Source organism: Thalassospira sp. MCCC 1A01428, assembly GCF_002115825.1.
Classification (GTDB): Bacteria; Pseudomonadota; Alphaproteobacteria; order Rhodospirillales; family Thalassospiraceae; genus Thalassospira.
This window is the reverse complement of record NZ_JFJZ01000041.1, coordinates 1-41639: the sequence shown is the minus strand read 5'-3', so window position 1 is coordinate 41639 and position 41639 is coordinate 1. Positions and strand designations below refer to the sequence as shown.

56 protein-coding genes are annotated in these 41639 nt (G+C 53.8%); 29 read left to right on the top strand and 27 right to left on the bottom strand.

All coding sequences use genetic code 11. The annotated features are described in order from the left end of the window. The 21 genes from THS27_RS21405 to THS27_RS21305 form a co-directional block, all read right to left on the bottom strand. On the bottom strand, positions 1-670 hold a 670-nt coding region (locus THS27_RS21405; RefSeq protein ID WP_085594310.1), incomplete at its 3' end, for a DsbA family oxidoreductase. A gap of 32 nt (positions 671-702) precedes the next feature. Beyond that, the gene (locus THS27_RS21400) at positions 703-1923 is read right to left on the bottom strand and encodes a phosphopentomutase (RefSeq protein WP_085594308.1); all 1221 of its coding nucleotides are present in this window, start codon (positions 1921-1923) and stop codon (positions 703-705) included. Between the two features lie 78 nt (positions 1924-2001). After that, on the bottom strand, positions 2002-2835 hold the full coding sequence (gene deoC / locus THS27_RS21395; protein WP_085594306.1) for a deoxyribose-phosphate aldolase: 834 nt from the start codon (positions 2833-2835) through the stop codon (positions 2002-2004). Between the two features lie 98 nt (positions 2836-2933). Next, entirely contained in the window at positions 2934-4073 is a 1140-nt protein-coding gene (locus THS27_RS21390; RefSeq protein WP_085594304.1) for a succinylglutamate desuccinylase/aspartoacylase family protein, read from the bottom strand. A gap of 74 nt (positions 4074-4147) precedes the next feature. After that, positions 4148-6337 carry a methyl-accepting chemotaxis protein gene (locus THS27_RS21385; RefSeq protein WP_085594302.1) on the bottom strand — a complete coding sequence of 730 codons (2190 nt, stop codon included), beginning with the start codon at positions 6335-6337 and terminating at the stop codon, positions 4148-4150. Between the two features lie 73 nt (positions 6338-6410). Next, the gene (locus tag THS27_RS21380) at positions 6411-7157 is read right to left on the bottom strand and encodes an ABC transporter permease (RefSeq protein ID WP_085594300.1); all 747 of its coding nucleotides are present in this window, start codon (positions 7155-7157) and stop codon (positions 6411-6413) included. Between the two features lie 2 nt (positions 7158-7159). Further along, the gene (locus THS27_RS21375; protein WP_085594298.1) at positions 7160-7852 is read right to left on the bottom strand and encodes an ABC transporter permease; all 693 of its coding nucleotides are present in this window, start codon (positions 7850-7852) and stop codon (positions 7160-7162) included. A gap of 90 nt (positions 7853-7942) precedes the next feature. After that, positions 7943-8740 (bottom strand): lysine/arginine/ornithine ABC transporter substrate-binding protein, encoded by a 798-nt coding sequence (locus tag THS27_RS21370; RefSeq protein WP_085594296.1) that lies wholly within the window; start codon positions 8738-8740, stop codon positions 7943-7945. A gap of 86 nt (positions 8741-8826) precedes the next feature. Next, positions 8827-9600: an ABC transporter ATP-binding protein gene (locus THS27_RS21365; protein WP_085594294.1), complete on the bottom strand. Its 774-nt coding sequence runs from the start codon at positions 9598-9600 to the stop codon at positions 8827-8829. A gap of 540 nt (positions 9601-10140) precedes the next feature. Next, complete coding sequence (locus THS27_RS21360) at positions 10141-10371, bottom strand: hypothetical protein (RefSeq protein WP_085594292.1); 231 nt, start codon at positions 10369-10371, stop codon at positions 10141-10143. Continuing rightward, a complete protein-coding gene (locus THS27_RS21355; protein ID WP_085594291.1) occupies positions 10368-11063 on the bottom strand; it encodes a hypothetical protein in 696 nt (231 codons plus the stop codon). Before THS27_RS21355 ends, THS27_RS21360 begins: the two co-directional genes overlap by 4 nt. A gap of 106 nt (positions 11064-11169) precedes the next feature. Then, positions 11170-11361 carry a hypothetical protein gene (locus THS27_RS21350; protein WP_085594289.1) on the bottom strand — a complete coding sequence of 64 codons (192 nt, stop codon included), beginning with the start codon at positions 11359-11361 and terminating at the stop codon, positions 11170-11172. After that, on the bottom strand, positions 11358-11783 hold the full coding sequence (locus tag THS27_RS21345; RefSeq protein ID WP_139835696.1) for a hypothetical protein: 426 nt from the start codon (positions 11781-11783) through the stop codon (positions 11358-11360). The genes THS27_RS21350 and THS27_RS21345 overlap by 4 nt, the downstream gene beginning before the upstream one ends. 224 nt (positions 11784-12007) lie before the next feature. Continuing rightward, a complete protein-coding gene (locus THS27_RS21340) occupies positions 12008-12955 on the bottom strand; it encodes a DUF2303 family protein (protein WP_085594285.1) in 948 nt (315 codons plus the stop codon). 42 nt (positions 12956-12997) lie between these two features. Continuing rightward, complete coding sequence (locus tag THS27_RS21335; RefSeq protein ID WP_085594284.1) at positions 12998-13351, bottom strand: hypothetical protein; 354 nt, start codon at positions 13349-13351, stop codon at positions 12998-13000. A gap of 35 nt (positions 13352-13386) precedes the next feature. Further along, on the bottom strand, positions 13387-13668 hold the full coding sequence (locus tag THS27_RS21330; protein ID WP_085594282.1) for a hypothetical protein: 282 nt from the start codon (positions 13666-13668) through the stop codon (positions 13387-13389). Then, a complete protein-coding gene (locus THS27_RS21325; RefSeq protein WP_085594280.1) occupies positions 13665-13874 on the bottom strand; it encodes a hypothetical protein in 210 nt (69 codons plus the stop codon). Before THS27_RS21325 ends, THS27_RS21330 begins: the two co-directional genes overlap by 4 nt. Continuing rightward, positions 13874-14128, bottom strand: a complete 255-nt coding sequence (locus tag THS27_RS21320; RefSeq protein ID WP_085594278.1) for a hypothetical protein — start codon at positions 14126-14128, stop codon at positions 13874-13876. Before THS27_RS21320 ends, THS27_RS21325 begins: the two co-directional genes overlap by 1 nt. Before the next feature lie 74 nt (positions 14129-14202). Next, a complete protein-coding gene (locus tag THS27_RS21315) occupies positions 14203-14988 on the bottom strand; it encodes a phage antirepressor KilAC domain-containing protein (protein ID WP_168184964.1) in 786 nt (261 codons plus the stop codon). A gap of 16 nt (positions 14989-15004) precedes the next feature. Beyond that, the gene (locus THS27_RS21310; protein WP_085594274.1) at positions 15005-15322 is read right to left on the bottom strand and encodes a helix-turn-helix transcriptional regulator; all 318 of its coding nucleotides are present in this window, start codon (positions 15320-15322) and stop codon (positions 15005-15007) included. Positions 15323-15423: 101 nt separating this feature from the next. Further along, positions 15424-16206: an XRE family transcriptional regulator gene (locus tag THS27_RS21305; protein ID WP_085594272.1), complete on the bottom strand. Its 783-nt coding sequence runs from the start codon at positions 16204-16206 to the stop codon at positions 15424-15426. Positions 16207-16302: 96 nt separating this feature from the next. Here THS27_RS21305 and THS27_RS26730 point away from each other — a divergent pair, with 96 nt between their 5' ends. Next, the gene (locus THS27_RS26730; protein ID WP_139835695.1) at positions 16303-16518 is read left to right on the top strand and encodes a helix-turn-helix transcriptional regulator; all 216 of its coding nucleotides are present in this window, start codon (positions 16303-16305) and stop codon (positions 16516-16518) included. On the opposite strand, the gene THS27_RS21300 is transcribed toward THS27_RS26730, so the two are convergent. After that, positions 16490-16678: a hypothetical protein gene (locus tag THS27_RS21300; RefSeq protein WP_085594270.1), complete on the bottom strand. Its 189-nt coding sequence runs from the start codon at positions 16676-16678 to the stop codon at positions 16490-16492. The two genes, THS27_RS26730 and THS27_RS21300, sit on opposite strands and share 29 nt — an antisense overlap. Before the next feature lie 82 nt (positions 16679-16760). Here THS27_RS21300 and THS27_RS21295 point away from each other — a divergent pair, with 82 nt between their 5' ends. Genes THS27_RS21295 through THS27_RS21275 form a run of 5 tightly spaced genes read left to right on the top strand, consistent with a single transcriptional unit; the run spans position 16761 to position 20331 of the window. Continuing rightward, on the top strand, positions 16761-17144 hold the full coding sequence (locus tag THS27_RS21295; protein ID WP_085594268.1) for a hypothetical protein: 384 nt from the start codon (positions 16761-16763) through the stop codon (positions 17142-17144). Further along, positions 17144-17632, top strand: a complete 489-nt coding sequence (locus THS27_RS21290) for a hypothetical protein (protein ID WP_085594267.1) — start codon at positions 17144-17146, stop codon at positions 17630-17632. The genes THS27_RS21295 and THS27_RS21290 overlap by 1 nt, the downstream gene beginning before the upstream one ends. After that, entirely contained in the window at positions 17629-18789 is a 1161-nt protein-coding gene (locus THS27_RS21285; RefSeq protein ID WP_085594265.1) for a CHC2 zinc finger domain-containing protein, read from the top strand. The genes THS27_RS21290 and THS27_RS21285 overlap by 4 nt, the downstream gene beginning before the upstream one ends. Next, positions 18789-19625, top strand: a complete 837-nt coding sequence (locus THS27_RS21280) for a phosphoadenosine phosphosulfate reductase family protein (protein WP_085594263.1) — start codon at positions 18789-18791, stop codon at positions 19623-19625. The genes THS27_RS21285 and THS27_RS21280 overlap by 1 nt, the downstream gene beginning before the upstream one ends. Positions 19626-19635: 10 nt before the next feature. Then, positions 19636-20331 carry a hypothetical protein gene (locus THS27_RS21275; RefSeq protein ID WP_085594261.1) on the top strand — a complete coding sequence of 232 codons (696 nt, stop codon included), beginning with the start codon at positions 19636-19638 and terminating at the stop codon, positions 20329-20331. Positions 20332-20399: 68 nt separating this feature from the next. On the opposite strand, the gene THS27_RS21270 is transcribed toward THS27_RS21275, so the two are convergent. The 4 genes from THS27_RS21270 to THS27_RS21255 all read right to left on the bottom strand — a co-directional run bounded on the left by THS27_RS21270 (position 20400) and on the right by THS27_RS21255 (position 22190). After that, complete coding sequence (locus THS27_RS21270) at positions 20400-20786, bottom strand: type II toxin-antitoxin system HicB family antitoxin (protein WP_085594259.1); 387 nt, start codon at positions 20784-20786, stop codon at positions 20400-20402. 27 nt (positions 20787-20813) lie between these two features. Beyond that, on the bottom strand, positions 20814-21095 hold the full coding sequence (locus tag THS27_RS21265; protein WP_085594257.1) for an addiction module antidote protein: 282 nt from the start codon (positions 21093-21095) through the stop codon (positions 20814-20816). A 9-nt stretch (positions 21096-21104) separates the two neighbouring features. Then, on the bottom strand, positions 21105-21395 hold the full coding sequence (locus THS27_RS21260; protein ID WP_085594255.1) for a type II toxin-antitoxin system RelE/ParE family toxin: 291 nt from the start codon (positions 21393-21395) through the stop codon (positions 21105-21107). Between the two features lie 180 nt (positions 21396-21575). Next, complete coding sequence (locus tag THS27_RS21255) at positions 21576-22190, bottom strand: hypothetical protein (protein WP_085594253.1); 615 nt, start codon at positions 22188-22190, stop codon at positions 21576-21578. Positions 22191-22463: 273 nt separating this feature from the next. Here THS27_RS21255 and THS27_RS26725 point away from each other — a divergent pair, with 273 nt between their 5' ends. The 21 genes from THS27_RS26725 to THS27_RS21155 all read left to right on the top strand — a co-directional run bounded on the left by THS27_RS26725 (position 22464) and on the right by THS27_RS21155 (position 40541). Then, positions 22464-22697, top strand: a complete 234-nt coding sequence (locus THS27_RS26725) for a hypothetical protein (RefSeq protein ID WP_139835694.1) — start codon at positions 22464-22466, stop codon at positions 22695-22697. Further along, positions 22694-23545 (top strand): Rha family transcriptional regulator, encoded by an 852-nt coding sequence (locus THS27_RS21250; RefSeq protein ID WP_085594251.1) that lies wholly within the window; start codon positions 22694-22696, stop codon positions 23543-23545. The genes THS27_RS26725 and THS27_RS21250 overlap by 4 nt, the downstream gene beginning before the upstream one ends. Positions 23546-23835: 290 nt before the next feature. Further along, positions 23836-24285 carry a hypothetical protein gene (locus THS27_RS21245; protein WP_085594249.1) on the top strand — a complete coding sequence of 150 codons (450 nt, stop codon included), beginning with the start codon at positions 23836-23838 and terminating at the stop codon, positions 24283-24285. Next, positions 24282-24494: a hypothetical protein gene (locus THS27_RS21240; protein WP_085594247.1), complete on the top strand. Its 213-nt coding sequence runs from the start codon at positions 24282-24284 to the stop codon at positions 24492-24494. Before THS27_RS21245 ends, THS27_RS21240 begins: the two co-directional genes overlap by 4 nt. 1 nt (position 24495) lies before the next feature. Beyond that, positions 24496-25980, top strand: a complete 1485-nt coding sequence (locus THS27_RS21235; protein ID WP_085594245.1) for a primase-helicase family protein — start codon at positions 24496-24498, stop codon at positions 25978-25980. A gap of 314 nt (positions 25981-26294) precedes the next feature. Continuing rightward, the gene (locus tag THS27_RS21230; protein ID WP_085594243.1) at positions 26295-26933 is read left to right on the top strand and encodes a hypothetical protein; all 639 of its coding nucleotides are present in this window, start codon (positions 26295-26297) and stop codon (positions 26931-26933) included. A gap of 309 nt (positions 26934-27242) precedes the next feature. Beyond that, the gene (locus THS27_RS21225) at positions 27243-27476 is read left to right on the top strand and encodes a hypothetical protein (RefSeq protein ID WP_139835693.1); all 234 of its coding nucleotides are present in this window, start codon (positions 27243-27245) and stop codon (positions 27474-27476) included. 185 nt (positions 27477-27661) lie between these two features. Next, positions 27662-28255, top strand: a complete 594-nt coding sequence (locus THS27_RS21220; RefSeq protein ID WP_085594240.1) for a terminase small subunit — start codon at positions 27662-27664, stop codon at positions 28253-28255. After that, entirely contained in the window at positions 28233-30383 is a 2151-nt protein-coding gene (locus tag THS27_RS21215) for a terminase gpA endonuclease subunit (RefSeq protein ID WP_085594238.1), read from the top strand. Before THS27_RS21220 ends, THS27_RS21215 begins: the two co-directional genes overlap by 23 nt. Before the next feature lie 13 nt (positions 30384-30396). Then, complete coding sequence (gene gpW / locus THS27_RS21210; protein ID WP_085594236.1) at positions 30397-30612, top strand: gpW family head-tail joining protein; 216 nt, start codon at positions 30397-30399, stop codon at positions 30610-30612. Then, a complete protein-coding gene (locus tag THS27_RS21205; protein ID WP_085594234.1) occupies positions 30612-32288 on the top strand; it encodes a phage portal protein in 1677 nt (558 codons plus the stop codon). Before gpW ends, THS27_RS21205 begins: the two co-directional genes overlap by 1 nt. Further along, positions 32254-33636, top strand: a complete 1383-nt coding sequence (locus THS27_RS21200; RefSeq protein WP_168184963.1) for a S49 family peptidase — start codon at positions 32254-32256, stop codon at positions 33634-33636. Before THS27_RS21205 ends, THS27_RS21200 begins: the two co-directional genes overlap by 35 nt. 11 nt (positions 33637-33647) lie before the next feature. Then, on the top strand, positions 33648-34289 hold the full coding sequence (locus tag THS27_RS21195; RefSeq protein WP_085594230.1) for a head decoration protein: 642 nt from the start codon (positions 33648-33650) through the stop codon (positions 34287-34289). 11 nt (positions 34290-34300) lie between these two features. Beyond that, positions 34301-35350 carry a major capsid protein gene (locus THS27_RS21190; RefSeq protein ID WP_085594228.1) on the top strand — a complete coding sequence of 350 codons (1050 nt, stop codon included), beginning with the start codon at positions 34301-34303 and terminating at the stop codon, positions 35348-35350. Positions 35351-35421: 71 nt separating this feature from the next. Next, positions 35422-35742 (top strand): hypothetical protein, encoded by a 321-nt coding sequence (locus THS27_RS21185; protein ID WP_139835692.1) that lies wholly within the window; start codon positions 35422-35424, stop codon positions 35740-35742. After that, complete coding sequence (locus THS27_RS21180; RefSeq protein ID WP_085594224.1) at positions 35735-36226, top strand: hypothetical protein; 492 nt, start codon at positions 35735-35737, stop codon at positions 36224-36226. The genes THS27_RS21185 and THS27_RS21180 overlap by 8 nt, the downstream gene beginning before the upstream one ends. Next, the gene (locus THS27_RS21175; RefSeq protein ID WP_085594222.1) at positions 36210-36446 is read left to right on the top strand and encodes a hypothetical protein; all 237 of its coding nucleotides are present in this window, start codon (positions 36210-36212) and stop codon (positions 36444-36446) included. The genes THS27_RS21180 and THS27_RS21175 overlap by 17 nt, the downstream gene beginning before the upstream one ends. Positions 36447-36449: 3 nt before the next feature. Further along, a complete protein-coding gene (locus THS27_RS21170) occupies positions 36450-37961 on the top strand; it encodes a hypothetical protein (protein ID WP_085594220.1) in 1512 nt (503 codons plus the stop codon). A 14-nt stretch (positions 37962-37975) separates the two neighbouring features. After that, positions 37976-38332: a phage tail tube protein gene (locus tag THS27_RS21165; protein WP_085594218.1), complete on the top strand. Its 357-nt coding sequence runs from the start codon at positions 37976-37978 to the stop codon at positions 38330-38332. Between the two features lies 1 nt (position 38333). Beyond that, complete coding sequence (locus tag THS27_RS21160) at positions 38334-38708, top strand: hypothetical protein (protein ID WP_085594217.1); 375 nt, start codon at positions 38334-38336, stop codon at positions 38706-38708. 210 nt (positions 38709-38918) lie between these two features. After that, on the top strand, positions 38919-40541 hold the full coding sequence (locus THS27_RS21155; RefSeq protein WP_168184962.1) for a phage tail tape measure protein: 1623 nt from the start codon (positions 38919-38921) through the stop codon (positions 40539-40541). Positions 40542-40555: 14 nt separating this feature from the next. On the opposite strand, the gene THS27_RS21150 is transcribed toward THS27_RS21155, so the two are convergent. Continuing rightward, complete coding sequence (locus tag THS27_RS21150) at positions 40556-40795, bottom strand: transcriptional regulator (RefSeq protein ID WP_085594213.1); 240 nt, start codon at positions 40793-40795, stop codon at positions 40556-40558. 86 nt (positions 40796-40881) lie between these two features. Between THS27_RS21150 and THS27_RS21145 the strand changes: the two genes are divergently transcribed. Together THS27_RS21145 and THS27_RS21140 are read left to right on the top strand one after the other, a co-directional pair. Then, complete coding sequence (locus THS27_RS21145; RefSeq protein ID WP_085594211.1) at positions 40882-41184, top strand: hypothetical protein; 303 nt, start codon at positions 40882-40884, stop codon at positions 41182-41184. After that, positions 41181-41639: BRO family protein (locus THS27_RS21140; RefSeq protein WP_256376830.1), on the top strand; the 459-nt coding region annotated here is incomplete at its 3' end. The genes THS27_RS21145 and THS27_RS21140, both read left to right, overlap by 4 nt.

Below are 41639 nucleotides of genomic sequence, written 5' to 3'. Positions count from 1 at the left end.
ACTTGGTTCTAGAATCTAGCGTGTCTTCCTGGCGGGCAAGGCGGATCATGCGTTGTAAAATACCGGGCTCTTGTGCCCCTGACAGGGCATGACGGCCGTTAAACAGAAAACATGGTACGCCACTCACACCTAGCTGATGGGCAAGGCGGCTTTCCTGAACAACAAATTCGTAGTCCATGTCACTGTGAAGATAATCTATAATTTCGCTGCGATCAGCCCCGTGGCGAGTGGCAATATCGACCAGTACTTCGGGGTTGCCAATATCGCGACCGTGCAAAAAATAGGCGGCAAAAAGGTCTTCGACCAGTGCATTGCCAACATCCGGGCGTTCGGCGCACATTTTGTAAATCAGGCGATGCGATAATGTTGAATCCGGGGTTACTGCGATTGCATCAAAGTTAAAGTTAATGCCAACGCTGGCACCGGCCGCCGCGATTGACTTATAAACACGGTTGGCACTTTCGATGCCGCCAAATTTGGTGGAAAGATACCATTTACGGTCCACCCCGCCCTGGGGCATATCCGGGTTAAGTAAAAAGGGGCGCCATTCAATGGAAAAACCGCCTAGATCCTCGGTTTGAAGAGCTTTTTCCAAGCGTTTTTTGCCAATATAACACCACGGACAAACCGTATCGACGATGGCTTCAACGCGCAGGGCGGAAAGCTGCATGGTGTCATCTCCCTTGTCCGTGGTTATTGATCTTAACCGTGTAAAAACGACGTACCCGTCGCAATGGTGATTCCCAAATGTTCGGCAACAGTCTGGCCAATATCGGCAAAGGTGTCGCGCGCACCAATGGGCCCGGGGGCAATTGCCGGGCCAAATGCCAGTATCGGCACCACTTCGCGGGTATGGTCATTTCCCCGCCATGACGGGTCGCATCCGTGGTCGGCAGTAATAATTACCAGATCACCGGGTTTCAGGGCGGCACGCAGTTCGGGCAGGCGGGAATCAAATTCTTCTAACGCATTGGCATAGCCAGGCACATCACGCCGATGGCCAAATTCCATGTCAAAATCCACCAGGTTGGTAAAAACCAGGCTGTTATCCGGGGCCAGATCAATTTCTGTCATCATGGCATCAAATAACGCCATGTTTCCTGCGGCTTTAACTTTTTTGCTGATCCCGCGCTGGGCATAGATATCGGCAATTTTACCCACCGAAATCACTTTTCCCCCTGCGTCGCTAAAGACATCAAGCAGGGTGGGGCGGGGTGGTGGCACGGCCAGATCCCGGCGGTTTGCTGTCCGTTTGAAATCTGCCGGGCCTGTACCAACAAACGGGCGGGAAATGACCCGGCCAATGTTATAGGGTTCAACCAAAGTGAAAGCGGTTTCACAAACCTCCATCAAACGGTCCAGACCAAAATGGTCTTCGTGAGCGGCAATTTGAAAAACACTATCAGCGGATGTGTAACAAATCGGCATACCTGTGCGGATATGTTCTTCGCCCAGTTTGGCAATAATGTCGGTCCCCGAGGCATGGCAATTGCCCAAAATACCGGGAATTTTGGTCCGTTTGATCAATTCATCGGTTAGCTCAGCAGGAAAAGTTGGCACTTCGTTAGGAAAATAACCCCAGTCAAAATCCACGGGAACACCGGCTATCTCCCAATGACCACTTGGAGTATCCTTGCCGCGCGAAATTTCGCGCGCAAAACCGTAAGCTCCGATAATGGCACCGCCATGTTCCAGCCCGGGCGGGATTTGCCCGGTAACATCACGCGCCGCTTCGCCAAGGCCAAGGGCTGTCATGTTTGGCACACGCAGTTTACCTTTGCGAAACCCGGTATCGGCCATGCCTTTTGCACATAATTCGGAAATATGGCCGAGCGTATCCGAACCTACATCGCCAAATTTACTGGCATCCGGAGCCGCCCCGATACCAAAGCTGTCAGCAACAATTAAAATGGCGCGTGCCATGGAAAATCCTTTCCTGGTATTCTCATCGTCCATATATGTACAAAACACATATGGTTGCGTCACAGATAGGTATCAGGTTTAATAGTTGCCAGCATTTGCCGGTTGCCGGTCGCTATTTACACCGCAAACTGCCAAAAGATCGTTTAAAACACTGCTTGCCCCAAAACGGAACGTCGCTGGTGTTGCCCAATCCGGCCCCATAATATGGTCGGCAATGGCCAGATACAAACCTGCGTCCTTCGCTGTTCTGACACCTCCCGATGCTTTGAACCCGCATTCCAGGCCTTGCTCTGCTTTTGCATCACGAATGGCGGTGATCATGGCAACAGCGGCTTGGGGTGTCGCCCCGGTCGGAACTTTCCCGGTTGAGGTTTTAATGAAATTGGCTCCATTTGAAATTGCCAGACGGGCGGCGTCATAAATTGTTTGCGCGTCAGGGAATTCGCCGCTTTCAAGAATAACTTTTAACGTCATGAACGGCCCACAGGCCTGGCGGGTGGCGACAATTACTTCGGCGGCACTATCAATATTCCCGGCCAAAAAGGAACGATAGGGCAAAACAACATCAATTTCATCGGCACCTGCGGCAACGGCATTGGCGGTTTCGTCCGCAACACGCTGCGCATTTTGCCCGCCTTCAGGGAAATTAACCACAGTTGCGGTTTTTATCCCGCTTTGGCCCAATGCTTTCCACCAAGTTTCAACAAATGGCGCGTAAACACAGACTGCTGCCGTATTGCCTGCCGGGGTTTGCGCCTTGGCACATAGTGCTTCGATGGTTTCGTTCGTATCATCATCATTTAGGCTGGTCAGATCCAGAACCGAAATGGCGCGCTTTGCCGTTGCTTCGTTTACCAAAACTCGTTTTTGCGATTCTTCAATCGTTTCCGATATTTTTTTGATGTCGAACATTATGATTGCCCTTTGATATGCCGTAAACAGGCAGGGTCCGAACAACCGCCCGGACCCTGCAAACAGGATATTCTAGCTATCGCTTCAGCCCGCAGCCGTCAACGCGCGGTTAACAGATTGCCGGTTTTCCCGGGCAATACTTTTGGTCCTGCGACCGAGCATAACAGGCCGCCAGGCACTACCAACCGCCCGCCGACACGCGCATACATGAAACCGTCGGTGCGGCTGCTAAATGGTGTTTTGTCACCTGTTTCGGTATCCAGCACATATCCCAGTTCCTGGCCGGCCTTTACCATACCGCCCGGTTCTACTGAAAATACGATCATACCGCCATGGGTTGCCGTTACACGGTCCACACCTGCCAGGGGGGTTGCATCGCATTTGGCAACCGGCAGCGGGCCGGGATCACCGGCAATGACGCCACGGCGTTGCAGAAAGCAAAACAGGTTAGCTGCGTCTTCGGCAGCATAATGGTCATACACATCCTGTTCGCCGCGCAATTCAATGGTGGTTGCCAAAGTTGCCATGGGAATGGGGAATTGTTCGCCATATTCACGGCGCATCACGACCCATGGCAGGCTGAAAGCTTCATCAAACGGATTATCACCGGATTCTTCTGCGATCAGGCAGGCCCCGGCACCAAGCTGTGCATTCAAATCGGCAGCATCGGGCCAACTGGAATCACTGGTATAAAGATGCATGGCGGCTTCCCAGTCGCAATGCAGGTCCATGACCAGGTCCGCATCAATTGCCAGTTCGGCCAACGTAAAACGCAGATCCTGCAAATCAGTCATAGGACCAGACGACGCACGACGTTCCTTGATCAGGCGGCGCAATTCAGCACGGATAACGGCAACATTGGCACCGGGGTCTTGCCCCAGCTTACCTTTTACCGCGACAATCAGTTCGTCGCACAAATCGGGGTAATGGCGGTTAAAGTTTTGTCCGGTTCGCATGTCAAACCGGCCCAATGGCTTCATATCCACATATTGGGTAAAGCCGATGGGGTTGGCAAACGGTACAACCACTATTTCACCAGTAATCTCGCCCTTGGCTTCGGCATCGGCGAGCAATTTTTCAAGGTGATGTAGTACCAGGACACCGGGCAATTCATCGGCGTGCAGGGCCGCCTGAAAATAGGCTTTGGGGCCTTTGCCCACAGTACCATAGGTACGAACGGTCAGGGCACGGCTGGTACCCATTTGGGGACGAAGAAGTTCAATGCGCTGGTGCTGCATTTCATACCTTTTGGTTATGGGGTCGGTCGTTGGTGGCGCCGACATGTTAAAATATACAGATATCAGATATGGGATCAGTCGCGCCGGACACCGGACAAGAACCCATCAACGGCTGACTTAAGTAATATACCCTGCTGATTTAACTCGCCAGAAACACGTGTAACTTCACGTGATGCCATGTCTGATTCCTCCGATGCGCGTGCCACACCGTCTATGGATGCGATCACTGATTGCGTTCCGTGTGCCGCCGACGTCGCGCTTTGCGATATTTCGGCTGTGGCGCTGCCCTGTTGTTCGATCGATGCCGAAATACTGCCGGTCAGAATGCTTAATTCGCCAATCGTGCGGGTTATGGTTTCAATGGCCTTAACGGCTTCTGCCGTTTCAACCTGAACCTCGCCAATCTGTTTGCTGATTTCCTCGGTTGCTTTGGCAGTTTGCGATGACAGGTTTTTAACCTCACCGGCTACCACAGCAAACCCCTTGCCAGCATCCCCCGCACGGGCTGCTTCAATCGTTGCATTTAACGCCAGCAAATTTGTTTGCTCGGCTATGCCGCTAATCATGGCAACAATTTCGCCGATTTTGCTTACTGACTGATCAAGGTCAAGAATTTTGGCGTTTGCAGCTTCTGCCTCGGTTACGGCGGCCTGTGATTTACCCAGTGCGGTTGACGAGCTTCGGCCAATTTCATCAATTGATGACGAAAGTTCGGTTGTGGCTGTGGAAACAGTCGTTACATCATTGGCGGCATTTTGCGAATGACCCAGGGCATCCGTGCCGAGCGAGCGGGTTTTTTCAGCGGCAGACATCATAGACTGGCCAGCATGGTCCAGATGGCCCATTGATGCGTTTAATGTGGTCAGGATATTGGTAATTTCACTTTCGAATTTTTCGGTAAGCGATTGAAGGCGCTGGCTATGTTCAAGTTGTTCGGCCTTTTTTTCTTCTTCCTTATACCGCATGTTCCGGCGTTCCTGGATGTTGCGTTTAAACACGGCCAGGGCACGGGCAAATTCGCCAATTTCGTCGGTTCGTTCAGTCGAGGGAATTTCAGCCGAGAGGTCATCATCCGCCAACCGGACCATGGTAGCGCGGACGTCATCAAGCTGACGGATCACCCGATGGACAATAAATTGCCCGACAAGACCAATCACCACCAGAATGGCAATGGCACGCAGGATCATTGAATTACGTAAATCAGCGACAGGGGCCATGATTTCGCTTACCCGTGCTTCGGCTATCATGGCCCATGTGGACCCGCCATATTCAATGGGTTGATAGGCCGCAACTTTTTCAATGTTGTTTTCATCGCGATAGGTCATGACGCCGGTTGCGCCGCCAAGGGCCGCGCCAACGGGGGCCGTATCATGGGAAACAGTCAAGACAGCCTGGCTGGCATCACGGACGTCATCCATCTGCCGGTCAACAGTGCGAAGCAAACGGTCCGGCCCGACCAGATAAATCGATCCGGTATTGCCAAGACCGGCGGGATCGGCTGTTACATCATTAATTTCGGAAACCGGTTCCTCGACCACCAGATACCCGCGCACATCACCCTTATCGGCGATAATCGGCGATACAATGAACCGCGAAATCAAGCCCGGGACATTGCGCAGAAAATCACCATAGGTGACCGGTGTATTGGCCGGATCAGCCATGACACCTTTTAACAACCCTGACAAACCAGGATACGGAAAGTCGGTATCGTTAATATTACGGCCAAATTCATCGCGCTTATTGACGGTGTAAATAACATCGCCGGTTAACGATACCAGCATCAGGGACCGATATTGACGTTCGGTTGCTATGCCGCGCAAATCAACATGAAAACGATTATGATAGCGGGTATAGGGGGTGCGTTCTTCCGGCTTGGTCAGTTCAGCGCGTTGATCCGCTGGGTTTGGGTTTTCATCAATGAACAACCGTCGCAGGTTCGCAACCCGACTGTCACCTTCCAATGCCCATCCTGACGCAAAACTGTCGTTGGCTTCCTTGATTTGCAGGCTGTTTGCAAGCCTTTCAACTGATTGGTTTTCAACACGGAACAACCGGTTCAGGGTTGATGTGCGGGCATCGAGCAACGCGGTGAGCTTGTCGGCCGAAAGGCTGCGGATATCGTTGGATGCCAGCCAGTAGTCAGCAGCCCCAAGAACCAGAATGGATATCAGCGAACTAATCGCAACAAGCAAAGGCAGCTTAACAGCCAGTCGCATGTTTTTACGCGGGCGTGCAGACGCTCCAGCGACGGATGAACGGGTCATGATCGTCGGAAACCTTTAAAATGCGACCGGTGGGTAAGGCACCGGTCGCCGTCGATGTGGAAACAGGTTTGTGTCAGGCCTGAACGCCAGTTTCGACGTTCGGTTTTTTGTCGGCCTGGCGAAATTCATTACGGCGAAGGTATTTTTCCACGCCTTTGAAACCAAATGTCAGCACGTAAACAATGATCAGGTAAATAACGCCAGCGGAAATAAATGCCTCATAGGGCAGGGCGGTACGGGCAACAATTTTACGTGCTGCACCGGTCAGTTCCATCATCGTTACGGTTGATGCCAGCGATGTTGCCTTAAGTGTGAAAATGACATCGTTGGTGTAGGCAGGCCAAATAATTTGCCACATACGTGGAAAAATGATCCGGCGATAGGTGGTTGTCGGTGTCATACCGCAGGCACGGGCTGCTTCAACCTCGCCGCTCGGCACGTTATTGATACCGCCCCGCATGATTTCAGCAACATATGCCGCTGTATTAAGAATAAAGGTTAACAGGCAATACCAGTACGGATCACGGAGATATTCCCACGTCCAGCTATCCTGAATGCCATCAATATTGGCAATCAGCTGGCCCACGCCGTAATACATCATAAATAGCTGTGCGATAAGCGGCGTACCACGAAACAGATAAATGAAACCGAATGGGACGGCCTGCACCCACAGTTTTTTTGACGTCCGGGCGATTGCCAGGGGAACGGCAAGCAAGCTTCCAAAAATGACAGCAATGACCAGCAATTGCAGTGTCAGCAGTAACCCGTCAAATAACCAGCCGTGGTATTTGCCCAGAACATAAATCAGATCTTCAAACATGACTATGCCCTCGCAATGCCGCGGGAAGCCCGCTTTTCAAGACGGTTAAACGCGATAAGCGAGACCGTGGTGAATGCCAGAAACATTAACATGGCAACCAGATAGAAGGTAAACGGTGCCTTTTCCGTCCCGGCACCAACAGCGGCCTTGCGTAAAATTTCTTCAACACCCACGACTGAAATCAGGGCAGTATCCTTGATCAGAACCTGAAACAGATTGTTGAGGCCCGGCAAGGCAAAGCGCCAAAGCTGGGGCAATTTGATACGATGGAAAATTTGTACCGGTGTCATCCCGGTGGCAATGGCAGCCTCAATCTGGCCTTTGGGAATGGCCAGCATGGCTGCGCGAAACACTTCGGATGCAAAAGCCCCCTGAACCAGGGCAAGGGCGGCAACACCGGACCAGAGCGCCGGAATATCAACACGGGTTTCAGCTCCGCTGATCATTTCGGCAATGTTTTGAACCGCAATGGTGCCCCCAAAATAGATAAGTAAAATAACCAGAAGTTCGGGAATACCACGGATAATAACCGTATAACTTTCCCCAATGACGCGCAGGGCTTTAAAACGCGACAGTTTTGCCGATGCCCCCAGCAGGCCAATAATAATCATAAAGGGCAGCACGGTTAGGCATAGTTGAATGGTGACAAGTCCACCATCAAGCATTTGCCAGCCGCGGCCATATAAATCAAACATGATCTCTCCCGCATGCCTTGATGTCGGTTATAGCGGCCCGACAATAAGGGAAGGGCGACACCATGGTGTCGCCCTCTGTTTCCTAACCGATTACCGCGGATGCAGGTTGATGGTTTCGAAATATTTCTTGTTCAGCTTTTCATAAGAACCGTTGGCCAGCATTTCAGCCAGCGCTTTGTTAAACAGTTCCTTCAGGTCCTGGTCTTCTTTACGCAGACCAATACCTGCACCTTCGCCAAACCATTCTACCGGGGCAAAAGTATCTGAAACGAAGCTATAACCTTTGCCCGCATCGGAATCGACCCATTCAAGCAGAACACCCGAATCAGCCAGGGTCGCATCAATACGGCCTGCTGTCAGATCAAGCAATGCGTTGTCCTGGGTGTCATACATGCGGATTTCAGCATTCGGGAAGTTATCTTCAAGGAAGTTCGCATGGGTGGTCGAGCGCTGAACGCCGATGACCATGCCATCAAGCGCATCTTCGACAACCTTGCCGTCTTTGTAGGCTTCGATTTTCATGCCGTCTTTGCCAACAAAAACTGCAGGCGTGGTGCAGTAATAGTTGCTGAAATCGATCGAACGTTTACGTTCGTCCGTGATCGACATCTGAGCGATGATGGCATCATATTTTTTTGCCAGCAGGCCCGGAATGATCCCGTCCCAGTCCTGTGCAACGATTTCACATTCAACGCCGGCCGTTTTGCAAAGCTCTTTGGTGAAATCGACATCAAAACCCTGCAATTTTCCGTCTTTGTCGACAAAGTTAAACGGAGGATAGGCGCCTTCAGTTGCAACAACAACTTTTTCCCAGGCTGCACTGGCGACAGATGCGCTAAATGCAATACCGACAGCTGCAACCGCAGCAGCCTTGATCCAGTTCTTCATTCATAGTCTCCCTTGTTGTAACGGGAAGGCAGCTTGTGCTGCATCCTCCCTTTCCGGCCCGCCACCGCTAACCGGAACCTCCTTGATCAGTAATCGCGCTGAAGAAATTGTTTCATGCGTTCTGATTTTGGATTTTCGAAAACCTCTTTCGGGTTTCCGGATTCTTCGACAAGCCCCTGATGCAGGAACATCACCTTATTGGATACCCCTTTGGCAAAGCCCATTTCGTGGGTCACCACCAGCATGGTCCGGCCTTCTTCGGCCAGATCGGTCATGACCTTCAAGACTTCACCGACAAGTTCCGGGTCCAGTGCCGATGTCGGTTCGTCAAACAGCATGACTTCGGGCTCGATCGCCAGTGCACGCGCAATGGCAGCACGTTGTTGCTGGCCGCCCGATATATGACCGGGGTAATAATCCCGGCGTTCATACATGCCAACCTTGTGCAGCAGGGCGTCTGCGCGCTCGATTGCCTGTTTTTTGGGAACGCCCAGCACATGTACAGGTGCTTCGATAACGTTCTCGAGAATTGTCAAATGGCTCCATAGATTAAAGCTCTGGAACACCATCGCCAGCTTGGTACGGATACGTTGCAGCTGCTTTTTATCGCCCGGTTCCTGGCTGCCGTCGGCCAGACCACGCATTTTAATCAGTTCGCCATGTACGTAAACGTGACCGGAATTCGGCGTTTCAAGAAGGTTGATGCAACGCAGGAAGGTACTTTTACCAGACCCGGAAGAACCGATGATCGAAATCACGTCACCGGTATTGGCAGTCAGATCAATGCCTTTAAGCACCTCATGATCACCAAAGCTTTTATGCATCCCTTCGACTTTAAGGGCGGGTGTTGCTGTGCTCATAACGTAAAAAAGAGCCCCCTGTTTATATTTTCCGTCTTGTTGTGACGTTTGAAAAGGGGAGCCAGGTAGCATTGCCACCGGAAAATGATTCCCCCGAATATCATCTTGCCTGCCAATAATGGCGCGTGATGCCCCCGTATTTCTACTGATTTTTTACATATCTATGAAGAAAATGATGTAACCCGCACGATATGCCGCCTGGCTTTGCTGGTTTTGGCAAAAATTCTGCGGATATAAGGGATTTTACGCAACAAACTGTCTGGTCATATTTAATGCAAAAAGAATCGCTGATCAAAATGCGATCACTTTTACCGCCGAAAGATTCGGGAACCAAGACAGGGTTTTATATAATGATTTGGCGGGGAGTGTGGCGGAGAGACAGGGATTTGTTAAGGGCGGGCGTTGATCTGTGTTTCATTTAAAAACAAATGCTTACAAGTGGTTCATGGTTCCCTGTATTTCCGAATGTATCCCGTTTTGTATCTCGTTTTGTATCCCAAGAATCGACATTTGACGCCCTCCCAAAATAAAACAGCGGGGTCAATGCCCCGCTGCGAATTTCAAAAGCCTGTTTCGTTTGTTATTGGTGTTTTCAAGTTCGGTGATTTCACGGTCTAGGCGATCAAAAATCGGTTCGTACTGATCGCCATGTAGCAGGATGATTTGAGCGGCGATAGTTCGGGCTTTGATCAATCGTTCAAGGCTGATATTTCCATTGGCTGGTGGGGGAATCGGTCGCTGGATATGGAAATCCCAATTATCCTTGGTCATGCCGCCTTTTCCTCGCGCGCCCATACAGCACTGGTCACAATCATGCTGGCTTCGAGCGGTCGCAGGCCAAGACAGCGGTTGATCGCATTGGTCAGACGTTTTGCGTGGTGTTTGGTCAGGCGCGGGGAAATCAGGGCGCTTTGGTCGCGGATTGCTCCGGTTACATCGCAGGCGGATGCAATGTTGATCCAGCCGGTATCAGGATTGCGCTGAACGGTGAATGCCAGCCTGTGTGCATAGCAATCCTGTATCTGGTGGGCGGCCTTGAGTTCCTCGGGGAAGGCGTCGTCTGACAGTTTTTTAAGTGCGGTTTTGGCAATGTCCGCAATGCGTTTGATATGCATCGGTAAGATCGTGTCGGGGCGTGACTGGATCTGATGTAACCATTCGCGATCGATGTAGCTGATCGCGCGCGCGGCCATGCAATCCGCATGGTTCTGATTCAGGCTTGCCATCTTGTACGACGTTACAAGCCATGGCAGTGTTTTCGGTTCGTCGCCGACATATTCGCATTCAATGGCGAACGCATCCAAAAGGTCGTGCATATAGGCATTGGCATCGATGTTCATTGCCTGTTCGATGATGTTTGGATAATTGCGCATCGTGGCCTGGTCCTGAATGTCCTGATAGGCCAGTTCGGCATCGGTAAAGATGTTGGCGGTGCAAAGCCCGCATTTTGACGTGTTGGTCATGGTTTCGCCTTTTGGGTGCTGTTCACGTTGCGAAGGATGGCGGGCGGCGTGGGGGATGCACGCCAGCGGGGGAGCGGGTGCCCGCCATCCTGCGGAACGAGGCGGCCTAAGCCGCGTCATCCTGATTGGTTGCGCGCTTGCAAATCTGGCGCAAAAGCGTTTCCTGATCCGGGCTGTTAGCAAACATTTTGCTATGCGTTGCATGGTCGCGAAGGGCCTTGCGAAGGGCGACTGCACCATTGATTTCAATGGTCAACAGCATTTCATCGCCGCGCATGTTTTCGGTGTCGATGGTCATGCTACGGCTCCCCTGTCGGCAAGGCGCGGAAGATACATTTGAAAATGCTGCATGAGGGTATATCCAGCATTGGCTGGAGGGCTGTTTTTGATCTTTTTTGCTGGCACGGAAATATTCTGTGGGTTGTGCACTAGATAGGTCATTAAATCGCGGCTTTCGATCAAAAGCGCGGTGTGGTCGGCCTGCTTAACCAGTTTCGCTATCTTGTCCGGGGCCGGGTAGGTCAATCCCGCTGCAGCGTGGATTGCAATGTCAAAGCCTTCCTGAATGGCTTTGATGCTGTTCCATGCGTCGGGGTTGATTTCCCTGATCACTTGTTTGAACGGCAATGACAGATCGTTGATATATGCTTCGTGGGCGTCGTGGATCAGTGCGTAGGGCACGGCTTTAGGGGTTTCTTTAACCAGAAGCGCAACAAGCACACTGTGTTCGGCTACTGAATAGAAACGCCTTGTGTGGCCGGTAAAACGGCAAATATTTGCCAGTGCATGGCAGATATCATGCCAGCGAATGTCGCAAGCTGACGGGGCAATCAGTTCGACATGTCGCCCGGATTGGGTTTGAATGGTGGTTGCAATAGGGGGCATTGGGATAATCCTTGTTTTTGCTGGGGCGGTGCCCGGCCGTGTAGACCGGGCAGGGCTGTTTATTCGTGCCGACCGTAGAAAACAGGCAGTTCGGTTTTTTCGCGGACCTTTTCGGCGGCTTCGCGAAAGGCGTGGTCCAGTACGATTTCACTGCGATGGAGCATGAATTTCCATTTCAACATCGGCCCGGATTTTTTGAACCGCAGGCGTACCGGGATCAGATAGCTGGGGCCGCCCTTGAAAACCGGGATGTTGATCACGAACAGGTCAGGCACTTTCAACTGTCCGCCTGCGCTGTCCTTGTGTTCGGTGCTGAATGTCAGGGACATTTCACCAGTTGCCAGGCGCTGGGTGCTTTCCAGCTTTTCTTCGGTGCGGATTTCAAGGCCGCGTGACAATTCCATCAGGCTTGACGGGCCGCAAATGCGCGATTGCAGCGATGCGATCAGGTTGGCCAGGTGTTTTTCAAAGTCGGTCAATTCCGGTTTTTGGCCGATTTCCGGGGGTGCCGCGACTTCGGTAATGTGATCTTCAAGAAATTCGGCAAAATCGCTTTGGTCCAGCAAGTCGTCGTTTTTGCCGTGCCACGCCTTCCATTCATCGGAAAGCGGAAAGCGGTAATGTGCCTTGTGGCCCATAAAACGGGCGTGGCTGTCATCACCGGTTTGCGGGTCGTGATAATCAAACACCGATGTGATTTTAAGGTCGCCGGCGGTGCCGGCTTCGTTAACGGCGAATACCGCGCTGAAAGGCGATTTGAACCGGTTGGTAATGTCAATAAAGCTGTCCAGGTCCAGCATCGCGCTATCGCCGGTGCGCCGTTCAGGGTGGGGGCGGAATTCATCGATCAGTTTTTTAAGTGATTGGATGGTGCGGCCTTCCGGCATGACGATGGCAGGCGCCAGCGTTCCGTTATGCTGGATGTCGATACATGCGTGATCGCTGTATTGGCGTACCAGGTCGTGCGCGGCGTCAATTTCCGTGCGTGTTGGGGTGTCGGTATCCATTTTTACGGTCTTTCCTGTTTTGGTTGGGGGTGTTGGCCGGGGTTAAACGGCACGGGTTTCGGCGGCGTTTACGTCGCTGAACATGTCGCGCTGGCGGGGGTTTTGACGACAAAGCTGGTTTTTGCCATCGCTCCACATGATCGATTGCGATCGCGGCGATTTGGGCAGGGTGATGTCGTTACTGGCGGTGATTTGTATGACGCCGCCTTTAAGCTTGACGTCAATTTTCAGTTTCAGGCTCGCAGACGGGCTGCCGCCAAAAGACAGAACATGGTTGTTAAGGGTTTCAACAATTTCGCCGATCTGTTTGGTTAAATCGGCATTCAGACCGCCATCTTCGAGGGTCGAAACAAGCTGACTGAAATTGTTAATTTCACCGTTATTTTGCTGGGCCATTGGCTGGGTTCCGGTTGGTTTGTGTGGTGGGTGTTTCACGCCGCACCCGGTGCGGGTGGCGGTGTAAAAATCGAATGGGTGTGAAGGTCGCGCCGTGTGATCCAGCCGGCCTCCTTGCCGTTATCCGGCTTGACCAGAATTTGTCCGTTGGGCAGGGCGACAATCACCTGTCCATCGCAAAGCTTGTGGTCGCGGTAAAACATCACGCTGGACCCTGCGGCGGGCAGGCAGGCCGCCGGGATGGTTTTGCGGATCGGGATAAGCCGCGGCTGCGGGTTTGTTGCGCGCACCGGGAAGGTGAAAACATCTGCACTCATGCGGATTTCCTTTCTTCGGGCTGGGAATGTTCGGCGATATAGGCAAGGGCGCTGGCGAGGGCATCGACAAGGCTTTGCGCATCGGCACGTTCAACCGTGATGCGGGTTTCGCCGTAAAGGATGCTGATGGAATAGGTGCCGGGCATTGCGTGATTGACCCGAACCACCGGGACGCAATCGACATTGGTGGTAATGATGCCAGCCATCACGCACCTCCCTTGCCATCGCGGCCATTGGTGCGCGAACCGACGGTGCGGGAAATGCGGGTTGGGACGCGGCTTGCACGCGCCCGGATCAGACTATCGCCCGGCGACATGATGCTGTAGGCCGCCATAAGCAGCGCAAGCAGCAACATCATTGCCTGCCAGCCCGGAAAATGCGGGTGCCCGAAATCGGCAATCAGGTGGCCAGCGCCGCGATCCATCGCGATAGCAGGTGCGTTTTGGAATGAAAGAGACATTTGGCGTGTTTCCTTGAATCTGGACGCAGTTGTACCGTTGTCGCTGCGTCACTGTTCGGTCATGAGCTAAAGTGTCAGTCTGTGTGGAATGCTGGCTTTATAAGCGTTGCCAGCCGTGTAAGGCCCTTGGCCGTAATCCGAACCTGTTCGGTAATCTTTTCCGACCCGTCGGACCGCCAAACCATCGTTGTCTTGTGTTCAAGCAGGCCGGATGTGGTTTTGGACTGATAGCCCAGCCAGTGCGCCGTGCCAGGCCGTTTGTAGGTCCAGCCATTTTGCGCCAGCCAGTCAAACAAATCCTTGGGGCGCAGTTGTAATGCCTTTGCGGCGTCGGAAATGCACATCGAGCCATCGGCCTGGGCAATGCGCTCAAAGCTGTCAAGTTTTGGCTGCGCCTGTTCCAGCCTGCTTTCAAGTTCCAACACCTTTCCGGTGTAGGTTAAAAGCAGACCACGCAGCGCGTTCGGGTCATTAAGGTGATGATGGTCGTTTGCCGCCGGGGCGGGGGTGCCTTGCATCCTGTTGCGAACAACGGTGTTGCACCACATATGGAATTCCGGCGACAGGTACTTGGCATAAGCAAGACCGATCTGCCAGTGGGCGAGGGTGCTGCCGTTGCGGCCTTTGGTTGAAAATAAAAGGTCCGATATTCCGACCTTTTGAAGATCGGCAACAAATTCGATGAATTCCATCGATGACGGAAGATCCAGCCATTTGGCTGGTTTGCGGGCTTGGTCCGCACCTGCTGCCCGCCACATGTCTGTCAGGTTAAGTTTGTCGTTATCAATGCGAATTGTGTTGCCGCTGTAAAGCAGTGTTGCTTTGGTATTGTCGTTGAAGGCTTGCAGGGGCGTCGGCATTGTCATGTTCTCCTACTCAAGCCAGCACGCGCGCTAAAGCTTGCGCGAGTTCTAGAATTTCTGGGGAGGGGGAGCCTTCTGGGTGGTTCTCTATCGGCGTCGCGTGTTGGGCCTGTCGCGCCCAAACGGGTTTGTGAGCCTCCATATAGCCTGCGTGAATGTCGCAGGCCGAAACCTGACCATTCGTTGCTTTGTTAATTAGGTGAATGATCTTGGGCGAACCAACCGTTTGCCCGCAGCAAATGCGTGATATTTGTGAATCGGTTGTGCCGATCAAAACAGCAAAATCGCGCTGTTTGATATTATTTGCCTTGAGCCAGCTTTTTAACTGCATGAGTTTCTCCTTTTCGGGAATTTAACTCACACTATCTCCAAATTGGTGGATGTCAATGCAAAAAATCACCAAAACAGTTTTTTGGTGTAACTGTTTTGGTGTTAAAGCTTTCTGGCGTACCAGACAATCCGACCAATGATATTCACTTCATCGATCGTTCGTTCATACACAGAATGATGCGTATTGTCGGAAACGATGCGGACGGTTGCCGGTTCGGAATTGGGGATCATTTCGACGCGTTTTACAACAACACCAAAACCATCCCATAGGGCAAAAACGCCGGGCGGGCTTGGTTGTTTGTCTGCTGTGTTTACAATAACCCGATCGCCGCTTCGTAGGGTGGGTTCCATGCTGTCGCCCTGGACTTCAATGACTCTTGCGTCTCTTGGAACAACGCGTAGTTCCGTAATCAGGTATCTTTTGGGGATCAGCCATTCTGCCTTGATCGCATCTGTAAGGTTGTGGCCGCCGTTGCTGTTCGGTTTGAAGGCCGCCATCGGTTCAGCTCCGCCCCCCATACCAGCTCGGATATCGATCTCGGGTATAGAAGGTGAATGTTTATCGTAAGTTAGTGAGTTTTTTTCTTCTGCTTCTGCTCTTTTTTTTGCTTCGGCTTCTTCTTGTTCAAGCTCTGCAAGGGCTTCACCAAATGGGCGGATCAGCCGTTCAACCGGGATAGAACCGGGTGGCATTTCCTGGTATATCGCACTTGGTGTCGTGTTTAATGCCTCGGCTATTTTGATCAGCCAATTAACAGTCAACCTGCGTTGCCCCAGCTCCAACCGGCTGATCTGCTGGTTGGTAGTGCCAAGTTTTCGGGCGAGTTCAGATTGCGACATTCCTGCCGCTTCTCGAACTTCTTTTATGCGGTTTGCGTGTTTCATGTGCCAATTTTCTCTATATTGGTGGGGAAGTCTATCGCTAATTTGGTGATTTTTGGTGTTGACGTTCCACCAAAATGGATATAACGTTCTTGCATCATGAAGTTAGCTCACTGGATTCAGCAGAACTGCGGCGGAAGTCGGAAAGAGTTTGCAAAGATGATTGAGTCATCATCGCAAGCTATTTACCGCTATGAGGATGGCGCTCGCGTCCCGGCCCCGAAGGTGATGCATAAAATTGTTGCTGTGACCGGCGGTGAAGTAACGCCCAACGATTTTTTTGATTTTAGTCGCGAAGAGAGCGAGGCGGCTTAAGCTGCCCGTCCGCGCCTCTCGTCCAGCCAGCCCGCATCAAGGTTTTTTCACCTTCGATCCTGTCTCTTGGATCGTTGCTATTGAGAAGTGCTTCGACGGCTTCCTTAAAATCTTGGCTCTCCTCTTTGAGGGCCTCTAACCGGCGTTGTTTTTCATCCATCGTTTTTGCTCCGTTGCTGCGTAGTCAGTATGACTCTGACCTGCGAGTGCAGCAACTCCCATTGTCCGGGAGTTTGATAGCCATGCCTTATATTCGGCCTGAAAATAGCTTCGCTAGCGCCACCACATCGGCGATTAACGCCGTGGGTGGCGATGTGCTGGCATCTGTTTGCGGTGTTTTCTATTCCCGCCTGCGCCAGTGCGCCAATCCGATGCGGTCTGATGTGATCAGCCTGCAAGCCGCGCTTGATGCCGATATCGCGGCGGCGCGGGCGGGGGCAGGCTGCCCGTATTTCGAGGTTTACGCCGCCTGCCTGCATGATGCCGGGGCGATTACCGGGCTTGCCAATGAACGGGCTGGCTTGCGCGCCATGATCAAATCCATTGCCGCCCTTTTGCGTGAATGTGCAGACCGCATGACGGCGGCAATCGAGCCGAAACCACGGTTGTGCGGGGTGGCGGCGTGATGGCTTATCTGTCAGACCGTCGCCGTATTGAATTGGCCTTACCTGCTGAAATGCTTGATCCAGTGGTGCGGGTATTGTTGGCGCGCGGCAAAAATGCCGACGATGACAAGTGCCTTGACCGTGTGAAGGAAGCCATTCAGGAGCCCTTTGAAGGGGTAGAGCCTGCCAAGCGTGCCAAACTCCAAAGGCGTGTCACGGCTTTGCGTGTCGAACTTTTGGCCCCTTATGAAGGGCGTCCGGTTGTGTTGACGTTCCAAATGCTGATCATTTGGCTTCGCGACATGATCGAAGATGGCGCGCTTGATCTGGTCGAGGGCTCCGCCTTTGCCCTTGCGACCGATGATCTGATTGCCCGTGTGATTCAGCACGAAGATTTGGTTCTTAAAACCCAAAAATCCGCGATCAAGAACGCCCGCAAGCTGCGGCGCATCCTTGAAGTGCGCGGTTATTATCCGGGGCGCGGATTGCCCCAGGTTAGGGCGGCATGAAACATTGTCTGCGCATCCCGGATCATGTACTGGCCGATATCTATGCCCGCACTGATCTGGTTGACCTGGTTGAACGCTCTGGCGTCAAGCTGGTCAAATCTGGCCGAGAATATGCCGGCTTGTGTCCGTTTCATTCCGAACGCACACCATCCTTTACCGTCCGGCCCGACAAGGGTTTTACGCACTGTTTCGGTTGCGGCGCGCACAAGGATGCGATTGGCTATTACACCACCGTTTATGGTGTGTCGTTTATCGAGGGCGTGCGCGATCTGGCTTATCAGGCCGGGGTTGACATTACGGAATATGTCGGGCGCGCGGAAAAACCCGCCAGCCCGCCAAAACCCACCATTGCCAGCAAGCAGACCGAACAGGACCGTACCAGCGAAACCGATAAAAAGCGCAAGCGCGGTTATAAAATCTGGCAGGCGGGTGAGGGGCTGGCCGGGTCGGTGGGCGAACGGTATTTGGCTGAAAAGCGCGGCATTAACCCCGAATTGTTCCTCAATAATGGCGTGCATCGCCTTCACCCGGATTTGGGTTATTGGGCGGTGTTAATGGGGCAGAAAAAGCCGGAACTGATCTGGTCTGGCCCGGCGTTGCTTTCCGTCATGCGCTATATCGATGGCCGTTTTGCTGCCTGCCATGTGACCTGGATCGACCTTGATGCGCCCAAGGGCCGCAAGGTGATTGATGACCCGGATCGGGGCGATAAAAAGCTGAATACCAAGCGCGTCTATGGGGACCCGAACAAAGCCGCCATGCGCCTGTCAAAACCGGCTTTCACGATGGTCACGGGCGAGGGGCTGGAAACCACCTATTCGGCTATGCAGGCGTCCGGCCATGCCGGGTGGTGCAGCTATTCACTTGATAACCTGGTGGGTGATGCCCTGATGGATGCCAAAGGCGACCGGCACCCGCTGAATGGCCGCCTGCGCCTGCCGTGCGTGGTGCCCGACATGTCGCGCCCGGGCATGATTTTGCCCCCGGAATGCCGCGAACAAATCCTGCTGGGCGATGGTGATACCAAAGACATGCACATGCTGCGCGCCAAACTGGAACGCGGCGCGCGCCGCGCCAATCAGTCCGGCATTGTGGGGCGTGTTTCCATGTCGCCGGTTGGGACGGATTTTAATTCGTTTTTGATGGGGGTAGCGTGATGGATAACCTTTATTTCATCGAGGGCCCTGCTGTAATCAGCTTTAGCGGCGGGCGGTCATCGGCTTATATGCTGAACGAGATCATTCAGGCGCATGGCGGAGCCCTGCCGGATGAAGCGAAAGTAATTTTTTGCAATACCGGCCTTGAACATCATGAAACACTGGATTTCGTTCAGGAATGCGCCAGCCGATGGGGCGTCCACATCACCTGGTTGGAATGGCGCGACAAGGCGATATTTGGCACTGCATTCGATGTTGTTTCCCATAACAGTGCAAGTCGAAATGGTGAGCCATTTCGGGCGCTGGTTCGCAAACGACGGTATTTGCCGAACCCGGTAACGCGACTTTGCACCGCAGAATTAAAAGTAAAAACCATCGAACGTTATTGCAAGCAGGTTCTTGGGTTGAAGGAATGGAATTCGGTGGTGGGTCTTCGCGCCGATGAGCGTCATCGGGTATCGAACGCGCTCCGCCGAAACGAAACCAGCAAAGACGCATGGGAAACGGTTCTACCGATGGCAGAGGCAGGGATAACAAAACGGGATGTTTCATCTTTTTGGCAGTATCAACCGTTCGATCTTGGCTTGCCAAATATCAACGGATCAACGCCACATGGAAATTGCCGCCTTTGCTTTATGAAGGGGCAAAGAACCATCATGGCGATCATGCGACTAGACCCGAATAGCGCTGATTGGTGGATCGATACTGAAAAGGAAGCCGGAGCAACATTCCGTTCGGATCGCCTTTCCTATGCCGATATGAAACAGCTTTCACAAGATCAGGGAGACTTCGGCTTTGAAGCTGATGAAGGTCTGCCCTGCATGTGTACGGATTAAGGTGGCTGCGATGTCTGATTGCACAAAGAAAGCCAGCATCGGGGCGGCATTTGTTGGCGGGAAGTCTGCCAAGGGCGGTTCCGCCGAACGGCACAAGGATGATTTTTACCCGACGGAAATTGAAGTTTTCGAGGGGATTTTTCGCCGCTTTCCGCATTTGCACGGGCGCAAGATTTGGGACCCGTGTTGTGGTAATGGTGTTACCGATCGCGTGATGCAATCACATGGCTGTCAGGTGATTGCCACTGATCTTGTTTATCGCGGTTATGGCACCGGCGGGGTTAATTTCCTGTCGGAATACCGGCCCCGCGCCGATACCGCCATCACCAATCCGCCCTTTGCCAATAATTTCCCGGCCCTGTTTGTTGAACATGCCATGCGCCTGCATTTGGCGGAATTCTGGCTGTTGCTGAAATCCACCTGGCAGCATGCGGGCAGCCGCTTGCCCTTGCGGCGGCGTCATACCCCAAAATGGAAAATCGAACTGGCCTGGCGGCCTGATTTCAATGGCAAGAAAAACCCGGTGATGGAATGCGCGTGGTTTGGCTGGTCGCGTGACTGGACCCAGCCATACACGATGCTGGATGTGATCGAAAAACCCCGGATGGACACGGTGGATATGTTTGCACCATCGGTGGATCGCTTTGCCGGGGGGGCTGTTTCTGGCGATAAGCCAGCCCCCGTTCCGCAAGGGGTGTTGTTATGATGGCACGCAAGAAAAACCCGCAACCTTTATTGCGGGTTGCGGGCTTATGGGCCGGGCCTTGCGGTGCTTTACAGGGCGCGCCGGGCCGCGTTCTCCAAAAAGCCGGAAATGCCGCCTTTGCCGTATTTGGTCTCAATCTGATCAATCAGGTTGGCGTCAATGGTCAGGTTCATGCGGCGTTTTTTGCCTGGTACGGTCACAGTTATCGGGATGCGCGATACTTCGCTGCATTCCGGTTCCGGGTTGGCGGGCAGGTTTTCAAAGCTGGTCGGGGCAGGGATGGTTTCGCCATCCTCGTGCATGCCTTCAATGTGAAAATTAAGGGCTTCGGTGCCCATTTCGACCAGTTCAATCATGGTACTTCCTGCGCTAACGCAACCGGGAAAATCCGGAAAAGAAATTCCGAAATCGCTGTCGGTGTCTTTGTAAACCACAGCCCAATAGGTCTGTTTCATTGTTCTGTTGCTTTTATCTTGTACGGGTTACGCGCCAACGCCCAGACGTACGCCAAGCGCATTCATCACTTTCATGATGGTGGCAAGCTCCGGGTTGCCTTCGGGGCGCAGGGATTTGTAAAGGCTGGCCCGCGATACGCCCGCCGCCCGGGCAATATCGCTCATGCCGCGTGCGCGGGCGACAACGCCAAGGGCATGGGCCACAAGGGCGGGATCGCCTTCGGCAAACACGGCGTCAAGATAGGCGGCAACGTCTTCTTCGGTTTCCAGGTGCGCAGCGGAATCCCACGGCATGGTTTCGGTTTTCATCGTCTTACCTCACAGGTTTTCGGCCAACGCAATCGCGGCCGCAATATCGCGTTGCTGGCTGGATTTGTCGCCCCCGGCCAGCAACACCACCAGCGTGTCACCACGCGGGATAAAATAAATCCGATATCCCGGCCCGTAATCAATTCGTGCTTCGGAAACACCGCTGCCCACCGGCTTGCAATCGCCAAATCCGCCGATCTTCATTCGGTCGATCCGGGCAGCAATGCGCGCACGGGCGCGACGGTCTTTCAGCTTGCTGATCCATTTGTCAAAACGGGATGTCTGGCGAATTTCAATCATGACAAATATGTATCCTTTAAGAAACACGGCGTCAATATTTTTGTCGCTCACGGGATACAGGTGTCAACGCTCTGTGTGCGGCTGGTTACAAACAATGCCGGTTCTTGCACAAAAAACACGCAACCTTTGTCGCGGGTTGCGTGTTTACAGGCCGGAACGGCGTTTCCCGGATTAATGCGTTTAGAATACGATAAACAGGGGATACTGCCACCATCTCACTTTGACGGCATATTCTTCGTACTCATCGCCGGTATAGCCCATGTTTCTAAGTGCCTGATTATGCGAGGCGTTCATGACCGCTTTCAATCCGGCCTGTTCGTTCGCTTCGATATAATAATAGTCCTGGGTAAGGTTTTTTGTGTCTTCGCCAGACTTATGCCGTCGCAACAGGTCGGTATAGTCCCGCGCAAGTTTCCGGTGTTCAAACGAGGCGGCATCAAAGCCGTAAACGATATCAAGGGCTGTCGCGAAGGTCAGAACAAAAGTTCCGACAAGGCCAACCCACGGCGTGATGGCTTGCGTTTGGTTCAGCAAGCCAACAAAAGCGGCACTGCCCCCCATAATGGTGAACAATTTAGTCAATTGGCCAAGTCGGCGAAAACCCCGTGCCATGTGCAGGTTGTACCGCCGCGAAACCTCAATGCTGAAAATCAGTTTATAGCTGTCGTCGTTCTCTATCTGGATGGCGGTTTCGGCGGCCCCGATGGGGGCCGGTTCGGGTTCACTGTTGATCCCGGGTTGGTTGACGGTGGTTTCATCGGTGTTGGTGTCGGTCGGTTTGGTGGGCTGTTCCATCGAGCTATCCTCATAGAAAATTTCTCCTATCAAGCTCTGGTTGTTAGGGGGAAGGCGCAACGGGATGGCCGTCCTGTTGCGCCAACGCTTCACGCTTTCGGTTTTCCCGATTCACTGGATTTTGTTGGCGGATGGTTAGGAGCGCGGTTTTCGCTGACAACCCGGTTATTTTGGGCGGGGACTTTTTTTCTTTCGGAGCCGCCGCCTTGGTCATTTGGTGGAGCCCTGTCGATTGGCGGGCGGGGATTGTCTGGCTGTCTCGGATTACCCATCGTGCTTGATCCTCTGAAAGTCATGGTTGTGAATGCTGCGCGCTTGTCAGTTGAGACGGTGCAAAGAGTAACAACACTGCAAATCAACAATCGCCCTGGTTTCATTTTGAGCCTTTTTGATTGTAAAGGGCAATCAGAAAAACCGCTTTGCGTGTGTTTTTGCGGTTTATCGCACCGCCTGATTTTCCCGGTTTTGTTCTTTCCCTTCCATCTTTCCCCGGAGATAGAGCCATGAAACGTGCCTTAAATGTAAGCAACGATAATTCTGTTCTGCCCGTCGTATTCGAGAAGGGTGGTGCGATTAAAACCAATAGCCGTGATGTGGCGGCTTATTTTGGCAAGCTGCATAAAAACGTATTGCGTGACATTGGCGAACTGGAATGTAGCGACGATTTTCGTCGGCTCAATTTTGAGCCCACATCGCACGACGTTGAAATGCCTAATGGTGGCAGGCGTACTGAGCGATCCTTCAACATGACGAAGGATGGTTTTACGTTCCTTGCTATGGGGTTCACGGGTAAATCAGCGGCCGGGTTTAAGGAAACCTATATCGCGCAGTTCAACGCGATGGAAAACACATTGCGCGCCATCCCCGAAGAACTGGTTCGTGCGCTTGGCATCGTAAAAACGGTGGTCAAAAAGGTTACGGCCATTGAGCACCGTATGACGCAATGGGAAGCCCGATTAGAGGGCATGCGCCAGGAACAAAGTGCCGCGACGTTGGCGCTGGCTGAACAGGTTGGCAACCTGATGCTTGGCGCGTCCGCCCGCGTTGCTGCTTTGGAGTATGTGTCCGTTCGGGAATTGCTGCTTGAATACAGTGCGGTGCAAAAGGGGCGGTCGGCCTTAAATCGCAAGATTGGTTGCCGGTTGCGCGCGCGCGCCCTGCAATCGCGTCCGCCGGTTGCTGTGCGGCGCTGCCCGCATTCCGGTGTCTGGCTGTTCCCGCGCGATTTTGCCAATGACTATATGCGCCGGTCCGGGTCTTTTCTGGTGCGTGAGCATAATGACAACCAAACCGGGCAGGGGCGGTTGCACCTGATTGTTGGTGGTAAGGCCCAGGCAAAAGGGGCCGGTCGATGATTGAGGGCAATACAGGCTTGATTTTCACAAGTGTCGGGCGTAGCTTGGGCGGTAGCAGCACGAAAAAGGTGCTGTCGGGGGTCGACCAACCCTCACTGTCCGCAAGGCGCTTGACCCGCGCCGCAACGCTTTTTGCCGCGCGGTTTTCTTATGGTCGGGCGTGTGTGTTAGCCCTTTGGGCTAGCTGCTTTCCTTGTGGGGCGGTTCTTGGTCGAGCATGCACGTCCGGCCACCAGAGCCTCGACCAAGGGCCTCGGTGGTTGGTTTTACCAACACACAAGGAGGTCCCCATGCCTGATCATGGTCAAGGGCGGAATCCGTCTACACTTCCCCAAGATTTAACAGATACCCAGCCCGCACCCGGTTCGTCCGATGCGGTTGGCCATATGGTAGAACGCCGCGCGCAAGCCATTGCCGCGATGCTGGTTCCCTATATTCGCGATTACATGATGCGCGATGGTTCGCTTTCATTTCCCCCTGATATTGGCCTGATTATCGCCCGTTACCAGACATTCGGGCTGGATTGTTTCGGGCCGGATGACCCTGCTTTTCAACGCCGCGCCTGTTCGATCAGTGCGGCCTACACGCTGGTGGATGCGGCATCCAAATTGCGTGCCGTTGCCGATGAATTAAACCCGGACGTGATGTTGACCGAAGAGGGCAACGACTGGGCGCGAGAACAGGTTGTTGCGGCCCTGACGGGCATTCTTTCCATCGAAATTGATGCGGGGCTTTTATGAAACACCCCGTTGTTCTGCCGTGCGATGTCAAGGGCTGCGAGAAGGCTGGCAGCCATATCATGGTTGGTCATGGCCGTTGGTGTGGCCAGCACATACCCCCCGAATTTTACCGCAACAAACGTATTGCCGAGGGCACGGAAGCCCCCGACGGACCGATTGGCGATATTCCCGCCGATCAACGCAAACCAAAACAGGGAAGGTTGTTTTGAGATGACGAAAGATCAAGCGAATGGATCTCATAAAACCAATATTGGTTTTGAGGCTGCAAAGCAGATTATCAATGGCGCCAAGGTGGTTGGAATTGATGGTGTAAAGCTAGATCCGGATGATGTGTTTTTCGATGTTCATGCCATGAACGAACATTATGCGTTAGTCATGATGGGCGGAAAGCCATTGATTTTGGAAGAAAACTTCAAGCGCGGCGATTGTCCGGTCGAGGATCGGGTTAATCTGATGTCGGTTGACGCTTTTCATGCCTGGTTTGCCAATCAGGAACAGTATGTTGCCTCGGACAAAAAGGTTTCGTGGTCTAGGCTGTGGTTTCGAGACCCGGAACGTCGGCAATATCGTGGTGTTTCGTTCGCGCCAGGCACATCAACCCATTCGGGCATTTATAACCTGTGGCGCGGGTTCAGCCTGCGGGCCGATTACGAGGAATGCGAGAAAAAGTGCGATATTTTCCTTGATCATGTCCGCACCAATATAGCGGGCGGTAATGAAGCCCATTTTCGGTTTATTATGGGTTGGGCGGCACATATGCTGCAAAAACCGACGGAGCGGGCCGGGGTGGCTGTGGTTTTGCGCGGCGGGCAGGGCAGTGGCAAAACCCTGTTTGGGCAGACCCTTGGCCGGTTGATAGAAGATCATTACGCGCTGGTGGATGACCCGCGCTATGTGGTGGGGAACTTTAACGCCCACCTGGCGTCTACGTTGCTGTTGCAGGCTGACGAGGGTTTTTGGGCGGGCGACAAGCACGCCGAAGGCCGGTTAAAGGGCCTTGTGACGTCCGATTATCATATGATCGAGCGCAAGGGCGTGGATGCTTTTCGGGTCAAAAACTATGTTCATTTGCTGGTGACGTCTAACAATGACTGGGTTGTGCCTGCGGGGCATGACGAGCGCCGGTTTGCAGTGTTTGATGTATCCAATAACAGCCAGCAAAATCGAAATTATTTCGGGGAAATGATCAAACAGCTTGATGATGGCGGGTATGAAGCGTTACTTGGGTATCTGCTTTCATTTGATATTGATAGCATCAATTTGTGGGATATTCCCAAAACGGCGGCGTTGGCCGACCAAAAGCTGTCCAGCCTTTCTGTCGAGGAATCGTGGTGGCTTGTGTGTTTGCGGCGCGGGCATGTCACATTTCAGAGTGACGGGGCGCAGCATTGGATGCCATACTTGCCCAAGGCGGATGTGTACGCCAATTACCTGCAATGGGTGACGCAACGTGGGCGAAGGTTTCCGCTCACTGAAGAACAGTTTGGCAGGCGACTGATGCGTGTGTGCTCTGGTGTATCGGCGGGCAGGCGACGATTTGACCAAGGGGTGCGGAAATATGTTTACCAGTTCCCTCCTTTGGAGGAATGTCGGCGGCTGTTCGCCGAAATGATCCGCACCGATATCGACTGGTACGAACGCGAGTTTGACGATGCCCATGCCGGGTCGGGCGATTTTTCGCCGGATGATTTTTGACAGGTGAAGTGTGTCTTTCTTTCCGTCCCCCCTTTGTCCTTACTTTTTGAAGGTGCGGGGGACGGGAAAACCCCGGTTTTACAAGGCCGGTCCCAATAGTCCCTAACGTCCCAAGTTGCGCGTATATGTGTATATGGGTGGGCGTGTGTGTGCACAGGCGCATATATACACATATTACATATACATAGGTAACATGGGGTATATAGGACAATAAGATTAACTATCTGAAATCAAAAAATAAAATCACCACTTTTTGTCCCGGCTGAAATTTTAAAATCAGGACGATGGCGGGACGAATAAAGGAAGGCAGGCAAATGAACCGCGAACAGCTACTCAAACCGCTAAAGCCGATTGGCATCGAAGGCTTGGTAAACTGGGCATTTGGGGTGCAATGGATTGGCAAACGGGCCGATAGTGGCAACGGCCTGATGCCGGAACTTCGCATGATGCGTCGGTTAACCGCATCCTACGGGGAGCGGATTGCCGGTTCTGGCGCGGTGCCGGTTGCCAATGACGAACGCCACCCGCAAGCCATGGCGCTGCATCGCGCCTGGCTGGGGCTTCGGGATGTTTCTGGCGACGCCGCCGAAATTGTTCGTTCATGGGGCGAGGTGTGCGGACGGCCTGATTGGTATCCTGACGGGGTGGAGCGGTTTGTGGCGGTGCTTGATGCGCAAGGGCAGCCGGTTCCGGCCCGTGATCACAATCGCAATCTTGCCAAGGCAAGCTGCAAGGTGGAACGGATTGGGCATTCTGAAACCGTTGTGTCGATGGCGCGGGCTGAATATCTGATGTGGTGGCAGGCTCTCTCGGTTTTGCAATTGGATATGCGCGAATTTGGCGATAATTCGCCTGCTGACTGCATCTATCGCATAACGGGCGCAATGCCGCCGAAATTGCCTTGGTTGGCTGATGGCGTGAAAAAAGCACCCAAGGACGAAAAAGCCGCTTGACCTACGCAGGGAAATTTGACACCCTACCCGAGACGAAAAGCGCCCGCACGGTATCACCGGCGGGCGTTTTTGTTTTGCCCTAATGCTGTTGTGAAACGCCCTGGCACATGCCGGGGCGTTTTGCGTTGGGCCTTATGGAGGCTGGCCATGTAACGCTTTCTCGTTTTTTCCCGAATACTCCCTGATGAAACTGCGGACCATACCGGATCAAACCGGCTGGGCCGTTCTTTTTTGGGTGCTGACATGGGCGGCGGCGTGTGCGGGCAGGGTCTGGCGTGTCCCCTGCGGAGCAACCCGGCGCTGCCGTCCTTGTCAGCATCGAAAGGCAATGCCATGCAACCACCATTGGCCGAACCGTCTGCGCCTTCAATGGGCGACGATGATACCCGCGATGATGCCGGGGTCGGGTGTGTGTCGTGCGGCAACACCAACCGCGCCACCTTAATGGCCGTTCGCATGAAAGGCCCCGGTGGTCCCAAACGCCAATCGATGTATTGCGGCAACTGCGGGCAACACTGGACCCGGCACTACGTCGCCCGATAATCCGACGGCCTGCATCACGTCCGCCCAATGGTAACCGATGTGCCAGCCATGCCCGCCAAAAACGAGCGGGTCCTCCCTGGCACTTCTCAACCCGAGCGGGTCTAGCGTGGCGCGGGTGTTTGGTGTGCGTTATCTATTTGAAATCGTTAGGTTGTTGTTTCTGATTATGTTTTGGGGTGATTGTGATGGCTAAGGCTTGGCCGGATGATTGGCCCGATGAATGGGACGGCGACGAGAGCAAACTTTGGAGCCGGGAAGAAACGGCCCGGGTGTTGGGTCTGTCGCTGCCAACCTTTGACCGGATGCGCCATAAGGGTTTGCCGTATCGCCGTGAAGGGAAAAACGGGCGCGCTTATGGTTACTACCTGCCTGAAGTTCATGCGTGGACCACCGGAAAGCAGGTTGAGGAAGAAGAAGAAAAACAGCGCCGCGAAAAAGAACAGGCCCAAGCCGAAATGGCTTTGCTTGGTGGACAGGCGACGGACGAGCGGTCTGGCCTGACAGCCGAACAGCGCAAAAAGCTGTATGAAACCGAACTGGTCGAAATGAAGGTTCGCCGGGAACGTGGCGAACTGGTCGATGCCAACGCCCTGTTTGCCCGTGATGAACAGTTGCTGGGCGATCTTGCGAAGTTTTTACAGTCGTTGCCCGAGGCGATAGGCAGAGAACTTGAACTTGATCTGGGTGTGATCGGCGCGTTGCAGGAAAAAATCGACAAGTATCAAGAGGAATTGGCACGCAAGCTGATGAACAACAATGGAGAAAACGCCGCTTCCTGATTTTCGCGATCCGTGGGTTATTCTGTCGCAGGCAGCGGCGATTTTGTTGCCGCCCAAGCGGATTTCGGTATCCGAGGCCGCCGCGCGTTACCGCCGTGTGGTAAGTGCGGTTTACAACGGCCCGTGGGATAACAGCGTTGCGCCCTACATGGTTGAACCCATGAACATGACGGCGGCACGTGAATATGAAGCGGTTGTTTTTGTAGGCCCTGCGCAGTCGCTTAAAACCGACGCCCTGCTTATGAACCGCCTTGTGCATATGGCGATTTGCGACCCGGTTGATACGCTGGTTTTGCAAATGAACGCCTATACTGCGCGACGTTTCTCTATCAACCGGATGCGCAAGCTGATCGACAAGGAAAGCCCGGAATTTAAAGCCCGGATGTCAAAAGCCCTGCATTCAGACAATATCAACGATAAGAAACTGGCATCGGGTGCGATGATTTCGATTACATCGCCGTCGGTTCCGGTTCTGTCGTCGGAGCCGATCCCCCTTATATTGATTACCGACCGCGACCGGATGGTTGATGACCTGGACGGTGAAGGCGAGATTTTTGACCTTGGCCGCCAGCGCACCAAAACATTCGGGTCGCGTGGCATGACGGTGGCTGAAAGTTCGCCCGGGCGGGATTTTGTAGATGGTCGATGGAAAGCGAAAACCGCGCATGAAGCGCCGCCGGTTGGTGGCATTATCAGCCTTTATAACCGTGGCGATCGGCGGCGTCGTTACTGGATTTGCCCAGATTGCCACGACGGTTTTGAACCGTCTTTCAACCTGTTGGATTGGCCCGAAACCGATAACATCGACGAAGCGGCCCAAAACGTTACGATGCATTGCCCCCATTGCGGCGGTGTCATCCATGAACGCCAAAAGCGCGACCTTGATGCCAATGGCCATTGGCTGGCCGAAGGGCTTTCAATTGTTGAGGGTGAAATTGTTGGCACGGCCCGGGTTTCTGAAATTGCGTCCTATTGGCTAAAAGGGCCGGCGGCGGTTTTTCAAGGCTGGAAAGGGCTTGTCACCCGATACCTGACCGCGCTTGACGAATATGCCAGAACCGGTAGCGAAACGTCGCTGCGTACAACGGTTAATACTGATCAGGCCGAACCCTATATGCCGCGCGCGATTGCCGCACGGGCAGAACAGGGTGAACTGACCGTTGAAAACCTGTTTGCGCGTTGTGAAGATTACCCGTTGGGTACTGTGCCCGATGGCGTTTTGTTTCTGGTTGCTGCGGCTGACGTGCAGGGGAACAGGTTTGTTATTCAGATCGAAGGGTTTGGCGCGCATCTGGAACGCTGGATTGTCGACCGGTTTGAAATTGCGGTGCCCGAACAGGTGGAAGGTTGGACCGAACGGGCGCTGGACCCGGCGGCCTATGCCGAAGACTGGCAGCTTTTGCGCAAACGGGTGCTGGACGTTGCCTGGCCGATGGCATCGATGCCCGGCAAGGCAATGAAGGTAAAACTGTTTGTCTATGACATTCATGGCCGGGCAGGTGTGACCAGCAAGGCATATGATTTTTATCGCGACATCAAACGGCGTGGTCAGCACGAACGGCTTTTGCCATTACGAGGTATCGGTGGTTTTCGGGTGCCCCGGGCCGTTTTGACATGGCCGGATTCAGAACGAAAAGACAAATATGCTGGCGCACGCGGGGAAATTCCGGTGTTGCAGGCGGGTGTTGATCACTTGAAAGATTTTGTGATGGGTGGATTGCGGCGCGAACAAAGCGGGCCACAATACATTCATATCCCGCGTGCAATGGGCACCCTGCATTTGCCAAATGGCAAAACAGAACCCGACGAAGCGGAATTGATGAAATCGCCATTGGCGGAATACCTGGCTGAAATCCGCAAGGATAAGGGTTGGGAAAAGGAAGCCGCACGCAATGAAGCCTTTGACCTTTCTGGATATTGCACGGCGGCGGTTTTACGACTGAATGCCGACAAGATGCCTTGGGATAAACCCGAAAAGTTACCGAACTGGATGGGCCGGAATGGCAACCCGTTTATTGTTGCCTTGCTATCATCGGGGAATGCCGGGCCGGTTGAAATTCCGATGCTTAAACCTAGTGAAACCGATGAAAACGCCCGCATTAATGCGATGATTTCGCAACTTGCATAACAGGATAACCACCATGATTGACCGGCCCGCACTGGAAGCCGAAAAGGCACGGCTGATTGAAGCGCGGACCCGTGTTTTGTGCGGGGAAAGTGTTCAATCCGTCGGGTCGAATGGTCGTAACGTGAGTTATAGCGCGGCCAATCTGACCAATATTAACGCTAGGTTAGCTGAAATTGATCAGTTGCTGGGCCTTGGTGGACGCCATGCGATCGGGGTAAGGGTGCATTGATGAACAAATCATTGGTTGCTAGCGATGGTGTTACGCCGCTGCGTGCGTCCATGACATCATCGCACGATGCGGCAAGCAGTCGGTCGGTTGAAATGTCGGATTATTATCCTGCGTTGCAATCGGCTGATGCTGCATTGTTGCCCGAACGCGATATGATGCAGGGCCGTGCCTGGGATCAGTACCGCAATTCCGGCTGGGCGGTTTCCGGTATTCAGAAACTGCGTGACGGTGTGGTAGGGGCGGGCCTTCGCCTGTCGTCAAAGCCGGACTGGAAATCGCTTAACCTGACATTCGAGCAATCGCGCGATCTGGGTCGCGAATTTGAACGGGGCTGGAATGCGTGGTCAACCGACCCTGATTTTTACTGTGATGTAGAGCGCAAAACCGACTTTAACGGTTTGTGTGCCGTGGCTTTTAATCATTATGTACTGGACGGCGAAGCAATTTGCCTGCCGTACTGGCTGCCTGACCGGGGTGGAAAATATGCCCTTGCCCTGCAAATTGTTGACCCGGACCGTTTGTGCAACCCTAACAACCAGCCTGAAACATCCTATATGCGGGGCGGGGTTGAAAAAGGTAAATACGGGGAGCCGGTAGCCTATCATTTTCGCAATGGTCATCCGTCCGATATCTGGATGGATACCGCGCATGACCCGTTCACCTGGTCGCGTGTTCCTGCCTATGTGCGTGGCACAAAACGGCGCGGTGTTATTCATGCGTTTTTGAAAGACAAGGCCGGTGCGACGCGGGGCCGGGGGCTGTTTACCCCAATCCTTGAACGCATGCATATGGAACGGCGCTGGTCGAAAACCGAATTGCAATCGGCATTAATCCATGCGGTATTTGCGGCCTTTGTAAAATCGCCGTTTGACCAACATATGGCGCAATCGATGCTGGACCCGCAAGGCGGTGCATCGCTTTCGCCATATCAGGATGCGCGCGCCGGGTATCATAACAAAACCAATCTTTCGCTGGATGGGGCGCGTATTCCCAAACTGTTTCCGGGTGAAGAATTGCAATTGTTGCGGTCGGAGCGCCCGAACAACGGGTTTGCGGCATTTGAAGAAAGCTGTTTGCGCTATTTCGCCAGTTCGATGGGGATTTCTTACGAACAAATTTCAATGGACTGGTCGAAGGTTAATTACAGTTCGGCCCGTGCTGCGCTTTTGGAAGTGTGGAAACACATTTCCGTTGTGCGTGCGGAGTTCGTTCGGGACTTTGTTCAACAGGTTTATGTCCTGTTGGGTGAAGAACTGGTCGAGCGCGGGGATGTGAACATTCCCGATGGTGCGCCGGCCTATCGCGATGCCCTTGCGGCGTGGACCCGCGCCAAATGGATTGGCCCGGCGCGCGGGTATATTGACCCGACCAAGGAAGCACAGGCATCGGAAATGCGAATGCAATCGATGCTGTCGACACTGGAAGATGAAGCCGCCGAACAGGGCAAGGATTGGGAAGAACTGACAGAACAGCGCCGTCATGAACTGCAAACGCTGTCTGATTTGGGAATTCCCCGCCCTGAATGGTCGGTTTCATCGGTCGAAACCGACGAAAACGGGCAAACCCAGACCACAACCGTGAATGCCAGACTTGATCGGTATGAACGACGCATGCAGGCTTTGCAGCAAAAGGCACAATCACATGGATTATCCCCGCTTGCTGGGGCGGTTGCTTAACCGCGCCCACCTTGTTACCCCTGACCGGGCGCGTTTGATGCTGGGTGTTTTGGCATCGCGCGCCGGGTTAAGCGGGTTTCTGGTCGATGATACCAGCCCCCAGCCCGAAAAGCTGGATGTGTTGGCGGCGGACTGGAACGGCAACCGCCCGGATCGCAAGATTTACCGGGTGGAAAACGGCATGGCGGTTTTGCCGGTGTCGGGAACGCTGGTTAGCAAGCTGGGTGTTCTCGATCCGTGGTCCGGTATGACCGGATATGACGGGTTGATGGCCAAGCTGGGCGAGGCGTTGCTTGACGATGATGTCAAAGGCATTGCGTTCGATTTTGAAAGCCCGGGCGGCGAAGTCCATTCCCAGCTTTTTGAACTGGCCGACATGATTGCCGGTTCGACAAAGCCGACCTGGGCGATTTGTTCGGATTATGCCTATTCGGCGGCATATTGGCTGGCCAGCCAGTGCGATCATATCACGGTGCCGCCAAATTCTGGCGGCGTTGGTAGCGTCGGGGCGGTGTGTCTGCATACCGATATGACAAAGGCATATGAAAATGCCGGGGTCAAAGTCACTGTTTTACGGGCCGGTGCGCGCAAAATGGAGGTTAACCCTTATGAAGAACTTCCCCCCGATGTGGCAAAGGAGATCGAGGCGGAACTTGAAGTTTTGCGCATTTCCTTTGCGGAACAGGTGGCACAGGGCCGGGGCATCGACCTAAAGGCCGTACTGGCGACCGAGGCGCGGACAATCAATTCGGACGAAGCCCTTCAAATCGGTTTTGCCGATGAACTGATGACGCCATCACAGGCGTTCGCGGCATTTGCCGCTGAAATTTCCAAACCTGCCTCCGGCCCCGCCGGTGGTGATACGACAGCGCAACATATTGGAGGTTCCACAATGGCGCAGAACAAGCCGACGCGGGGCAAGCGTGCCCTGGCTGATGACCAGGTGCCGGATGATGCCGATGCCGCCGAAGATGACGAAGAAGATGACGGCGGCGATGCGCCGGAAGGTGGCAAAAAGCCATCGGTGAAGGATGAAACCGACGCCGGGGATGACGAGGGCGATGGTAAATCGGCTGGCGCACGCGAACGCAAGCGCATTGCGTCCATCATCGGGTCAAATGCCGCCAAGGGGCGTGGTAATCTGGCGCAGCATTTCGCCTTTAATACATCGATGTCGGTCAAGGATGCGCTTGCGGCCCTTGCCGCTGCGCCCAAGGGGGGCGCTGGTCTGGCCGATACGATGGCGTCGGCTGGCAATCCTGACTTGTCGCCATCTGCCCCAACGCCCGGCGAACAACAGGCGGTTGAAGCCAGTTGGGCATCGTCGTTTAAACGTGTTGCTGGCTGAAAGGAAATCCAATGACGACCTATTTGCAGGCTCCGCAGGACGGGGCCTTTTTGATGCGTGAAGTGGATTGGGCATTTCGCGAAACCGGCACCTTGAAGGCAGGCCAAGTGTATCATCCTGGCACGGTTCTGGCGCAACAGGGCCTTGTCGACAATGTTGTGGTTGCTGCTGATGGTGGCAATACCGGCAACGGCACGATCGATGACGCCACTGTTGTTACCGGCAAAGCGGCTGTTCTTGGTGCCTATGTGTTGACAGCCCTTGATGCCACACATTTTTCGGTTACGACACCAAACGGCAACAACCTGAAAAATGCCGTTGTCGGCACTGAATATGCCAGTACCCACCTTTCGGGTTTTACCATTACGGCAGGCGGCACCGCCTTTGAGGCGGGCGATATTCTGACTGTGACCGTTGCTGCTGGCACGGGCGATTTTGTTGCCCTGGACCCGGCAAAAGATGACGGATCGCAAATCGCAAAAGCGATCCTCTTTTCCGGGCAGAACGCTAAAGATTCCGCGCAAAAAGCGGTGCTTGTCACCCGTCTTGCGACGGTTGATGGCAATCGCCTGATCTGGCCCGAAGGCATCACGGCGGATCAGAAAACCGCCGCAATCGCCAGTCTTGCAACCAACCACTTGCTGGTGAAATAAGGGGTATTCATATGCCGACGCTTGATATTTTCAGCACCAACCCGGCATTCAAGATGATGGGCTTAATGTCCCTTGTCGAGAATGTACCGTATGTGCCTGCATTTCTTGGCAGTTTGCCAAATCTGTTTACCCCGCTTCCTGTGCGAACCCAGACCATTCCTATTGAAATCATCGACGGAACCATCAAAGTCGTTAAAACGTCGCAGCGCGGGGAGCCAGCGAAGAAAACGGAAAGCGGCAACCAGCGCAAGCTGATCGATGCGCGCGCACCCCGTATCGCGGTTTCTGATACGTTGTATGCGTCCGAGATTGCGGACATTCGTGCTTATGGCAGCACAACCGAACTGATGCAAATTCAGGATGAAATTACCCGTCGGTTTGCCGGGCCTGTTGGCCTTATGGCGCAAATGGAGCTGACCCGTGAATTTCATCGACTTGGTGCAATTGATGGCAAGGTAATTGACGCCGACGGTGCAACGATCATTGACTGGTATGCTGCGATGGGTGTTAACCGGCCTGGTACGGTTGAATTCGACTTCGCCGCCGCTACGGCCGCTGGCGAAGGTGTTATTCGCCAGCAATGCCGTCAACTGCATCGCGATATTCTAAACGGGTTGGGGGGTGTGGTCCTTTCGGGGATGTCTGTCATCGCGTTGTGTGGTGATGAATTTTTCGACAAGATGGTTGATAACCCTGAAACCCGCGCAACCTACCTTAACCAGCAAGAAGCCCGGCAGTTGCGGTCTGATGGTCTGGCTTATTCGTCCTTTACCTATGGTGAAATTACCTGGGTGAACTATCGGGGCACGGCGGATGGCGCCGTTAGCATTCCGTCCGATGAATTTCGGGCGTTCCCGAACGCGCCGGGCATGTTCGAGGTAGGGCTTGCCCCTGGTGAATTCATGGATACCGTGAATATGCCGGGCAAAAAACAGTACCCGCTGATTATTCCCGACAAAGCCCGCAATATGTTTGTCGATCTCGAACTTTATGCCTATCCGCTGCATATTTGCAAACGTCCGCAAGCCTTGCGGCGTGGCAAGATCAAGGCCGCTGCCTGATGTAGGGGGCCGTGTATTTGATGTTTAAAAGCCTGCCCTTCGGGGCGGGCTTTTTTATTTCCGGGGGTGGCATGCTTGATTTTGATCGATGGCTGAATACCCCGGTCGCGCGAACGTTTGGCCGTGTTGCCAATGTTCGGCACCAATCCGGGAAAATCAGCCAGATTGATGAATTTGATTACCGGCAAAACGCCCATTCTGATGATTTGGGTGGAGATGCCGAAGTACAGTTTTTTGAGTATACCGGCGAATTTCGGGCCGGGGTGGTTCCTGTAAGGCAGGGTGACTTTATCGATGTCGCGGGCCTGACATTTACTGTCGATACGGTAGACCCGGATGATACCGGCTGGGTCAGGGTCGGCCTGATGAAAGGCGAGGTTCGCAATGTCTGACTGGCAAACGCGGTCTGACCTGATGGTTGATTTGCAGACCCGCATTAAGGTGCTGATGCCCGATTGCAATGTCGTTATTGGCCGTTTGATTGAAGTCCCCGCCGATAGCCTGCCTGCTGTTTCGATCTATGCCGCGACCGATGACATGAGCCCGATGGGATCAAGCTGGCAGTTTTCGGCCAATGTGTCGCTGTCGTTCGAGGTGTTTCAGGCCGCCAATAGCGGGTGGTGCCAGGCAACGGAAAGCCTGACAGTCCAGATTATTACCTGTCTTTGTGCATCGGCGGCGTGGCGAGCGCACTGGCAGGCACCGCCCTCATTTACCACCAAACAGTTTGTTCGCGGCGAGGCGGGGCAGCCAATGGTTGGCGAAATTACCACCATTGCCGGTGAATTACGCCGCAAACGGGTGTCGCGGCTGGTCGCGGGTCTGCTTGAAGGCATCGATCTTACTTTGGAGCGTGAAAATGAAAGTCCAGATTAACCCCGGCAAAACTGTCGAGGGCAAGCCGTTGCGGGTTTTTAACCCTGTGCGCCGGGAATTTTTCCCTGGCGGTGAATTTGAATTGTCCGATCAGGATCTGCGCAATCCCGAAATCCGCCGTTTGCTGCCCCCGGTATCGGGTGGTGGTATTTCCGGTGGTGTTTTTGGCGATCTGGTGGTGGTGGCCAATGCCGCGCCCGCCAAAAAGGCAAAGGAATAAACAATGACCATTCCAAACGAGGCATTTAACCAGGTGCCGATTAATACGCGGGTGGCTGGTAGCTATTTTGAAATTGACGGGTCCCGCGCATCGGGCTTTGTTGCCAACCATACCGCGCTGATCATTGGGCAAAGCCTTGCCGCTGGCACGGCGGATGACGATGTTGCCGTGCTGGTCCCTGGTACGGGGGAAAGTGCCGGGGCGCTGTTTGGCGCTGGGTCCATCCTTGCCATGATGGTTGCCGCATTCCGCGAAAACAACCCGACCATGACGCTGTACGCCCTGCCAATGGCTGATCTGGAAGCCGGTGTTAAGGCCAAGGTCGATGTGACTATCACCGGCACCGCCACCGAAAACCGTGCATTGCCGCTATATGTTGCGGGCAAGCGGGTGTTTGTGCAGGTCGCGGTTGGCGATACGGCGGCAAATGTTGCAACCGCAATGGCGACGGCCTTGAATGGGGTGGTTGACATTCCCGTGGTGGCAAGTTCGGCGGCTGGTGTTGTCACCCTGACGGCGAAAAATGCCGGGGAAGTCGGCAACGATATCCGTTTTATGGTGGCGGTACGTGGCGAAATGTCTGGCGAAAAGGTGCCGGCCGGCATTACCATTTCGGCCCCGGACGGAGGTTTTCTTTCTGGCGGGTCTGGTAACCCGGACGTATCAGGCGCGCTGGCGGCGATCGGGTCGCAGAAATTCAATTATGTCGGTATACCCTGGACGGATGGCGCCACGCTTGATGCGCTGTCGGCCTGGTTGGAAGCCAAGCAGGCGGCGGGCAGCGAAGTCGATGTCAAAGCCTTTGCTGCCAGGCGCGGTACACTGTCTGAACTCGTGACTTTTGGCACATCGCGCAACGATAAATTTGTGTCGGTGATTGAAAGCTATGATGCCCCGATGCCCGCATTTGCGCGCGGTATGCGCTATATGGGGCAAGCCTCGGCAAAGCTGTTCAATCATCCGGCCCGCCCGCTTTTCGGGCTGGAATTGATCGGCGAAATGGCGCCGCCGCAAAAAAGCCGGTTTGGCTGGGTGGATAAAAACACCCTGTTGTTTTCAGGTATCACGGTTACCGATGTTGCCGCCGATGGAAAAGTTCGGCTCAACATGCCGATTACCTTGTATCAAACCAACGAATTCGGGGATGCGTCCGAGGCTTATTTGCTGGTCAATACCGTGGCCCAACTTGGCCGGGTGCGCGATGAACTGCAAAGCGTGATTAACAGCCGGATCATGGCGCAACGGCCTGTTCTGGTCGATGATGGCACGGCGATTGATGAAGCCATTCCGCATGTCACGCCAAAATCAGTCAAGGCAACGCTGGTGGCTCACTACGCCTATATGGTCGCGCTGGGTTTTGTTGAAAACCTTGAAGAATTCGAGGCGCGTTTGCAGGTTGGCAAGTCGACAACCAATTCCTATCGCCTGAATGTCATTTATCAGCCCGATTTGTCGAACCCGCTTTACGTCTTTGCGGCAAAGATCGAATTCGAGCTGGATTTCCGTACCTATTAACCGGGGGATAACCCATGCCAACACTTGCAGGGGTGCAGACCCTTAGCGTGAATGGTGCTGCTTTCGCCGTGGCGGAAACCGCATCTTATAATATCGGCGGCAAAACCCGCGAAAATATCGCGGGGGGCGGTAAAGGATCTGTCGGGTTTTCGCAAAAAGGCCGTGCAGCCTTTATCGAGGTCGAGGTCTTTTTAGGCGAGGGCCAAAAATCATCCGATCTTGATGTGCATGCCGGTGAAATCAAGCTGGAATGCGCAGATCGTACCATCATCCTTAGCCCTGGCAGCTATGTCGGTGATCTTAATGTCGATGCCTCGAAAAACAGCCTGACGGCACGTTTTGAAGGCAGTAGCGCACGGGAGGTCTCATAAGATGCCTGCTTTTATGGACGATCTTGACGAGATCGACATCGGCGATTTTGTCGAAGATGGCGACAATGGCAGCAAGGTTTTGCAGCTTGAATATCCGTTTTCCGTAACGGTTAAGGAAGGCGGCAATACCCAGACCGAAACTGTCAAGTATCTGGAATTCCGGCGCCCGCTTGGCAGGGATATGGATAAAATCGAACAAATGGCGGGCAGCGCCATGAAAGGTGCGCGCAGTTTTGTTGCGGGCCTTGTGATTGTGCCTGTCGGGATTAACGCGAACAAACTGGGCGACCTTGATGCCGCCGATATGATGCGCGCCATGAAGGTCTGCTTTGATTTTTTCCCCAAAGGCCGCTCGGGGAATACCGGGGCATCGTAAAGCACCTGGTTGCCCGGTTCGGTTGGCTGCCCGCCCAAATTCACGACATGCCTGTTGATGACATCCTGATCGCGATTGATGCGCTGATCGAAGATGCCGAACGACAGGCAAAAATATATGAAGGCACGAGCAATGGCTAAAAATTATGCCGTGAGTTTTGTCCTGAATGCGCGTGAAAACGTTTCAGGTCCCGTCCGTAGGGTAAAGTCGATGCTGATTTCCTTGCGGGAGGGGGCGGGTAAGCTATCCCGGTCAATGGGCTTCCATCGCATTACCGATGGTTTCCGGCGTTTGGGGCGGTCGTTTTCGGGGTTATCAAGCCATATTTCCGGGGTTGCCGCCGGAATGCTGGGGCTGGCCGGGATTGGTCTGGGGGGCGGGTTGCTTGCCTGGATCATTCACGGGGCCGGTGAGGCCGATGAAATGGCAAAATTCAGCCGTCGCATTGGCATTTCGATCGAACAATTGCAGCTTTGGCAGCATGCGGCCAATCAGGCAGCGGGTATGACCAACGAGGGCCTGCAAACATCGTTTCGCGACCTGACCAAAAATATCGGCGATGCCGCAAATGGCATGGGTCGTGCCCGGCCTGTATTTGAAGCCCTGGGCATCAGCCTGCGGGACGGGCAGGGCGATGTGCGAAGCCTTAATGACATTTTGCCGGAATTGCAGGCGGCCTTTCGCAAAATCCAGAACCCCGCCCTGAAAACATCGGCGGCAATGAAGCTGTTCGGGGAATCCGGGGCGAAAATGGCCCTGTTGCTTGAACAGCCCCAGTCCGAAATGGACCGAATGTTTGGCGATATGCAGCGTCTGGGCGTTATCACGACGCAAACCGCGACTGATACCGAAGCCTATAACGACGCGATGGACAGTTTTGGTAAGTCCATCACCGGTGTTCGTAACGGGCTGATGGGCCAGTTGATGCCAGTGCTAACCCCGTTAATCAAACGGATGACCGATTTTATCGCCACCATCCGCCCGCAAATTGTCGAGCGGCTGGGGGCGGCAATTTCGGGGGCCGCTTCAACCATGATGGGTTGGTTTGAAACGGTAAACGGCGGGGCATCGCCCGCCAGCAAGGCGTTTGAAAGCCTGCTGCAAACCGTTAGCGGCGTAATCGATACTATTGGCAGTTTGGTCGATATGGTGGGGGGCTGGAAAAATGCGGCCCTTGCTATGGCCGCCATCATGGCGGGTCCGTTTATTGCCAGTGTGGTGTCGGTTGCGGCGGCGTTTGCACAATTAGGCTGGTTGATTGCCAGCAACCCGATTGTTCTGGCCGCCGGCCTTGTCGCCGGGGCAGTGTATGCGATTTACGACAATTGGGATGGTATCGCCTCTTATTTTACCACCAAATTTAACAATGTGGCGGCGGCCTTCAAAACCGGATTTATTGACGGCATCATGGGTTATATGAAGGAATTCAATCCCTTCGCATTGCTCTATGACGGCTTTACCGGGCTGGTCGAATACATTACCGGGTTTGACCTGGCCAGCATCATCAAGGAAAAAATCCAGTCGATGGTTTCTGTCCTGCCTGACTGGGTAATCGATAAGCTGGGAATTTCAGTCGATGCCTCCCAGCCAGACCAACCGCCCCCGGCGAAGCCCGATGCAAAGCCTGACATGGCCAGTGCTGCGAACGCGGCAATGGACCGTCGCCAGGCGTCACAACCGGGTTTCGCAGCGCCCGTGGCGCCAGAAGGCAAAATCGTGATCGAACTGAACGGGGCCGGGGCCGATGGCGCACAAATCAAACAAAACCGTTCGCGCGGTATCAGCCTTGAAACGACATTGCGGCGCGGGCCAAGTTTTGCGGGGGCGGGGTGATATTAAGCAGGCGCTTATTGTTTTTTCAGCCGCACGCCGGGGCCTTCGCCGTTTTCGGCGATGAAAATGATGCCCGCTGCTTCTAGAGTGCTTTTGATCGCTATGAGATTGGGTTTGTTTACGTTCGGTATTTCATTGTCGGAAGATTCGGCGCGCCGGACAGTCATCAAACCCACTTCGGCTTTTTCGGCGAGGTCTTGAGCCGTAAATTTAACTAATGCGCGTGCCGCTCGAATTTGCGATCCAGTGATCATTTTTGTACCATATGATTTTTAATTGACCATTAAGCTATCAAGTGATACGAAAAGTACCACTTGGTAACTCATGGGGCAATGAAATCATGTCTACAACAGTCAAATTTGAAGTTCCAACGACCATCACCGGTTTGGCGGCGATGTACAAAGAATTGAAACGGGTCGGCGATGGCGATGCGGATGGCAGTTTGTCCCATTGGTGGGAGGCACAATTGCTTGTTTTGCCAGCCTGTGACGTGGCCGAATTGATGGTCAAGTTCGACATGTTGAGCAATTGGGCCAAGCCAGACAGCGCCGGCATGATGGGGTGGGAGGTGGAGCAGGTGCATCACATGGTGCAATCGATCCGCCGCGATGTGATGGCGATGAAGGCCGGAGGTGATAAATGACCAATCCGGTAGCGTTTGATTTTGAAGGCCAGTCTGTTCGGACAATCGAAATTGAGGGTGTGGTCTGGTTTGTGCTGACTGACGTTTGTGCTGTTTTGGAAATCGGTAATGCACCGCAAGCGGCAAGCCGTTTGGATGATGATGAAAAAAATACTGTCTGTATTAATGATAGTATTCCTGGCAACCCGACAAAAACGATCATCAACGAAAGCGGCCTGTATTCGCTGATCCTGACCAGCCGCAAGGAAGCGGCCAAGCGGTTCAAGAAATGGGTGACGGCGGAAGTGTTGCCGACACTGCGCAAGACGGGCCGTTATGACATTGCCGGGGCTGGCGGGCAGGCCGGGCAAAGCCGCAAGAATTTGCCAACGTCACTGATTCCCAAAGCCGAGCGGCATTATGACCTGGCATTGGTGCGCGAGGCGCGGGCGGTGTATGGCGAGGCCGGGGCGCGG

What these genes read in the sequence shown, in the direction of transcription:
- THS27_RS21400 (WP_085594308.1), bottom strand. Translation starts at nt 1,923, where the DNA reads ATGGCACGCGCCATTTTAATTGTTGCTGACAGCTTTGGTATCGGGGCG.
- deoC (WP_085594306.1), bottom strand. Translation starts at nt 2,835, where the DNA reads ATGTTCGACATCAAAAAAATATCGGAAACGATTGAAGAATCGCAAAAA.
- THS27_RS21390 (WP_085594304.1), bottom strand. Translation starts at nt 4,073, where the DNA reads ATGCAGCACCAGCGCATTGAACTTCTTCGTCCCCAAATGGGTACCAGC.
- THS27_RS21385 (WP_085594302.1), bottom strand. Translation starts at nt 6,337, where the DNA reads ATGACCCGTTCATCCGTCGCTGGAGCGTCTGCACGCCCGCGTAAAAAC.
- THS27_RS21380 (WP_085594300.1), bottom strand. Translation starts at nt 7,157, where the DNA reads ATGTTTGAAGATCTGATTTATGTTCTGGGCAAATACCACGGCTGGTTA.
- THS27_RS21375 (WP_085594298.1), bottom strand. Translation starts at nt 7,852, where the DNA reads ATGTTTGATTTATATGGCCGCGGCTGGCAAATGCTTGATGGTGGACTT.
- THS27_RS21370 (WP_085594296.1), bottom strand. Translation starts at nt 8,740, where the DNA reads ATGAAGAACTGGATCAAGGCTGCTGCGGTTGCAGCTGTCGGTATTGCA.
- THS27_RS21365 (WP_085594294.1), bottom strand. Translation starts at nt 9,600, where the DNA reads ATGAGCACAGCAACACCCGCCCTTAAAGTCGAAGGGATGCATAAAAGC.
- THS27_RS21360 (WP_085594292.1), bottom strand. Translation starts at nt 10,371, where the DNA reads ATGACCAAGGATAATTGGGATTTCCATATCCAGCGACCGATTCCCCCA.
- THS27_RS21355 (WP_085594291.1), bottom strand. Translation starts at nt 11,063, where the DNA reads ATGACCAACACGTCAAAATGCGGGCTTTGCACCGCCAACATCTTTACC.
- THS27_RS21350 (WP_085594289.1), bottom strand. Translation starts at nt 11,361, where the DNA reads ATGACCATCGACACCGAAAACATGCGCGGCGATGAAATGCTGTTGACC.
- THS27_RS21340 (WP_085594285.1), bottom strand. Translation starts at nt 12,955, where the DNA reads ATGGATACCGACACCCCAACACGCACGGAAATTGACGCCGCGCACGAC.
- THS27_RS21335 (WP_085594284.1), bottom strand. Translation starts at nt 13,351, where the DNA reads ATGGCCCAGCAAAATAACGGTGAAATTAACAATTTCAGTCAGCTTGTT.
- THS27_RS21330 (WP_085594282.1), bottom strand. Translation starts at nt 13,668, where the DNA reads ATGAGTGCAGATGTTTTCACCTTCCCGGTGCGCGCAACAAACCCGCAG.
- THS27_RS21325 (WP_085594280.1), bottom strand. Translation starts at nt 13,874, where the DNA reads ATGGCTGGCATCATTACCACCAATGTCGATTGCGTCCCGGTGGTTCGG.
- THS27_RS21320 (WP_085594278.1), bottom strand. Translation starts at nt 14,128, where the DNA reads ATGTCTCTTTCATTCCAAAACGCACCTGCTATCGCGATGGATCGCGGC.
- THS27_RS21315 (WP_168184964.1), bottom strand. Translation starts at nt 14,988, where the DNA reads ATGCCGACGCCCCTGCAAGCCTTCAACGACAATACCAAAGCAACACTG.
- THS27_RS21310 (WP_085594274.1), bottom strand. Translation starts at nt 15,322, where the DNA reads ATGCAGTTAAAAAGCTGGCTCAAGGCAAATAATATCAAACAGCGCGAT.
- THS27_RS21305 (WP_085594272.1), bottom strand. Translation starts at nt 16,206, where the DNA reads ATGAAACACGCAAACCGCATAAAAGAAGTTCGAGAAGCGGCAGGAATG.
- THS27_RS26730 (WP_139835695.1), top strand. Translation starts at nt 16,303, where the DNA reads ATGAAGTTAGCTCACTGGATTCAGCAGAACTGCGGCGGAAGTCGGAAA.
- THS27_RS21300 (WP_085594270.1), bottom strand. Translation starts at nt 16,678, where the DNA reads ATGGATGAAAAACAACGCCGGTTAGAGGCCCTCAAAGAGGAGAGCCAA.
- THS27_RS21295 (WP_085594268.1), top strand. Translation starts at nt 16,761, where the DNA reads ATGCCTTATATTCGGCCTGAAAATAGCTTCGCTAGCGCCACCACATCG.
- THS27_RS21290 (WP_085594267.1), top strand. Translation starts at nt 17,144, where the DNA reads ATGGCTTATCTGTCAGACCGTCGCCGTATTGAATTGGCCTTACCTGCT.
- THS27_RS21285 (WP_085594265.1), top strand. Translation starts at nt 17,629, where the DNA reads ATGAAACATTGTCTGCGCATCCCGGATCATGTACTGGCCGATATCTAT.
- THS27_RS21280 (WP_085594263.1), top strand. Translation starts at nt 18,789, where the DNA reads ATGGATAACCTTTATTTCATCGAGGGCCCTGCTGTAATCAGCTTTAGC.
- THS27_RS21275 (WP_085594261.1), top strand. Translation starts at nt 19,636, where the DNA reads ATGTCTGATTGCACAAAGAAAGCCAGCATCGGGGCGGCATTTGTTGGC.
- THS27_RS21270 (WP_085594259.1), bottom strand. Translation starts at nt 20,786, where the DNA reads ATGAAACAGACCTATTGGGCTGTGGTTTACAAAGACACCGACAGCGAT.
- THS27_RS21265 (WP_085594257.1), bottom strand. Translation starts at nt 21,095, where the DNA reads ATGAAAACCGAAACCATGCCGTGGGATTCCGCTGCGCACCTGGAAACC.
- THS27_RS21260 (WP_085594255.1), bottom strand. Translation starts at nt 21,395, where the DNA reads ATGATTGAAATTCGCCAGACATCCCGTTTTGACAAATGGATCAGCAAG.
- THS27_RS21255 (WP_085594253.1), bottom strand. Translation starts at nt 22,190, where the DNA reads ATGGAACAGCCCACCAAACCGACCGACACCAACACCGATGAAACCACC.
- THS27_RS21250 (WP_085594251.1), top strand. Translation starts at nt 22,694, where the DNA reads ATGAAACGTGCCTTAAATGTAAGCAACGATAATTCTGTTCTGCCCGTC.
- THS27_RS21245 (WP_085594249.1), top strand. Translation starts at nt 23,836, where the DNA reads ATGCCTGATCATGGTCAAGGGCGGAATCCGTCTACACTTCCCCAAGAT.
- THS27_RS21240 (WP_085594247.1), top strand. Translation starts at nt 24,282, where the DNA reads ATGAAACACCCCGTTGTTCTGCCGTGCGATGTCAAGGGCTGCGAGAAG.
- THS27_RS21235 (WP_085594245.1), top strand. Translation starts at nt 24,496, where the DNA reads ATGACGAAAGATCAAGCGAATGGATCTCATAAAACCAATATTGGTTTT.
- THS27_RS21230 (WP_085594243.1), top strand. Translation starts at nt 26,295, where the DNA reads ATGAACCGCGAACAGCTACTCAAACCGCTAAAGCCGATTGGCATCGAA.
- THS27_RS21220 (WP_085594240.1), top strand. Translation starts at nt 27,662, where the DNA reads ATGGCTAAGGCTTGGCCGGATGATTGGCCCGATGAATGGGACGGCGAC.
- THS27_RS21215 (WP_085594238.1), top strand. Translation starts at nt 28,233, where the DNA reads ATGGAGAAAACGCCGCTTCCTGATTTTCGCGATCCGTGGGTTATTCTG.
- gpW (WP_085594236.1), top strand. Translation starts at nt 30,397, where the DNA reads ATGATTGACCGGCCCGCACTGGAAGCCGAAAAGGCACGGCTGATTGAA.
- THS27_RS21205 (WP_085594234.1), top strand. Translation starts at nt 30,612, where the DNA reads ATGAACAAATCATTGGTTGCTAGCGATGGTGTTACGCCGCTGCGTGCG.
- THS27_RS21200 (WP_168184963.1), top strand. Translation starts at nt 32,254, where the DNA reads ATGGATTATCCCCGCTTGCTGGGGCGGTTGCTTAACCGCGCCCACCTT.
- THS27_RS21195 (WP_085594230.1), top strand. Translation starts at nt 33,648, where the DNA reads ATGACGACCTATTTGCAGGCTCCGCAGGACGGGGCCTTTTTGATGCGT.
- THS27_RS21190 (WP_085594228.1), top strand. Translation starts at nt 34,301, where the DNA reads ATGCCGACGCTTGATATTTTCAGCACCAACCCGGCATTCAAGATGATG.
- THS27_RS21185 (WP_139835692.1), top strand. Translation starts at nt 35,422, where the DNA reads ATGCTTGATTTTGATCGATGGCTGAATACCCCGGTCGCGCGAACGTTT.
- THS27_RS21180 (WP_085594224.1), top strand. Translation starts at nt 35,735, where the DNA reads ATGTCTGACTGGCAAACGCGGTCTGACCTGATGGTTGATTTGCAGACC.
- THS27_RS21175 (WP_085594222.1), top strand. Translation starts at nt 36,210, where the DNA reads ATGAAAGTCCAGATTAACCCCGGCAAAACTGTCGAGGGCAAGCCGTTG.
- THS27_RS21170 (WP_085594220.1), top strand. Translation starts at nt 36,450, where the DNA reads ATGACCATTCCAAACGAGGCATTTAACCAGGTGCCGATTAATACGCGG.
- THS27_RS21165 (WP_085594218.1), top strand. Translation starts at nt 37,976, where the DNA reads ATGCCAACACTTGCAGGGGTGCAGACCCTTAGCGTGAATGGTGCTGCT.
- THS27_RS21160 (WP_085594217.1), top strand. Translation starts at nt 38,334, where the DNA reads ATGCCTGCTTTTATGGACGATCTTGACGAGATCGACATCGGCGATTTT.
- THS27_RS21155 (WP_168184962.1), top strand. Translation starts at nt 38,919, where the DNA reads ATGCTGATTTCCTTGCGGGAGGGGGCGGGTAAGCTATCCCGGTCAATG.
- THS27_RS21150 (WP_085594213.1), bottom strand. Translation starts at nt 40,795, where the DNA reads ATGATCACTGGATCGCAAATTCGAGCGGCACGCGCATTAGTTAAATTT.
- THS27_RS21145 (WP_085594211.1), top strand. Translation starts at nt 40,882, where the DNA reads ATGTCTACAACAGTCAAATTTGAAGTTCCAACGACCATCACCGGTTTG.